We start from the raw sequence: 57,671 nt of genomic DNA on the forward strand, positions 1-57,671 counted from the left end.
GCTTCAAATGTTTCTTTGGGAATTTTATCTTGGCGACCGATTCAACCAACCTTTATATCATTGTCCATAAAAAAATTGATTTTATTTTCCCCAAATATCTGGCTGGGGACCTTCATTAAAAAATCAACTTCATCTTTGGGACGATTTCAATTTTCTGTTGAAAAAGCAAAAACAGTTAAAAACTTAATATTTTCTTCTTGAGCAAAAAGACAAAAGTCTTGAATTTTTTCCATTCCTTTTTGATGACCATAAGTTCTTGGTTGATTAAATTTCTTTGCTCAGCGACCATTACCGTCTAGGATAATCGCTAAATGTTCCAACGGTTTTTTCATTTTTTCCCCTTTTAATTATTTAACGAATACTAATTCTCTTTTAGCAGTTGTTAATTTTTGGTAGCCAGTTGCGGTAACTAATAAGTCATCCTCAATTCTAACTCCCCCGATTCCAGGAATATAAATTCCAGGTTCAACGGTAATTACATGACCTGGCATTAAAACTTTATTTCCTGCAATTGATTGATAAGGTTCTTCATGAATTTCAATTCCAAGTCCATGACCAGTACCATGAGTGAAATACTGTCCATAACCTTTTGATTCTATAAAGTCAAAACAAATCTCATGAATTTTTTTAGCTTCCACTCCTGCTTTAACTGCATCAATTCCTGCTTGTTGAGCATCATAAACTACTTTAAAAATTTCTTGCAATTTGGGATCTATTTTTTCTCCCATAGCAAAAGTTCTAGTTTGATCTGAAGCATATCCGTTGTAGAAACAACCCATGTCAAGAGTTACCAATTCTCCTAATTCGATTTTTTTATCCGAAGGTACTGCATGAGGCATTGAACCGTTAACACCTGATGCTACAATTGTGTCAAAACTTAATTTTTCAGCTCCAAACTTTAAAAATGAATCCGAAACAAATCGAGATAATTCTTTTTCTGTCATTTTTGGTTTAACATTAGCTAAAACATCTTCAAAAACTTGGTTAGTAATATCACAAGCCTTTTTAATTTGTTCAACCTCTCATTCATCTTTAATTATTCTTAAATTTTCTGTATTAATCGAAACCATTTGAGCTTTAATTCTTTTGGTCATGATTTCACTATCTTTAACAAAGACTCAATCACTTTCAAAACCTAATTTGCTAATTTTATTCTCTAAAAGTTTTTGATTTACCAAATCAAAAACTGGTCCAAAACCAATTATTTCATCAATATTTTGTAAATCTTTTTTTTGTTGCGCTGCAGTTAAATATCTTCCATCAACAAATAAATATGTCTTTGTTTTTGTAATAAGAATATAACCAAGTGATGAGTTAAAGCGACTAAATCAGTAGCGATTTTGTGGAGAATACAACAATAAAGCATCCACTTTATTTTCTTCCATTAAATTACGAACAATTTCTTTTTTATCTAATTTCATTTTTCAAACCTCTTCTTAGTTAAAATTTTACAATAAAAAAATAGGAAAATCCCTATTTTTTTTGCTTATGTATTTGATGGCTATTACATTTAAAACAATGTTTTTTAACTTCAATTTTTTCCTTTTTTTTGTCGTTTTTAGCTATATAGTTTTCTTCTTTACAGCTTGAACAACGTAGAATTACACCTTCACGCATCTTGAAAGCCCCCTTTTTAGTTTCTTAAATTTCCCAAATAAAATTTATTGGCAAATAAATAATATCATATTTTTTAATTATTTTTAAAAAATATGATATTTTAGTGATATTTACAGTTTTTTTGATAAAATAATAAAAATGAAAGAGAGTGTTATTTATGAGGAGATTATTGGCGATTTTAGCATCAGCAAGCTTGATAACAGCTGCAGGAACCACTGTGGTTTCTTGTACAAATGAATTGTCAAACTATAACACATTTAAGAAGTGGATCAAAAATCGCGAAACATTTGTTCTTTATATCGGGGCAGAAGATTGTCCATATTGTCAAAATTTTGTAAAAGCAACAACTGGAAAGCCTAATGGAAGCTTAGATGATTTTGAAAACCAAGTAAACAATGGTGATAACAAAATGTTTAACGAATTTAAAACTAATTATAACAATAAATTAGAATCACTACAAAATGGTGGTAAAGAAATTAATGATGATTTTAGAAATGGTTTTGGAGCTAAAGTTGATCAAGTTAAATTTCATCACTTTACAGAAGAAAAAAAGGATTCAATCAATTCTAAAAAGTGATTAACAAAAATTAAAGAATGAATTTTAGATGAGTACAAAGCTCAATACAAAATTCACAATATTCCAGAAACAGACCCTAATTATGTAACTAATGATTTGACAGTTGATGATTTAAAAATTTCTTCAATTCCAACTTACATTATTATTCGTGATGGAAAATTAGTTAATGTAACAACAGGATTTGATTCATTAGAAAATGGTGTTGGTGAAGAACAAGCATTGGAAAAATGATTTACTGAAATTAATAGTTACTTTACCGATCCAGCCTCATTCTTCCAACCATCTAATAATGGTGGAGAAACTGGTGGAGATGGAGATGGTGGAGAAACTGGTGAAACTGGCGGACAAGAACCAGCTGCTGGATCAATCCCCTATCAAGATAAATCTTATGAATATCGCTATAAAAAATAAGAGTTTTAAAACTCTTATTTTTTTTACAAAAATTAAGAAAATAAAAAACGAACCTCAAAGATTCGTTTTGTTTGTTTTTAAAATGGTCCCCAGGGCCGGACTTGAACCGGCACGGGCGACAAAGCCCGCTGGATTTTAAGTCCAGTGCGTCTACCGATTCCGCCACCTGGGGATAAAAAATCCAAAAAATAATTAATATAAAATGGTGTCCCGTGCAAGATTCGAACTTGCGACCCACTGGTTAAAAGCCAGTTGCTCTACCGGCTGAGCTAACGAGACGAAAATGGCTGGGCTAGCAGGATTCGAACCGGCGCATGAAGGAGTCAAAGTCCTTTGCCTTACCGCTTGGCTATAGCCCAATAATGGTGGAGGGAGGCGGATTCGAACCGCCGAACCTTTCGGAACTGGGTTACAGCCAGCCGCGTTTAGCCACTTCGCTATCCCTCCGTTTATAATGGTGCTGACTAAAGGATTTGAACCCTCGACCTATTGATTACTAGTCAATTGCTCTACCAACTGAGCTAAGTCAGCGTAATTCTAAAATTTAGAACCTAAAACATTATACAAAAAATATATTACTCTTGTCAAGAAAAAGAGTTAAAAATTTCATAAAAAAAGTACTCGGGCGGAGCACTTATTTGTCAATCTGAATAAATAAAATTAAAAAATTAAAAATTTGATAGGGCTAAACAAATCATTATAACTTTTTTCTTCAAAAAGACTTAATTATTATACGACTTTTAAATAATTTAAACAATATAAAAATTAAACTTTTATTTACTTTTTATATTGATTGCCCTATTTCAAATCTAGATCACTAATTACCTTAATAATTACTGGTTCTACAAAGGCCTTGTCAACTATTTCAAATGTTAACTTTCCTTGGTTAGTAAATTCGCCGCTAACAGCCTTGTTTGTCTTCAATGTCATTACAACGTCTCCTGCCAAAACTTTTTCACCAGAGACCTTATTTAAGGTGATTCCGGCGGCGAAATCAATACTTTCCTCTTTGGTTGCACGACCAGCACCGATTTGCATTGCTAAGTAACCTAATTTATTAGTGTCAATATAGCGAATATATCCGGATTTATCAGCTTTGATTTCTATAGTATTTTTAACTTTAAAGCTTTTTTCAAAGTTTTCAATTACACTAAAATCTCCACCTTGGGCTTCAACAAACTGTTTTAAAATTGGTGCAGCGACTTTATTTTTAATTTTTTCACGAACAGCCTCTTTTGCTTCGGCTAAAGTTTTAAAAATTCCTGCTTGCAGAAGTGTAATTCCAACCGCTTCTTCGGTCAGTTCGTTTAAATCAGCAGGACCATTTCCTTGTAAAGTTTCATAAGCTTCACGAACCTCATTGGCATTACCGATTTCACGTCCTAATGGTTTATCCATATCTGTTATCATGGCTGCAATGTTGCGGTGGTGATTTTTACCAATTTCAACCATTGCTTGAGCTAATTTTGTAGCTTCATCCACAGTATTCATAAAGGCTCCACTACCCATTTTAACGTCTAAAATAATCCCATTTCCTGCAATTGCCAATTTTTTCGACATTATACTTGAGGCGATCAAAGGAATTGAATCAACAGTTCCTGTAACATCTCTTAGGGCATACATTTTTTTATCAGCAGGAACAATATCTTGTGATTGAGAAATAATGCTCATTCCCACTTTGTTAACAATTTCTTCAAATTTAGCTTCAGAAATTTCCCCAGTTCAACCTGGACAAGATTCTAATTTATCAATAGTTCCCCCAGTTTGTCCAAGTCCACGACCCGACAACTTGGCTACTTTGATACCAAAACTAGCAACCAATGGAGCATAGATTAATGAGGTTTTATCCCCAACTCCCCCGGTTGAATGCTTATCAGCTTTAAAACCAGTAACTCCTTTTAAATCATAGGTTTTACCACTTTTAATCATTTCTCCTGTTAAAAACGAAGTTTCTTTAGCATCCATCCCTTGAAAGTAAATTGCCATTGCTATGGCACTCATTTGATAATCTTTGATTTCATTTGAAATGAATCCCTTAATTAAATATTCAATTTCTGCTTGGTTTAAACTCAAACCTTTTTTCTTTTTAGTAATTAATTCTGCAAAATTCATATTTCACCTCTACGAAAAAACTATTTTTTTTCTTTTCTTTTCTTCTTAGTTTCTATTTTTTCAAAATCTTTATATTTTTCCATATTTTTAACAACTTCCTTACGAACGTTATTTGTTAAAATATCTGTTTTAATAGAAATAAACTTTTCTGGTAATAAAGGCTTACCAAAAACAACTTTAACTACCACTTTTTTAGGTCTCTTTTTAGCAAAAACATAGTGAGAGTCAATGATTGTAACTGGCACAATCGGCACATATGCTGATTGTGCTATTTTCATACTTGCTCCTTGGAATTCTCCAATTTCTTGGTCAGGACTTCTAGTTCCTTCTGGGAAAATAACCAAACTTCGGTGATATTGGTTTAAAAGTTCTTTACCTTCTTTATAAGCGTTTAAAGCACTTCTTGGATTTCCTCGGTCCAACGGAATTGCATCAATTAACTTAATGAAACGTCCAAATGTTTTATGGTCTCAAAGTTCTTGCTTAGCAATAAATGCTAATGGTTGTTGACGACTAAAATCATTTAAAGCAATCAAGGCAACTGAATCAAAGTTAGACTGGTGGTTTGGTGCTAAAATAATTCCGCGATCTAATCAGTTTTCAATGTCAATTACTTGAATTTTAACATCCAAAAGTCACATCATTCGACGAGCAATTTTTTTAACTCAATAGTAACGGTATTCTTCACTATATGAATTAGGATCTTTTTTGATTCGGCGAGCCATTTTCTTAGCTTTACTCATATTCATTAAAACAATAACTCAAATTAATAATAATTTTCATTTGTTGAAATTAGTACTTCCCCGCTCCTTTTTTTGATCCTTTGCTTTCTTCTCTGTTTTAACTTCTTCTTGATTAGTAACTTCTTGTTTTTCTAATTCGTATTTTTCTTTCATGTTATTTTTTCCTCTCATATTTTTTTATAACAAATTCATCTTTATCAATTTCGCTATAAATTTCAAAATCGTCTCAATTTACTCTTGGAAAAATAGTATCTCCGGGGTAATTTTGTTTTATCACACTGACAATCAGTTTATCAGCATATGGCAAGAACATTTGATAAATTTGCGATCCCCCAATAACAATTAATTCGTTAGGTTGGTTTTGATATCTTTTAATTAAATAATCAATGTCATTAATGATTTTAACATTTTCATTATTGATGACAAGATTGCCATTTTTTGAAAGGACTATATTTTCTCGATTTGGTAATGGTTTGGAACCAATTGCTTCAAATGTCTTACGACCCATTACAATTGTTTTTCCAGTTGTATACTGCTTGAAAAAATTCATTTCTTCAGGAATTTTTCATGGTAACTTGTTTTCTTGGCCAATTATTCCCTCTTGGGTTTGGGCTCATACTAATTTTATCACTAAACTGCCACCTTCCCCTTAATTCCTGGATAAGATTCATAGTTTTCTAAGATAATGTCATCAGGTTTCAAATCAAAAATTGAAACGTTAGAATCTTTTAACGTAATTGATGGCAATTTTTTTGGAATACGAGAAAGTTGAAGTTCAATTTGTTCTAAATGATTTTGATAAATATGCGCATCCCCGATTGTATGTACAAATTCTCCTGGTTCTAAGCCAACTTCATTTGCAATTAGAATCAATAATAAAGAATAACTTGCGATATTAAATGGGACTCCCAGGAAAATATCCCCGCTGCGTTGATACAATTGTAAGTTCAATTTTTTATCCCCAGAAACATAAAACTGAAATATCGTATGACACGGAGGTAAAGCCATCTTTGAAACTTCTTCTGGATTTCAAGCAGAAATAATATGTCGCCTTGAATCGGGATTATTTTTTAGATTAAAAATTAAGTCTGCAAGTTGATCAACTCCATTAAAATTTCGTCATTGTTTACCATAAACCGGACCTAAATCACCATGCAATTTAGCAAAATCATTATCTGTACGGATTTTGTCCACAAAAGTTTGTAAATCCTCTCCTTGATAATCATTGGATTTTTTGTAAATTTCGTAAGGCCATTCATTTCAAATATTTACCTTATTATCAACTAAATACTTAATATTTGTGTCTCCCGATATAAATCACAATAATTCTACAACTACTGCTTGAAAATAAATTTTCTTAGTTGTTAAAAGCGGGAAACCATCGCCTAAATTATAGCGGGTTTGGGTCCCAAAGAATGAAATTGTCCCTGTTAAAGTTCTATCATTTTTTCTAGTTCCGTTTTCTAAAACATTTTTTACCAAATCTAAATATTTTTGCATTTTATCACCACAATTATTATAAACCAAAGTTAATATAAAAATTATCCCATTGAGGGATAATTTTAATCTTTTTTCAAAGCCATTCCAACTGCATAGCGTTTTTCGTGACTAATAGAAACAATGATTTCACCAAATTTAGAATTTTTCAGACTTGGTTTTTGATCAATGTAACCAATATTTATTTGATTCATTGCGATTGGTGAAGGTAAAGTTTTTATTATAGCTTCTTTAACAGCTCAACGACCTGCTAAAAATTCTCTTTTTGAATTTTTAGTTAAACGAGTAGATAAAATCTTAATTTCATCTGGATGTAAAATTAGTTCAATCATTCTGGGCTTGAGCTTTATTCTTTTAACGGCAACAATATCAATTCCAATTTTTTTCATAATTCTCCTTACACAAAATCAACAATCGCTGCTCAATCATTGAAAGAATATTTCTTGTTTGTGTGATAATCTAATCCTGTGAAAGTATTAATAACATTACCCGAACTGACAGCTTCAAGACCAGCAATAAGTCCTAAACTTGAATAAAATGATGGCAAGAATCCCCCGGTTCCATAATCTTCGTTAATTTGATTAACAAAATAAAGATTTTTAAAGAAGTTGTAAGTTAGACGGCCGTTGCACAATACTCTAATAATACTATTACTTCTTCCTGGGGTTTTTTTAATTTCTGTTTCAATTGTATCAGCGACTTTAATAAATTCATTATTTGAGCCATTGTTATTTTTTGAGTAAAATCTTTCAAAGTCACGAATTCCCATTTTGGCAATATTTTCTTCAGCCATAAATTTTTGTAGTTGTTCTTGTAGAACTGTAAAACTTCCTGGTGAAAAGTTAAACTGAGTTTTATCATCAAAACTTGAGATTTCCTCACCAGCGTTTGAATATGATTCATACAGCGCTGCAGTCATTAATGATGATTCAGTTACAATTCTAAATAGACTCTGTGCCTCTCTTGGCATTGATAAACTACAGTTACGAACATCGGTTTTTAAATAACTATTTGTTGAATAATTATCCACATATAAGTTGTTGATAAAATCAGTAATTTCTCAAGTATTTTCTACCCCGTTTTCGTTGAAATGGTTAGCAGCAGTGAATACTGGAATTACCACAAATTTTGAAATACAGTCAGCATTATAATAAAACCCGAATTTAGGAATTCAACGAAATAAAGGACTAGAAGCTGACCTACGATAGTAACCGTTTCCTGATTCATAAATTTTTTGAACATTAGCAAAAGATAAATCATCTGTATTGATACTTTGTTCAGTTAGAGCTTGATTATTAGTCTTAAAGAGCGGATTAGAAGCAGTACTAAAAATGGCAAAACTAGCCAATAGTCCTAAAATTAAACCTAAAATCGAACCAATAAGTGCGTTTGCATGGGAATTAATTTTTATAGCAATTAATTTTCTTTTTATAAACGTAAAATAAAGAATTAACGCAATTATGTTAATCACAAAAAAGAATAGCAGTTGATAAATCATATTTAATATAACGGCCACAATAGCATTGATGAAGTCAACAGCAAACTGTTGGGTATTTACAGTGATACCCTCTCCTTCAGAACCAAATAATGCTATTATTTCGTTGAAAACACTTTGAAAAATTCTATCAAAATCACCAAATGCATCAATTAAACCTTGTAATTTAAGTAACGGAGCAATTTTTGCAACCGTAGCTGTTGTTAGCAATGGGACCAAAAAAATTATTACGATTGCAACAAGGATATTAACTGAGCCAAAATAAACCATTACCCAGGTTCCACGTTTAACTCCCCAGATTGTGAAGGCTAAAATTAAAATAAAAATTAATAAGTCAAAAAGTCATCAAGGACCAATATTAATCAACATTATAAAGCCTCCCTTAAATTAGCAAATAGCATTAATATCATTATACATTTTTTTGGTATTTGTTTATAATAAATAAAAGAGGTATTTCAAAATGGCTGAGAAAAATTCTACTATTTCAAGCAATAAGATGATCGGAACTGATGAAGTTGGAGTTGGGGATTTTTTCGGTCCACTAGTAGTTGTTGCTTGTTATTTAGATGAAACCAAAATTTCTAATTTGAGTGTATTTAAAAAAATTAAGGATAGCAAGCAGTTGTCGAATGAAAGTATCATGAAAATTTTTGAGGAAATACAAAAACATGTTAAGTATAGCGTTGTTATGATAGACAACCTGAAGTATAACAATATTTATAATAAGGTCAAAAATAGTCATGTCCTAAAAGCATTAGGACATAATGGCGCTTTACTAGATTTAATAAAAAATAATCCAGAACTTGAAGATACTAATATTGTTATCGATGAATTTGTTAACAAAAATAAGTACTTTGAATATTTGAAACAGTGAGAAAAAAATATAGTAAGTAAAAATGTAAATTTAGTCACAAAAGCTGAAAGTAAATTCTTAGCTGTTGCTTGTGCAAGTATTATCGCTAGAGCTTATTTTCTTAATGCCATTGCAACTCTTCAAAAAGACCTAAGATTAAGTTTGCCACTTGGAGCAGGCAATGAAGTGAAAGAATTGGTTCGGGATTACAAAAAAAATCACCCCGATAAAGTTGAAAGTTTTATCAAGATGCATTTTAAGGATAATTAATTTATTTGGTTATTTTTATTTTAACAGCCGGCTTGCTAGAATAGGTTATTTTAACCTCATCTAGCATTTTTTTAGCAGCAATATTATCTGGGGTATTTTCGTACTTATTAGATCCATAATAAATGTGCTTGATTCCGGCTTGAATAATTACTTTAACACATTGATGACAAGGAAAAAGAGTTGTATAAATATCACAACCCGATAAGTCGCAACGAGCAGAGACAATGGCGTTCATCTCCGAATGAACAACATAAGGGTATTTATTTTCAAACTGATTTTCTTTGTCTCTATCTCAAGGGAAACTGCTATTATCAATTCCGCGAGGAAAACCATTATAACCAGAACTTATTATTTGATTTAAATTATTCACGACTACACATCCAACTTGAGTTTCAGGATCCTTGCTTCGCATGGCGTTTAATTCAGCTATGGACATAAAGTATTCATCCCATGAAATGTAGTTATTGCGTGATTTTAGCATTTAAACACCAACAACAACTAAGACATTTCCGTCAAAAATAAATTGTCATTTTCAACCTATTTTTTCCATAATTTCATTTGCCATTTCAATTTTTAAAAATCCTCTTTGAATGTACATTCCCAAGACATTAATTGTTGGATTATGCAGAGCTGGAATATAGGATGGAACTAATAGCATAATAATTGGTAGCGTTATAAACGAAGCTACAATAAAGTAACCTGAAAATAAATAACCGTTAAAGCCTTCCTTATAGTTTCAATTCAAAACAATTGATAACCCCATTCCAATACCTACTCCCGAAGAAATAACTCAGTAGATTGACTCATTTCAAGCAATCATTGGGAAGAAAAATAGGAAAAATGCTGGAGCAATCATTTCCCTTTTGGCTAAAATAGAAATGACATCTTGTTTACCACTTACTTTAATAAATAAGGCACCAAATAGAATTGATGATATAACAATCGAACCTCCGAAGACATTTGCAGGAATCATAACAGAAAGAATTAATCCGCAAATAACATAACCAACTGCAACGATTACCATTAATTTAAAAGCACCGATGATGTTTTCTGAATACGAAGATAATTTTTTTATAATATACATATTTAATGCTAGTAATATTAAATCCGTTATAAAATTACTGCTAGAATTTGCAAAACCATATGTAAAGACCCTTCAGAATTGTCCTCCTAAAATTGTTAAATTATAGTTAGTTCCACCTACGAATAATTTAGTTGTATCTGAATCAATATTATTTAATCTAACAAAAATAGACAAGTAAAAAATAATAATAAATGGTACGAAACAAAATAAAGCCGTAATTATTCATGTACCAATTAGTTGTCCATTTTGTATTTTATTGTGAAATTCTTGAAATTTTTTGCTTACATCACTATTTTTATCATCTAGATCTTCTATTAATTTTTTAACTTGCTCTTGATCTTTTAAATCAACGATGATTTCTTTTTCTTCTGTTTTATCACTGAATTTCAATTTATCCACATTTGAAAAATATGGATTTAATTTGCTAACCAAATTTTTTTCATTTCCTAATATTTTGATATCTGAATCAACAACTAAATCTTTTTCAAATGATGAATCATCTAAATAAATTCAAAGAATTTGAATTTTTTCACGACTTGCTTCTTTGGATTTATTTGCGATTTCCTCAATAATCGGATCATTTCTAAAATCGCTATCTTCTGAACTAGCCTTTATTCTAATAATTTTAATTTTAGCATTACTGTTATATAAATATGAAATTTCGTCATTTTTTTGAGTTTTCTGCGGTTTATAACCCTCTTTTTTAATAAAATAATTCACTAGGGCAAGACGGTTATTTGTTATTTCTGATTTCATTGCACTTTCCTAACTTGACTTTCTTAACATATTTATTTTATCATTAAATTGCTCTGGTGGGTTAATTTCAAACAACATTTTATCTCCAGTAATTGGGTGATCAAAAATCAATTTTCAGGCATGTAAATATTGCCCAAATTCTGATTTTTTATCACTTAAATATCCATAAACTTGATCCCCATAAATTGGGTGTTTGATAAAATTGAAGTGAACTCTAATTTGGTGGGTTCTACCAGTTTCAATTACACAGCTTACTAAAGTGTGTTTTTCAAATCTTTCTAAAACTTTAAAATTAGTTTTGGCATATTTACTGTTTTTTTCAGTAACAGTCATCTTTTTGCGATCCCCAGGATGACGACCAATTGGGGCGTCAATTACTCCTTCATTTTCCAAAATTACACCATGAACTATGCCAAGGTATTCTTTGTGAATTTCTTTATTTTTTAACATTTCTGTCAATTTTTTATGAGATTTATCATTTTTAGCAACTACCAAAAGTCCTGTAGTTTGTTTATCAAGACGATGAACAATCCCAGGTCGATTTACCCCTCCAATTGTTGATAAATCTTTGATGTGAAACATTAGAGCATTAACTAATGTTTTTGAATAATTGCCTAGTGCCGGGTGAACTACCATATCATTTGGTTTGTTCACAACAATAATGTCTTTATCTTCATAAACAATTTCTATTGGAATGTCTTCAGGCAAAATTTCTGAAGAACTTGGTTTGGGTATTGTTATTTCAACAATGTCACCTGGTTTTAGTTTATAGCGAGCTGGCTTAATTTCACCATTTACTTCTACAAAATTGTCATTAATTAGTTTTTGAAGATATGAGCGAGAAAATTCAAAGTCATTCTGACAGCTACTAAAAATAAATTTATCAAGTCTTTCTTGTTCTAAAACTGTAAAATTTATTTTATTCATAAATTAGTCCTCCTTGATCTTTGATTTTTTAGTGGTTTTAGTGGTTTTAGTATTTATATTTTCTGTCTTAGAATCGAGTTCGCCATTTGAGTTAGCTAGCTCTTGTTCATAACGACGATTTTCCCTTGATTCTTTTATAAACAGATAAACAGTCATAGGAAAGGCTACAACAATTAGGTAAACAATTGCGATATTAACTCATAAATCAGCAATATTAAAAATATACCCATCACTACCAAGGAATTTGAAATCTCAAACTAAGAAGTCAACTACTCCACCTTTTATTCCATAACCTGGAATTTCCGGGGCTCAGGCTCTAGCTAATAAATTACCTCAACTTCCTGACAATAAAATTGTGATTCCAATAAGTCAATAGCGACTATTGACAAAAATGAAAACTAAAGAAAATAATAATGTAGCTAATGTAGCAATTGTAATTGCCAAGCCAACATTGTTAGCATTCATTCCATAAGCAGCTCCTGGATTAATTATGTAGTGCAACCTTAAGAAACCTGGAATTAATGGTTTTTCTGAATTATAAGCCATTTTAGCAACTACAATTCCTTTTGTAATTCAATCAATGACCACCAAAACAATAAAAATTGGTAAACAAACAATTAATTTAAATTTTCATTCATAATTATACTTTTTTAAAAAGTTTTTAAAATTTTGAAAAGCCAAAATAATCTACCCCCATTTCTGTTAATCTGATATTACTTTATGACAGCGTTCACATAAATCTTCTGTTGCTAATTTTGCAAAAATTCCTCAACATCTTTCACACTTTGATCCCTCACGAATTTGAACACAAACTTTTCCGATTTTACCTGAATAAATTGGGTCAGCAACTTTTTTAAATTCAATTTGACTGACAATTAAAATTTGCTCTAAATCTGAAATTTTTACCATTTCTTCAAATTCAGAACTAATCTCAATTTCCAATTTAGCTTCAAACGATTTTTTAATAATTTTTTCATTACGAGCTAGCTCCAAAGCCTTATTGATTTCGTCTCTAAAAATTAAGAATTTATTTCAGTTATTCACTTGCTCTGATTTTATAGAAAAATCTTGTTTTCTAAGGTCTAATAGATGAACTGACTCCTCTTTTTTAATAAATTTAATGTTATCATATATTTCCTCAGTTGTGTGAACCAAGATTGGTCTAATTGAGTCAATTAAAACTCACAGTTGTTCATATAATACAGTTTGAACTTGTCGACGTCTTAAATCATCTTGTTTTTCGATATATAAAATATCTTTAATGAAATCTAAATAGAATGCCGAAAGTTCATTGTTAACATAGTTATTTAATAACTGGTAAACCAAATTGAATTGGTAACTTTCATAAGCTTGAGTAATTTTTTGTTTAAAAATTGTTAGATTATGTAAACTAAATTCATCAACTGGATTTAATTTTTTTTGGTAATTTTTTTCTGGATCAAAATCAACAAGGTTAGATAGAATGAAACGCACTGTGTTTCTAATTTTTCGATAAGATTCACCCACTTGTTTTAGAATTTCTGTTCCAATTTTTTGGTCATCTGTATAATCTGTTGAAGCAACTCACAATCTCAAAATATCAGAACCCATTTCATTGGCAATAGAAATTGGATCTATTGTATTACCGATTGATTTTGACATTTTTTTACCTTTTTCATCATTGGTCATTCCATGAGTAATTAATTGTTTATAAGGAGCTTGATTGTCTCAAATAACTGAGTTAATTAAACTAGAATTAAACCAACCACGATATTGATCATTTCCTTCCAAATAAACATCATATGGACGTTTAAATTCTGGGAAGCGTTCTTGCAAGGCGATGTTTGAACAACCCGAATCAAATCATACATCAAGAATATCGGTTTCTTTAGTATGATTCTGATTTCTATATGATTCTGGTAAAAAGTAATCGGCTGGTTTTGTGAATCAAACATTTGTTCCTTCTTTTGCAAGAATATCAATTGCAAAATTCACTACTTCTGAATTTAATACTAATTTATCATTTTTGTCATAAAATCCAATAATAGGAACCCCTCATAGTCTTTGGCGAGAAATAGTTCACTCCTTGCGACCTTCGATTAATGATTTTAAACGATTTTGACTTCACTCGGGTTTTGTTTTTATTTTATCAATATGAGTAACAATTTGAGGAATTGCTTTTTCTAGACCTACAAATCATTGAGCAGTCGCTCTTCAAATTACTGGCTTTTTAGTTCTTCAGTCATGTGGATATGAGTGAGTTATTCATTTCATTTTTAAAAGGTTTTTATTTTCAGTTAATTTCCCACCAACAATTTTATTGGCATCATCATAAAATACACCGATTAAATCCTTGTCCTCAATTGTTTTGTCAAAATGACCACTATTATCAATTGGTGCGAATGCTTGCATTTTTTCCCTTTTTACTAATTGATAGTCATCTTCACCAAAACCACCAGCAGTATGAACTAATCCAGTTCCAGAATCACTAGTTACATGTTCTCCAAGTACAACTTTTGAAATTTGTTTTTCATAGAGTGGATGTTGATAAGTTGAATTTTCTAATTCAGAGCCTAAAAAAGTTGCAATAATTTTTGGTTCTTCTCAACCGATTGTTTCCCCAACAATAGGTAAAAGAGATTTTGCTATAACAAAACGACGTTCATCACCTTTTACGCTCACAAGTACATATTCAATTTCACTTCCTGCAGCAATTAATTGGTTCGCTGGAATAGTTCACGGGGTTGTCGTTCAAATTATGAAATGGTCTTGAGGTAAATTTTTTCAAGCCGAAGTTTTAACAACCTTGGCTGCAATATACATACTTGGAGATTTAACATCTTGGTATTCGATTTCAGCCTCAGCCAAAGCAGTTTCACTTGATGGAGACCAAAAGATAGGTTTCAAGTCCTTGTAAACTAATTTCTTTTCAACCAATTTTGCAAATAGTTTCAATTGGCTAATTTCAAAACTTGGATCTAAGGTGCGATATATTACTTTATCGTCGGTAAAAATACCTAATCTTTTAAAACCTTTTTTCTGGTTTTCAATTTGCTCGATTGCATAGTTTCTACATAAATCTCTGAAAACCTCAGGACTAACCTTTTTACGATCAACTCCTGTTTTAGCAATTGCGGTTTCAATTGGTAGACCATGAGTGTCTCAACCCATTATGTATGGTGATTTGTAGCCATTACTATTTTTTCAACGAACGATAAAATCCTTTAAACTTTTATTTAAAGCATGACCAACATGAATATCACCATTCGCATAAGGTGGACCATCATGAAGTATAAATAGAGGTTTTTTATCATTAAGTTTAATTTTTTTATTATAAATGTTTAATTTTTCTCATTTTTCTTGAATTTTTGGTTCTTTGTCCTTTAAACCTGCTCTCATTTCAAAATCAGTATTTTGAATTAAAAGTGTATCTTTGTAATTTGCCATTTTCTTCTCCTTATAAAATAAAAATTCACCCCAATTAAGGAGCGAATTAGCGCGGTACCATCCTTGTTTGCAAAATAATTTGCCTTAATTTTAATTCAGTGAATAAAAAAAATCAAGTGATAAGTATAAAAGATAAATACTAGTTCGCACCAAACACTAGTTCTCTGAAATCTATTGCTTTCAACTCTTGTCTTAACTAAATATATTATAACCAAAAAATTAATTTTGTTACATAGTTTCTAATAATTCTTCACGAATTATTTGTGCCACCTTGGCAATATCATTCTTTTCAAAATTAAAGATTTTTTCGTTTCTTTCTAAGAAATTTTCAATAACTTGTAAAAAATTTTGTTCATCATCTTTAAATTCTCTTAAATTTAACAATAACTTGGTAATTGCTTGTTTAACATTAAAGGAAAAATCTAAGGCTCTCATAATAATTTTTTCAGCATTATGATTAGCCACATCAAATACTTCTTTGGTTTTAGCAACTCCCTCATCTAGGTATTTGTGTTTAGCTCTCAAAACTTCTACCTCTTGGCGTAAATGAAGATTTTCATCTTGTAAAAAACTTAATTTAGCAAAGTACTCATTATTTTCATTTGATGAACTCATTATAAACACCTCTACTCCTTTTTATTATTGCGATTTTTATCTTTATTGTCAATATATATTTTAAATTTATAATTTTCTGCTCGCTGTTTTACTCGATAAAACCGAACTTCCAAGTCGCGAGTTTTACTAATAGCTTCTAAAGTTTGGATATCTGAAATATTTTTTATTTCATCAATGTATTTTAGACTTTTAGCTTTGAAAGCACTAAATCCCGCACCTTCAATTTTATGAAAGCGATTTTTATAGATAAAATTTAAAAGAATTATAAGTGTAAAAATTATTATCATTAAAATTGTAACAAAGTATGGAATTCATAATTGTCCTCCAAACCCAAAATCTACAGATCACTTAAGTTCAGATCCGCTATAAAAATCATATTTCATATTTGGAGCATTAACTCAAGCCGCTTGTAAAACATTAATCATGTATCGATGCGGGATAAAGTAAAGAATTACTTTAAGTCATTGGTATTGAATAATTAAATGATATGGAAATCCCAGACCCAATAAATAGGTAATGAAGAAATATAAAAGTGTCGCAATGGCCATCATTACTTGTTGATTCTTAAAAGCAATAAAAATTACATAGCTTAGAAGAATTGAAATTAATCAAACTAGAAACAGTCCAGTTGAAAGCATTGCTCAATTTATTTCTGATAAGTATGCTCTCTGCTCAGGGAAAAATGCTTGCCCAATTCCAAAAACTAGAATAGTAACAAAAATACAGTTAAAAAGATTAAAAGAAAAAATGGCAAAAAATTTAATAGAATTGGATATTGGCGTATTATCTAGTCTTTCGCTAAAACCCTTTGTTCTTCAGTCTGAAATTGTTCTAAGAAAAGTACTAATCGAGTTTCTGGCTATACCAACCGCTATGGCAGAAATTAATAAAAATGGGTCATCTTGCTTAAATGAAAGTCAAATTAACAAAGTTAAGATTGTTACCCCAATCCCTAAAGATAAATTAATATAACCCTTGAGCCAATTTTTTCACTGCAATCGGTATAAAATCATAATTGTTTTTAAATTTTGTTTCATGAGCTATTTACCCCCTTTTGCTTGAATTGGTGGTTCAATTTTATCGGGTCTTGCTTTTTTCCCAGAAATAACTTGATCAAGTTCTTCTAAATTCTTAGCTTCTTTAAAACGATAAATTCGATTTAAATGCTTATGAATTCCTGGATAACCTTTGAAGCGCTTTGCATTATATGAAAATTTCTTGTAAAAAATAATTGAAATTCAAATTGAGCAAATTAAAATTAATAAAATTGTCACTAAATACGGAATTCATGTTTGGTTCATATATCCAAACCCATTCTTAGCAAAAGTTCCGTCTCCCATTGGATATGACATTGTTGTATCCCCAATTCAACCCGCTTGCATAAGGTTTAGAACATAGCGGTGTGGGAAAAAATAAGTTATGACATTTAAAGTATTATTTGAATTAATTAAGTAGTATGGAATACCAAGACCTAACATGTACATTGGAATAAAATAAAATCAAACAAAAATCGAAATGATTACTTCATTATTCTTAAATGAAAAAGCTATTATTATGGCAATCAAATTTGATAAAATAATCATTAAAAATAGAGAGCTTAAAAACATTAGTCAGTTAACATTAACAAGCAAGGCGCGTTGTTCTGGAAAACACATTCCTATTCCGAATAATAAAAATATTACCATAAAATTCATCACAAAATTAAAGCTTAATAATGAAAATACTAAAATTCTTTTCGAAATTGGTGTCAGTAAAAAGGCTTTTACTAGATGCTTATTATTAAAATCATTAATTGTTCGACCAAAATTATATAGAGAATTCCTAATAACAGCAATCCCAATAGCAGAAGCTAATAAGAATCGGTCAGTTGTAACACCTTTGTTTTTAAACATTAATCAACATATTAAAGTAAAAGTGGTGATAACAATTCCCAAAACTATATTTGTAACGTCAGTTCAATAGTTATGAAATTGAATTTTTCAAAGTTTTTTAAAAATTACTCAATTTCTTTTCATATTATCCCCTTCTAACTATTTTAAACTGCGTTTAAATTTTTTATAATTTTTTCGCTCCATTTTTATAATTTTCAATTCTTTACGAATATACTTTTGCTTCATTTTTTCTAATTCTGTTTGATCGCTATTAATATTTAATAATTTTTTCTTTTTACCACCAAAAATAATTTCATTTGATCTAAAAATTGGTTTAACCTTAATATTTAAATAATCAATAAAGTCTTTAATTAATTTTTCAATTTTTTTCAACTTTAAAAAATTACTATTTTGTTTTATAAATCTCTTAATTTTTTGTAACTCTACTTTAGACCTCTTTGTATTTGACTTAATTAGTCTTCTTAAATTGATAACATTTTCTTTTTCTAGACTTTGATTAGAAAGTTCTGTAATTTCATTAGCGATTTCATCAAAATAAAATAAAATATTTTCGACAAAAATTTCAAAAGAACTTTCTTTAACGAAAGTGTACTTTTCAAAAGCCTTTTCAATTTGCTTTTTAAGACCTGTTAGTTGTAGATTATAATCTCTTAAAATCGGTTTAAAAAACGGATCGGGCTTTGGTTTGATAATTTTTGAAGTAATTTCATTACTAATTTTTTTGATGTAGTTTGCTGCTGAAAGATATTTTTGCTCTAGTTCGAATATACTACGATCATCAATAATGTGACCATCATTTAAGAAAATAACTCTTGATGCATATTGGTCAATAAAGTCATGGTCAGGAGAAACTATTATCAAAGTTCCGTTATAATTTTTAACAAAGCTTTCAAAAAATTCAAAAATTCTTGTTCTAAAATTATAACCAATCGATGATGAGATTTCGTCTACTACAACTAGTTCTGGTTTGTGAAAAAAAGCTAGAAACAAACTAAACATTTGTAAATTAACGACACTCAATTTTGAGAGTGGTTTATTAATAAAAGCATTGATTTCAAAAACTTCAATTAATGTTTGAATTCAAACCTCATCTTCCATTAAAAAAATGTTTTTGTAAAGTTCAATTATATCTTTTGTAATAAAGCCGCTTGGTCAGCTTTGATCACGAAATTGAATTCCAACAGAATTGAAAACTGAATCCTGAGTAAAGTAATAGTCAATAAATCCAGCGGTTTGAGCTAAATTATTAGCAATAATACTTGCTAGAACGCTCTTACCACTTCCGTTGGCTCCAAGAAAAGTTACTATTTCATTTCTATGGATTTTTAAATTTACTTTTTTTAAGGCCCAAGCTCCCTTTTTAAATATTTTAGAAACATTATTTAATTCTACAAGGACATTACTTTCTTTTTCTTTCATTGATAAAACTCCTTAAACATTTATTGATTATTGATTATAAATTGATTCGAAACCTTCATATACTCATCATAATTCTTTACAATAGCTTTAGTATGACCGCCGCTCTCAAATAATTTTAACTCATTATTGGCTGATTTTTCAGCATTTGTTTTAGCTTCATAAATTTTAACGCTATCTTGATAATTTGTTACATCATCATCAATTGTATGAATCAATAAAATTGGAAAACTTTTAAGATTTTTAGGGATTAACTTTAAATAATCAAGGTTGTCTAAGTTTACATCATTTTCATCACGATAAATATCAATTATGTCTTGTTTAACAACTGATAAGTAATTACCAAAAATTGATGGAGCTTGATGGTTGATTAAATATTCTAATGCTTTGGGAGCGCTCATAAAAGTAGAATCAGAAATCCCAAATTTTACTTTGTGTTTACGAATGAATTCCTCTTCGGTAATTGAAAAATAATTCAATGTAAAAGCACCCATACTAGTTCCTGAAATACCAATAGACTCAACAACCTCGTTGGCTCAAAGATATTTAATTGCAGCTTTTAAATCTCAATTTTCTTTGTATCCCAAAGTAATAATGTCATTATCACTATTACCATGACAACGAAAATCAAAAACCATTAAATTGTATCCGAGTTCTCGATAATTTCAAATTGAAAATAATTTAGCAATCCCAGAACTTGAATAACCATGTAAACCAATAATTCATTTGTTAGTTTTAACAGGATTACGATATATTGTTCCTGATAAATTTAAGTTATCCTCTGATTTAAAATTTATTGTTTCCAATTTTACACCATCCCCAATGTAAAGTGGATTGTTTTTAAATTCATCATTAAAAGCAGTATTAAAAAGTTTAACCAAATTATAGTTAACTTTTGTAGTAGAACTACTTAGAAAAGCCAAATTATGTGCTTTATTAAAAAGATTTATTAATTTTCTAGCAATAAAACGATCTTCCATTTTTCCTCCTTAAACACAAAAAAGAGTTTGTACTCTTTTTCAATCTAGTGCTGTAATATAAATTGATAGACTTTATTATCTAGCTTGCGGTAATCACCATCAAGACCATACATAACTCCGGTCAAGAAATCAATTACTCTAACCTTATCTTGAGCAGTTAGTTTTGCGAAACTAACTGTTGCTTTTCGAAAACGAATCAGCGCATCAGCCACTTCTTGAATTTCACTATAACTATTTGGTTCAAAATGAGTTGTGTGACTGATATCAAAAACTTCATTTTCAAAACTAAATCGACTATTTAAAGGTCTTTCATGTGGTGGTTGATATGCTGATTTATTTTCTATTTGATTATTAGCTTCTGCTTTCTTATCTTTTCTTCAGCCCATAATTACTTACCATTTTTTTCTCAAGAAAGTCGGGAAATCACCATCATCATCACTATTATCAGCAACATTAATTGCATCTGGTTTTGGTTGAAGGTTATCTTCTCCCTCTTTAAATTTATCCATGCGGTTTTGAATTGATACCATTTCATTCTCTTCCTCTTGAACAAAACTTGGACGTTTTGGATCTTGTCGCTCTGTTAAAGGAGTTCGACGATCATAAGCATTTTGCAACGGCTCATCATCAAATTCATCATTAAAGTTTTCAAATTGGTTATTAGCAGGAGCAACATTTTGATGATTCACTTGTTGATCGTAATCATTAAATGATTGAACTTGAGGTTTTGGTTGAATTTGTGGTTCAGCCTCAAAAGTTTGACGATTATTGTTTGAAGGTTGAAAACTTTGACTAAACATTGGTTCAGTTTTACGATAGTCATCTTCAAAGCCGGTTGCAATAACTGTAACGATTAATTCATCGTCTAAATTTTCATTTATAGCGATTCCGAAAATAATATTCAAATCCTCACCACTAGCTTGTTGAACAATATCAACTGCGTCATATGCGTCATTTAGAGAAACATTTTTACCACCAGTAACGTTAACAATGGCATCTTTTGCACCACGAACGCTGGTTTCCAATAACGAAGAAGTGATAGCTTTATTAGCAGCTTCAATAGCTTTATCAGGACCTTTTCCAATACCTATTCCAAACAAGGCATTACCCTTACCACGCATTACAGTTCTAACATCAGCAAAATCTAAATTGATTACTGATGGAACAGCAATTAAATCAGTAATTGTTTGAACACCTTGTTTTAAAATATTGTCAGCTTCGCGGAATGATTCAGCTACAGGAATTCCTCCAATTATGTCTAAAAGACGATCATTTGAGATAATTATAATTGAATCAACATATTTTCTTAATTCTTCAATTCCTTGAACTGCATAAGAATTTCTCATACGTCCTTCAAAACGGAATGGTTTTGTAACTATTCCGATAACTAGAGCTCCAGTTTCTTTGGCAATTCTAGCAATTTCGGGAGCTGCACCAGTTCCAGTACCTCCACCCATTCCAGCAGCAATGAAAATTAAATCACTTCCTGAAAGAACTTCTTTTAGCTTAGCTTCAGTTTCAATCGCAGCTTGTCTTCCAATATCAGGGTTTGCACCAGCTCCTAATCCTTTTGAAATTTCAGCTCCAATAACAATCTTAGTTTCAGCTTTACTTGCAGCCAAAACTTGTGCATCAGTATTTGCAACAATAAATTCGACTCCTTGGACGTTTTCTTCAACCATGCGGTTAACAGCATTACATCCACCTCCACCGACTCCAACTACTCTAATTTTAGCCGTTTGGTTTAAATTTAAATTTATTTCGCTCATATTTTTTTCTCCTAACTAATTTCTTGATTTTATTAATTAATATTATTAACAGATTGGTTTTGTTCCGTTTGTTTTATAATACCATTTTGTTTAACAAAATTGTAATTTTATTGAAATTTTGAATTTCTAATATTATGACCATGGCTTATAGCTGCAAAATTTTGGGGTTGGTGAAATTGACCATTTAAATTTGCATGCTGAAATGTATGATTATGATTTGGCAATAACGGTTGATGATTATGATTGTGTTGTGGCCCAGCCATATGACCTAAATTTGGATTTTGATTATAAACTGAAGGGGTTGGATTAATTTCTTCAACCATTTCGATTCCAGTTGAAGTGGTAATCACCTTGCTATTTTTATTAGTAATGTGTTCTTGAATCATGATTCCACATAAGGCAGTAGTTCAAATATCATTTCCCCCAATTACATCTGAGTAGTAAATCATTTGGTGATCAATCAACTCTTTTGAAACAAGTAATTCTTCAAAACCAGAAATCTCAGTAATTTTGCCAGTATGGTAAATTTGATAATCGTTGTTAGTATTTTGGATAATTTCGTGTTTGATAATGTTATTAAGTTTACGCATAATATTGCTAATTAATTCACTGAAAATGTTTTTAAACTCTCCAATTGTTAATTCAAAGTTTTTATTTTCGTTTGTTAAGTGTTTTCTATAAATTATTGATTCACTTAAATTATTTGATTTAAAATCAAGGATTTTAAATAAGTATTTTTTAACAACATCAGGTTTTGTAAATATTTTATTACCAATTTCAATTGCCATTTTGTCTAAACCAACATTAATTGGAGTAATTCTTACCAAAGTTTCTTGAGCAAAGATATTAAGTGAAATATACTCAGAATCTCAGTTAACAACTAGAGAAATTTTGTTTCTTAAATCAGCGATATTTACAATTTGTCTCGCCAATGCATAAGGTTTAATTAAACAGTTTAATACATCATAGCCAGCCATTTTAACAACTTGTAAGTGAGAATTATAAACTTTTGTTGGAATTGTGTAAACATTTGAATACATTGCAATTTTATGAGCAACAGCCCCTAATGGAGCTACTCCCTTTTTGTAAGTATCATCGATTACATAACGAGTTGGTTTAATTGAAACAACTTTACGGCTATCAGAATAGTTAACATCTTTGGCCTCGTTATTTAAGTGAATGATGTCTTGTTGAGTTACGATTCTAGCAGGACCCCCATTACTTATATTTAGTGTTGAAATTGCTTCCTTAATTTCTGTATCTTTTTCAGGAACCACAACTGCAATTTTTAATATTTTTTTGTTAAAGTTTCTTTCATATTCCTTTACAGCTTTTGCTAATAAGTTTGAAACCATTTTTGAATCAATTACTTCGTTTTCTTGATTTAATCAGTTTCCATTTTCTTGAAATTTGTATAACACTTTCAAGGTTTTATTGCTTTGGTATTTACCAACAGCAAAGCGCAATTCGTTTTTTGTAATCTCTAATGCAGCGTATATTTCACTTCTCATTTTTTTGCTCCTTCTATATTTTTTTAATAGCTCATAATTTTGCACTATGTGCACGATTATTTATCATAATTTCTTCTTCGCTGGGTTTAATAGGCTTTTTAACAGCAAGTTCAAAATCTTTTTTTGATGTCATTGGGATTGGTAATTTTGCAATGAATTTATCTTGCTCGTCAATTGTTACTGATTTAAATACTTCTTTCACAACTTTTTCTTCCAGTGATTGAAAGGTAATTACCGCTAATATTCCATCTTTTTTTAGTAGTTTTAACGAACTTTTTAAAGCCATTTTAAGAACTTCTATTTCATTGTTAACACAAACTCTCAAAGCTTGGAAAACCTTTTTAGCGGGATGTTTTTTTTCTTTTAAAACTTTTTGTGGCAATGCAGTTTTAATCACATCAACAAGTTCTAGAGTTGTATTGATTTGTTTTAATTCTCTAGCCTCAATGATGCGATTTGCAATTCTCACTGCATAGTTTTCTTCACCATATTCTCTAAAGATTTGGATTAAATCCTTCAAACTTCATTCATTAACGATTTTTCAAGCAGTTAATTCATTACTTTTCTGATTCATTCGCATATCAAGTTTTCCTTCAAGACGATAACTAAAACCCCTGTCTGCATTATCAAATTGTGGTGAAGAAACTCCTAAATCGAATAAAATTCCATCAACTTTGAAAACATCATTCAAGGCCAATAGAGTGGCAATTTCGCTAAAATTACCTTGCAGAATTCTAAAATTTTTACCCACATTTTTTAGTACACTTTGACTATATTCAATGGCTGTTGTGTCTTGATCTAAACCAAACAGTTGCCCAACCGTTAGGCGCTTTAGAATTTCTTGACTATGGCCAGCTCTACCTAAAGTTGCATCCACATAAACTCCTGATTCCTTAATATTTAGAATCTGTAAAGTTTCTTTTAATAATACTGGAACATGTAGTTCAGTCATTATTTTGCTCCGCCTAATTGGTTTGCAACTTCTTCAAGATCTGTTAAGTGGCCATTGCTATAATCTTGATATTTTTTGACATCTCAAATTTCGATTTTATCTCCAATACCTAATATTAAGACATTTTTTGTAATTTCAGCCAGATTTAGTAGATTACTTGGAAGTTTAATTCTTCCAGCTGAATCAAAATCTATTTCTGCTGAGTTTGAGAAAATTTGTCTTGCAACTAGTCTTGCATTAGAGTTAGTAGAACTATGCTGAGAGATTTCCTTATATCAGATTTCAAACTCAGTTTGACTACGAATCTCTAAACAACCCTCAAAACCCTTAGAAACATAAATAGTATCACCTAATTGGTTTCTTAGTTTTGAAGGAATGGTTAAACGTAATTTTTCGTCTAAATTATGTTCGAATGTACCTAATAACACAAAATCCCCCACTTTCTCCCACTTGAAAACATTATATATCTTTTTATGGTCATAGGCAACATTTTTTCAAATTATTTTCAAAAAAATAATAAATTATATAAAATGACTTTTATCGCTAAAACCCAGTGTTTATGGGCTTTTACAGGTAATAAAAGCTCAATTTACTACTTATTTTTAAAAATAATTGAAAATAAAAAAAATAATTTAAAATTATTTTTTTTATTAGGCTTTTAATTTTGATTTTTCCTCCCACTTTTAGACACAATTATCAAATAATCTGGCTTTTTAGCTAATAAAAAGCAAAAAAAATTCAGTTATATTCATGAATAAACATGAATATAACTGAATTATTAATAGAACTAAGTTAATTGAAAATTAATTTTCAACTCTAACTACTTCTTTGCCTTTATAGTTTCCGCATTCTCTACATACACGGTGTGGTCTAATCATTGCCCCGCAATTCTGACAAGAAATAATTGCGTTTGAAACTAAACTTAAGTGACTACGACGTTTGTTTTTCGCAGCCTTACTAGTCTTTCTAAATGGTACAGCCATATTAACACCTCCTATTTTTATTTAATGTTTTTGTCTTTTTCTTGTAATTCAAGAAGTTTAGATCAGCGTTCATCAACGCGATTTTCTTGTTGTTCGTTAAATTGATCTTCTGATAATAAACTTCAATTTTTACCAACCTTAGAAATTGTACCACAATTATTAGATAAGTTCACAGGAATATTTAAAAGAATTTGTTCAATTATTAAATCTTTTAAAACTAATTGGTCGTTTAAAATCAGGTTTTGTTGGTCGCTATATTCCTCATTAAAGGTATAACTATCATCTCAATCAATTGAGTTTTTATAGGGAAATGTGCCTCCATTTCTAGCATCAATAGCCATTAATTCAAAGTCAATTTTACCCTTTATTTCAACAGATTCCAAAGTATCAGAGTAGTTGATTTTTCCTTTAAATTGAATTTTATTAAATCCCTTTACTAAATAAGCTGAAAAATCCTCGTCTTGGCTTATTTCTAGTTCAAAATTTAGATCAATTTTCTTTTTATTGTTCAGTTCTCTTTTTGTATAGACATTCATTTTATCTCACCTTATAACCTAAATTTTCAATATTTTTAAGAATTTTATTAAATTCTTCAGCTACATCTTGATCTGATAATTGTTTTTCAAGAGAGTTAAAAGTGAAATTCATTGCAATTGCTTTGGCATTCTTGTTTTTTAATCCCTCATCTTGATAAACATCAATTATTTTATAGGCTATTAAGTGGTCTACACTTGCACAAATTTGTTTAATGTGTTGACCTAGAGTTATATCTGAATCTATCTCAAAAGATACATCACGAGAAGTTTTTTGGAATTTTGAAATAGATTTTAATTCAATATTTTTCTTTGACATTAATTTAATTCTTGTTAAATTCATTTCAAGAATGAAAGCGCTTGATACTTTCAAAGCTTGTTCTTTGCGAGGATTTAATTTAAACAAAAAACCAATAATTTCATTTTTATACATTATTTTTGCGTTGATGTATGGATGCATTTCGCTTAATGATTCTTCGTTTAGAAGAAAGTCGATTTCTTCTAAATCTACATTCATAACTCTTAAAACATTTTCACAAATTGATTTTAAGTATTCAAAACTTCCAGGAATTTTAGTTTTATTAACCTTATCATCAATAAAATCACCTGTTGTTGAAATTGTCAAATGACGCTGTCTAATTTTATCCAAATTATAGAGATCTGCTATTTCGTAAAATTTAGTATTTTTATTACCCTTGCTTGAATTAAATTCAATAGTATCAATAAAAGATTTAATAAGTGTTTGACGATAGACTTCGTGATTTTTACTAATTGGAGACATCAATTTGATTGGTTTATTAATTTTAAATAAATCTCAATTAATCGCATCCTCTTCTTTTATTAAAGAGTATGTTTTAATATTAGTAAATCCTGCCCCTATTAAATAATTGGATACTTTACCTTGAATATTTCTCTCTAAATCCTTAGGTTTTTGAGTCATAGGAATCACAGGAGCAATTGGTTTGATATTATCATAACCATAAAGACGTGCGATTTCCTCGATTATATCAGCTTCAAAGTTCAAGTCTAATCTATTTTTATCGCAAATAAATTCAAAAATATTATTTTTTTCACCAATTAGATTAATTTCAAAATCTAAATGTGCAAATAGTTTTCTCAGTCTTGACAAATTAAGTCCAAAGCCAAGGTATTCGCGTATTCTTTTCGATGGTAATAAAATTGTTTTTGGGTCAGTAGCTTCAGTTTTAATAAAAGTTAACCCCTCAAAAGATTCAACAAAATCATACTTATGAAATCAACTAATAGTAACCTCTCATGCTAGATTTACCAGGTTCAAACTCATTGGCTTCATATATCTTTGTAAGGCACAATTTGATAAGTTTAATTTTTTTTGTTGGCGACGCATTAAAATTGGGTTAATGTTTAAATAAAATATTACTAATTGCTCACTTTTTTCAGTTGGTAAAAAATCACTTTCAATTCCTTTACCAAGAATTGAAACTAATTTGCCATCATGTTTTATAACGATTTCAGGATCATTTTCATTTCCTAAGTTAACTATTTCTAAAGATTTAGTAATTTTTTTAGCATCCAATATAATTGCTGGTTGCCCAGATTCAAAACCAATTAAATTGGCGACATCTTCAAAAAAACTATTTTCTTTTTTAATTCCACTAAATTTCATCATCAACTCATCATTTGAGTATAAGAATAGATTTTCTGATTTTAATGAATAAATCTTTTTTGTTTCAATTAAAGTATGGGCCACCATTTTAATATCATCTCTAATACTTTCAGAAATTTTAACATCAAATTTAGTTTTTTGAGAACTTTCTTTTAAACCCGTCTCCAGATTTAGATTGAAGTCTCGCTTAAAGTAATTGGCAATTTCCTTCCCGATTTGGAAAGCAGAAAGGGCATCACTTCGATTTAAGGTTAAATCAACTTCTCAAGTATAATCTAAAAAACCAATTGTTTTTAAAATCGGAGTCCCTGAAAGTTTATATAAGTCATCTTTTGAATGAATTTCATAAATACCATCTAGTTCTTCTTCGGTTTGAAACTCTTTTCCTAAACCGATTTCTTCTAATGAGCAAATCATTCCCTCTGATGTTTTACCTTGAATTTCCCTTTTATTAATTGTTAGTCCGTTGGCAATCTTCATCCCGGGTAAAGCAGTTATAACAAATTGCCCTTCTGCTACGTTTCCAGCTCCACAAAGAATTAAGTGAGGCAATTCAGTTCCAGTATCAACAAAAGTGGTACTCAAAGCAGTGCCTTGTAGTTTTTCACAAAAACCAACATGACCTAATACTAATTCATCATTTAAATTATCATAATTTTTTTCTTCTTCAACTTCAAATCCCAGCGAATTTAATGCCACCGAAATTTGAGAGTTGGCTATTCCTTTTAAGTCAATATATTTTTCTAGTCAATTTCTTGTAATTATCATCAGTTTACCCCTTCCTAATTACCAAAAAAATGAAATTGATTTAAAAATCTAATATCATTTTCATAGAAATCTCTAATATTAGAGATTCCGTATTTTAACATCGCTATTCTTTCAACTCCAACTCCGAAAGCCAAAGCGGTGTTTTTTTGCGGATTAATACCATTTAGTTTTAAAACATTCTCATTAAACATTCCTGATCCCAAGATTTCAATTCAACCAGAATTTTTACATAATTTGCAGCCACTTCCACAACATTTAAAACAGCTTAAATCAACTTCTGCACTTGGTTCGGTAAACGGGAAGTAGCTAGGACGCATTCTAATATTAACATTGTCACCAAATAGTCTTTTACATAAATATTGTAAAATTCACTTTAAATTTGCAAAAGAAATTTTTGGTCCAATCAAAAATGCATCAATTTGCATAAATTGGTGCGAATGGGTAGCATCATCAACATCACGACGATAGACATTTCCAAAACTAACTGATCCGTGTTGCTTTACATCTCCACTTAATAAGGCAAGTTCTGATAAAACTCGCGATGACATGTTGGTACAATGAGTTCTTAAAACCTCTTTTTCGTTTACATAAAAAGTATCTTGCATATCTCTTGCTGGGTGTCCCTCAGGCAAGTTTAAACGCTGAAAATTATACTCATCCTCTTCAAATTCAGTACCATCAACCATCTCAAAGCCTAACTCTGAAAATATTTCACTTAATTCTTCAATTACTAAGTTTAATGGGTGTTTTGAACCAAAACTCATTTCTAAACCTGGTAGTGAAACATCCATTTTTTCAGAGCTTAATTGAGATTTTAAATCTTCTTGGTCAAATTTATCTTGTAGAGCATTAATTTCACCAAGAATTTGATTCTTAATTTCGTTGGCTAATTTACCAGCTTCTTGACGAGTCTGAGCGTCAACATTTCTTAATTGTTGTAAAATTGCATTCAAAGGCGAATTTTTGCCCATAAATTCTTTTTTTAGCTCCTCCACACTCTCGCGTGATGAAGAATTTTTAATTCTATCATTAAAATTAATTTGTAGTTCTTTTAGTTGATCTATCATCTTATTTCTCCTTAATTATAATATTATCATTAATGATATGGTTTATAAAGCGTATTATTTTGTTTCCTTAAGTAATTTAATTGTATTGTTATTACTAATTATTTCACTATTTTTTTGCAATAAAATCTCTTGCAACTCTGAATCTTCAGGACTTAATTTAATAATAACTTTTATTAACTTAATTTGTTGAAGCAAAAAATCATTTATTAACTTATGAAATCCAACTTCATAATACTTATCAACATCAATATATTGCCCATTTACATAGATTTCTTCATGAATAATATTATGAAAAATTCATTTAATTAGGGTCAAATTAACAAAGTTTTTAACTTTACTATAAGTAACTATCAAATATTCCTTATATTGTTTAAATTGATCTTCTTGGTTTGGTAGTTCAGTGATTATTTTGACAGCAAAGTCATAATTACTTTTAACTAATTTTCTAAGAGAAATTATTTTACTCTCAATTTCATCTGAAAGTAGATTACCGAATTTATAATCCAAATCTTTCTCCAAAAAAGTTATCATGTTTGCTAATGAAGTTATTTTAAAATAATCCTCATATGGTCACCTGATTTTATATTTATTGTAACTAATTTTGATGATTTTTTGAGTATAGTTTTCTACTATTTTTTGAAAGTGATCTAAAAAATTCAATGATTTATCTCCTAATCTAAATTGCTAATAATTGACTCTCTTCTGATTTTCATTTGAGCTGTTAATCACCCAAAGAACGCCACAACACTTAGAGCCGAAAAAGTTATCATTGGTGCTGCAAAACTTCAAGGGAATTCCATCAAAACATTCGAAGTGGTTCATGCAATATCTAAAACGATTGACCAAACTATCAATGAAAATAGGTATGATAGGATGAAAGCTATAAATGAAAAAATCACATAGTTTCCGATTACGATTCAATTAATTTCTGAGTTCTTGTAACCAAACGCTTTCATTGTAAATATAATATTTTTCGAAGTATCAATTACTATGTTCATTATTATTATAAATAAAATTACTAGAAGCGCAGAATTTAAAATCATAAATAGAGTCATCATCGAGCTAATTTCTGAAACTAAATCGTCAGCATAAATTTTTGATAATTTTACATAACTCATACTTGAATTGTTGAATTTATCAGTAAGACTAGGATTTGTAATAAAAGTTGGACTTTTAGCAAAGCTAACCTCATCGTTGAATAATTCTTTTAAAGGCAAAATTTCTTTCAATCAAAATCCTAAGATTGGGGTCCCGATCTCATAATTAATTGCTAGAGAATCAGTATTAAGCTTGATATTTAAATAAGTGCTTGCAAAATCATTTGTATTTAAATCACCTAAATAAATTTCAGTTTGTGAAGATAAGCGGTTCTTCAAAACAACAGAATCTTCTTTTTCGGGGTTTAAAATACTTGATGAGTTAACTTGGAAAAATGTCTCATAATCAGCAAACATCGTTTCAGTATAAGTATTTGCTAAATTAATGTCAGCAACCCTCATCCTAGTAATTGCCGAAAGCCCTGGATTTGTTTTTGTACTAACAAGAAAACTATCCCCTATTTTTAAATTATATTTTTTGGCAAATAATTTTGAAATAATTACCTTTGTTTCAAAAGGATTGTCAAAACCTTGATTTTTCATATTTTGCAAAGTATCTGACTTGGTCAATCTAATCCTTCAAGCATTTTTAAAATCACCATATTTATTGTCAAAATCAATAAGTTCCATATTTGTATAATCTGAATTTGATTTTATCAGTGGCTTGACGTTTAAACTATATGATAAATTATCAGTATCCCTATTATAAAATAGTTTGTTACTTGTTATCAATGTTTGATTTTCTAGTTGTGATCCAAGGGCTGAAGCAAATAGTATTCTTGTTATTTGTGGAAGGTTTCCTGATTGAAAATCAACACTTCTAGTAAGGCCATTATTATTTTCATTAAATAATTTTTCATTTATTTTAAAATCACTAAAATCTTCTTTACCAATTATATTTTCAAGACCTTTTCTAGTAATGCTTAAGGCTATTTGAGACGGCATTCCTTGATCAATCAGATTGTTATAAGAAGTGTTTGAGTACTCAATTGCTGAGTTTTGAAAGTAAATCAACATGATTATTCTTTTTAAATCATCTAATTTAAAAGCACTTGTTTTACCTTGAATTTGTTCGTGAGGATATAGGAGCGCAGTTTTATCTAATTCACTATTATTACTTATTTGCGGAAGATTTTCAAAGCTGTTGTTTTCACTCATTTCAAAAATGTTTGTTTTTAGCAGTTTTGTTAAACCTATTCCTAAATTTTCTCAATTTTCACTTGAAAATCCATTAGTAATCATTTTATCAGAAATAAGGTTTTCACTATCATTTTTAATAGCTCCAATAATTGAATCAACCAAAAAACTAACTTTTTCTTGAAAATTATCACTATTTTCTTGAACGGTTTTTTGAAAATCACCTTTGTTGTATCCTACATAATTTATAGGATTATTGACAAAATCATTTTCTTTTTCGATCTTGAAGCCATTTTCTTGATCTCAAATAATATTTGGTTGAGAATTGAATTTATAGAAGTGATCCAAATTTTCATTATAAGGTCTAGTAAAGCGGTGATAGTTTTGATCAATTAAATCTTTTGACCCCAATTGGAATAAAAATAACATAGTTGATAAAGAAAATAAGGAAATTGTAACAATGAATTTTCCTTTTGATCTTTTTGTAAAAGCCGATCTTAAACGGTAATTGAAACCAATATTTTTTTGAATCAATAAGTGGTTCATTTTGTTGGAAGTAATTTTTCAAATATAAATCGGAAAGAAAACATATGTCAATATTATTTGAAATTGATTAGGTTCTTTTATTCTTGCTGTGTTATTTATCAAAAACATAGTAGATTTACCAAGTAGTATAGTTATCAAAAAATAACTAATTAATAAAAATGATACTGGTATAAGAATGAATATAAGGGCTAGAAAACCAAGAGAGTAAAGGACTGGATGAACAAAAAATATGATTTGTTCTGAAAAAAGCGACAGTACATAAGATTGAACAGGAAACGAAATAAAATAACCTATCAAAATTCCTATAAAGATTGAAATTGTAACTTTAATAGCAAATACTCAAGCAAGTTCAAAGTTTGTATATCCACTCGCTTTAAAAATTCCCAGTTGCTTTAATGAGTCGTTAATTTCTTTTCTAATTAGGAAATTAATGAATACAAAAGCTAAAAACAAAACCACCACTGCAATCATTATAAATAGCATTGCTTCAATTCTTGTTATATTTAAGTTCTCAATTGAAAAATCATCTTTAAAATTTATCAAGATATCATCACTTTTATTAAAAATTGTCACTCCAGTATTTTCATTCACAAACATTTTTTCGATATTAAAATTTTTATCATTTAATTTAATTAATGTTCTAGCTCTTAGAGCATGAATATCTTGATTTTGATTGTTATAAAAGTCAAAAAATTTATCATCAAAAGTTTTCGAATCTAAGAATGCATAAAAATAATTATGACTATTTTTTCAGGTTGAAAAATAATTTTCCCCGGTTGCAAGTGATTCTAGGCTAGTTCCAAAACCTGATATTTTAAATTTCTGATTAATCATTAGGCCATTATTATATCCTAAAGGCAACTCCAACATATCCCCTATTTTTAAATTGTTAGACTTAGCAAACAAATCAGTTACAACAACTTCTGGTGTATTTGTGTTATATTTTGGTAATTCACCTTCGCTTATAATTAAGTTGTCTAGCTCATTTTTGCTGTTATCTGAGATTTTTCTAATTTCAATTGAGCGACCTTTTGATTGTAAAACCGGTCTTTCCTCAAAATACATTTTAGGCTTATAATCTACTAAAATCTTTTTTTCTTCTAAAGCATTCTTAAAAATCTGATTTTGTAAGAATAATTGAACGCTTCCATAATTTCCGCTGTTCTTGCCAATTAAATCTTGAAAATCAACAGTAAATAATTCACCATAAGTCAGATTTCTTGATCCACCAATTTCTTCAATCTTACTTTGTGTATGCAAACCATTTTGTGAACTCATCAAAACACTCATTGTGGTATTTAAAATACCTGTAAAAACCCTGCCATCCTCAATTTCCTCCATTTTTAAAGGTTGATCTGATTCAGGGGCTCCTAATTGAGCATGAAGTGATTGATAAAATTCTGGGGTAAAAAAACTAAACTCACCTTCAGGAATTTCAAGCTTGATTTCATCATTTAAATCAAAGTCATTATGAGAATAAAAATAATTAAAAACTAAATCAGCAGAGTAATAGTTGTAGTTATTATCCATTTCAAAGTCTCACTTATTGGTTTTTCTTTCAATATTGTTAATTTTATTAATAATCTGAACTGAAGGTCCCATAAGACCGATTGCAGTTAAAGTTAATAAAATTGTAAAAAGAATTGACCCGAAAGTTTCAACTCACGACTTAAAAAAAGTTTTCAAATAACTTTTTGTGATTTTTCTCATAATTTGGTTCTCCTAAAATTTAGATTGTAATCTCGGTTATCTTTTTTCTTTTAATTTTAACATAACTAGACACTCATCCACACAAAATTACCAAAGTTAATATTGAGAAGGTGATTAATGCAATTGATATATTGATTCAATAATTGATTAATAAGTTCATGCTTGATCAAGCAAAAATACTAAAAACGTAGAAAAATAGAATTGACATAAAGTAACTGCAGATAAATAAGATTAGACCTCAGATGAAGTAGTCCCCCATAACAATTCAATTAACTTGTGCCGTTGAATATCCCAGAGATTTTAATGTTAGAATAATCTTTGCAGCCTCATCAATTATTGATAAAACTAGCACCATAATTATAATTGATAAAATAGCAATAATAGCACCTAAAACAATATTTAATATTGTAGTAAGATTTGAGGTCATCGTTTTGGCATAAGCTTTTTCAGCTGAAAAAAGATTAGTGTATGGGGAATCTGATTCACTAATTTTAACTGGATTAGTCATCAAAGTTGGTTTTTTATCCAAAATGCTCCCAATTGGATATTGGTCAAAATCAATAAAATCACTAAAAATTGAACCAAAAATTGGAGTATTATCATTTGATATATTGGTTAGACTACGAGCAATTAAAGAAACATCTCCTGCATTTGGATTCACTTTATTTGAATAATTAAAAACCGGAGTTGTTGAAATTAAATTATTGTAAAGTTGAGAACTATTTCCCCTAACCTCTTCATCACCATAGACATCTAAAAACGTTTTATGATCAACTATTACATCGTGAGAGTAAATATCATCCCCGTTAATGGCACTAACAGTCAATGGCACAGCTAATTTAGTATCCGTTTGAATAATTACTTTAAAAATATCACCTTTTTTTAAATTAAAAGTTTTCGCTGTTAATTTGCTTATCACAGCATTTACACTATTATCTGAATTATTTAACTGTGATAAATTACTTCAATCACTTCAACTCATTTGACTATTTTTTATTACATTAAAGTAAGCGTTTTTGTCCCCCTTGGTTGTATCAGCTAGCACCAAGTTCATTTCAGTGGTTAGGTTTTGACTAAACGGTGCCGCTTTAAAATTATAAGTCAAGTATTCTTTACCACTTCTTAAAAGTAATTGATTATTAAGAACTAGAGTTGAAGGTTTGTCATCATTTAAAAATGCAAGTTGAAAAATGTCTTTTGAAAAAGGACTCGCCTTCGATCAAATTTCGTCTAAAGATTTATTTTTTCTAGATATATCATTACCGCTTTTTAAATCATCAAAGTTTAAGGGATTTCAATAATAATTATCATCACAATCTAAGCTATTATTCTTAATTAGACTTTCAACCATTTTACGAGTTGCAGCTAATGCTGATTCAGGACTTTGACTTTTTAATAATTGTTGATAAAACCATCTACCTTCTTCTTTAAGAAATTCTTTTTCCCCAATCAAGCAAGCTGTTTTACCAACATCTGATAAGTAGTAGTTATTATTTAAATCTTCATAATTTTTTGATGTCATTAAAAATAAAGTATTTTTTAAAGCGCTTGGGTTGGTTTTTGAAACACTTTCAATCAAACTAACATCATAATTATTACTAGGATTAATTTTAATAATGTTACTCAAAAATAAATCTTTAATTATTTGGGCATCATTTTCCTTTAATCCAGTTATTTCATTATCACTTATAATATATTCAGAATTTTTGATAACTTCTTTATTAATACTTTTCAAAAGCCATGATATTTGCTCATGAGATTTAGAAGATTTTTCGTCTAAATTTTTCTTAAAGTCTTTACGATTTTCATAAAAATCAATTTCCATGGGTGCTTCTTGATAAACTTCAGGATTTACTCAAGATAATTTTTTTTCATCTTTATTATAGTCAATTTTTTGATAATTCCCAAAATTATAAGAATGATCAATTGAAGAAATAAACTTCTTGTCCCTTGTAGGTACAAGGTCTTCAGCAAAGGTTCTTACCTGGAATTGAGAAATTAAAATTAATGATGAAAAACTAAATAAAAACATTATCAAAATAAATTTCCCCATTGAACGAGTTGTAAAAGCGCGTCGCAATCGTCAATTAAAACCAATACTACGAACTTCTAAATATCCAGCAATTTTATCATTAATTAATTTAATGATAAAGAATGGGAAGAAAATTATTTGTAAAGCTAAAATTCTTTTGCTGTTTGTTCTTTTTTCTACTCCGTTATCTGAAATCATTTCCAAGGCAGTTTTTTTCATTGATAAAATTATTGAAGTAAAGGCAATTAAGCCAAATAAAATCGGAACGATAATTAGAATCATGAACAAAAATAGTGCATTAAAATAAAATTGATGAATAAAAAACATGATATTAACTTCAAATGAAATAAAACCAAGATATTGTAAGGGTAGTGATAAAAATAATCCCAGTAAGATACCCATTCCTACGATTATCGTTGTTTTGATTGCAAAAATTGATGCAAACGTTGAATTTCGATATCCAAAAGCTTTAAATATTCCTATTTGTCTAACACTTTCATTTAATTCTTTTTTAATTAAAAACATAATAAAAATAAATGCTAAGGAAATAATTAGAAAACCAAGAACAATATTCATAATCACTTGAGCAAAGACACCAATAATTACTGGTTGATTTTTGAAATTAGCTAAATTATTAATAATAACTGAATCAGCTTGATAAATTCCAAATTCATTAACCTGACTAATCATAAATAAATCATTTAAATTAACAGTACTTTTTTGAAAATTGATGTAGTTATTAATTGACAGGTTTGCTCTAGCTAAACTAGTTTCTTCTCAACGTTCGGCCTCTATTTTTTCAATCATTCTATCATCAACATAGCCAAACCCAAATTTACTCATGTCGCGATTAACTTCATTAACATAACCCGTGGTTGCCAGATCTTCGTATCTAATACCTGTTCCCACAACTTTTCATTCTTCCATCTGAGTTTTGCCGTTTTCTCAACCCGTTTCTAATTCAATGATAGAACCTGGTTTAAGGTTATTAAGGCGAGCGAATTTATCTGTTAAAACAATTTCTCTATCTTCAAGGTTGTTAGGATCAACATTGCGCCCCTTTTGAATATAAAGTTGAGAAATTTCTTGACCATTAAAATTATTAAAATCTCTTGATAGTCCATTTTTTAAATGGACTACTCTTTTTTCACTACTTTCAGCAACTCTTGATTTAATAATTGGTAAGTCCAAGGATCAAGTCATTTTAATAAGTTCCTTATTAAAGTTATTATTGGCAATAGTTTTGGTAACATAGAATGGGATTTTGTGGTTATAATTAACGCCTTCAGGATTAGACCCACCAAGGTAATCTGTAAATTCGGTTGAGAAAAAATCAGCTCCTAAGAAGGCACCATTTGAATCCTTAATTTCTGATTTAACTTTACCACCTTGTTCAAAAGTCAACATTGAAGATTTAATTTGCTTTGCAATTAAATCTTCCTTGCTAACTTTTTCATTTTCCTCATTTTCATCTGATAGTGAAGATAAATATTCCTTAAAACGAGGTGTCAAAAAACCATAACCATCTTGGTTATTTGGAGTTGATAAAAAGATTTCATTATCCTTTTTTATGGGATTTCCCTCGTAAAAGTATTCATAAACGAACTGATTGGTTAAAGAATGGGCATTATAATTAAAAAATAAATCTCACTCGTTAGTATTATTTTTAATTTTGCTTGCCCGACTTTGAATTTGCAAAGATGTAGTCATCATTCCAATTGAAACCGAACTTAAGATAACTAAAAATAACAATACTCCCAGCATTTGGACAAAGTATTGTTTAAAAGACCTTAAATAGTTTATTAAGATTTTTTTCATTAGTTCACCATAATTATTATAATCGCTTTATCTATTTTTTTATAAAATTTTACAAAAAAATAGTTAATAAACTATTTACAAAGTTTATTAACTATAAGCTGTTATATTTGTTAATGGACGGTTTGAAATTTTCAGCATTGCTGTAATTCATCCAATTACCATTATAGCTGCTAGTATTGAGAATGAAATAATTGGGGTTTGTCAGTCTGAAGGGAATGGTATTAAAATACCAAACGATTGTCAGACAAACTCTAAAATTCCCATTCATACAAGGATTGATAATAGATAAGCTAATGCAAAACCTATTAAAGTTCAAATTACATAGTTCCCCATTACAACTCAATTGATTTCCCCAGCCTTGTAACCCAATGCTCTCATGGTTAAAATAATGTTTGCCGCTTCATCCACCACAATATTCATAATAACTACTAAGATAATTGTTAACAAGAATGCTACTAGTAAAATAAATAGTGTCATTAAGACTGTTGAACGGGCTAAAATAGTGTCCAAAGTCGCTGTCATCAATTCTAATGGTATATTTGAGGCAAATTCTGTTGGAGCAATTAAACTACCATTGGTTAAAACTGTGAATTGATTTGAATTTCCAGCTCTACCTGCCCCAAATCCTGGTAAACTTTCAAATATTTTATCAAAGATTGTTCCAAATATTGGAGCATCAACCCCTGTTGAAACAGCTACGCTTTTTCCTGCAAATTCTAAACCTGCCACTGATGCTCCGATATTATCAATATCAATACTTCCGTTGAAAAGTCTGTTTTTTGATCAAATTGAATTTCCATAAATAATTTCATTTTGATAGTCTTCGATTACCTGATTTGAACCCTCTTCAGTTCTAAAAGCATTAAAGAAGTTTTCATAAGATGCTATTATTAATGTCCCAAAAGCATTTGATTGGTTAATTCCTGATACTTTAATTGTCAGTGGTTGTTTTTGTGTAGTGTCTGTACGAACTTTGAATTCACTTCCAACTGATAAATTCATTAATTTAGCAATTCGATACGAAACAATGGCATTAATTTTTGTTGGATCTGAATTTTTAACTTTTAGTTCATTATATTGGCTATCACTAACCCCACTAAATCGGTAAATATTTTGAGTTCTTCCAAGATTGTCATCAAAGTAATCTAATTCCAAGTCGAACTTTTGTGAATTCAAGTCATCAACAAGAACATTTGTTTTGTATTGTAATAACTCTCTATTTGAGTCAATATAAATTTGATTTGGTGTTACCACGGCATTTTGATCAACTTGTGCTGTCAATGCCATTGACATTAAAGCTTGAACATCTGGGGAAATACCAGTTAGTAAATCTAGACCACTAAATGTTTGAGAGTTAGGCAGACCTCAATTATTTGAATCGTTACAGTCAGCACTTTCGCCTGTATATGCTTGAGTAAGTACACAAATAGTTTTTGAAACATCACTTAAATAGTAATTATTTTTTTTACCATCAGTTCCATTTACTGTAGCTCCCATTATGGTTTTTTGAGATTCTCCTGTTAGATGTAGTTTTAAAACTTCCTCTGTATTTTTAGTTTTAATTACCTCATCATTTGTAATATCAACATTTTTGTAAACTTTTAATATATCCATAGGATCTAAGATTTTACTTTCTGCAATATCTGTTGCTAGCAACCCTATTACATGAGACATATTATCTCTAAAGGTTGTTGAGTTTTGTTCTAAAGCTGTGTTCATATTATCTTTGTAACCGATAAATTCAGTACGCATTGCATCTCAATCTTGGTTAACAATTTCAACCTTGTCGCCTTTAAAGTCAATTTCTGGATTTTTCTTTCAAGTAAGTCGGTGATCAACACCATCTTGAACCATTTCATATCCTTGGCTGATTGCTGAGCCCATAACTGCTTTAGCACCCAATTGTAAAGTGAATAATAAAGCTGAGAATGAGAAAATTGTAATAACCATGATGAACTTACCTTTACCTCGTGCAGTAAATGATTGTTGTAGTCTTCAAGTAAATCCTTTATTGTGATAACTTAAAGATTGAGCGGTTTTGGTTAAAATTAAACTTGTAATTCCCACTGGGAAAAATACTCATTTCAAAACAGTTCTAAAAGTTGATTTTGTTGGTGCCTTTGTCCCGTTAGTAATTAGTTTTAAAGCAGATTCACTTAAGTATTTTAAAGTTAATAGGTATGAGATAGCTGTAAACAATAACGGAATTACAATAAAGATAATGGTTGCAAATCAAGCTGAGAAGTAAACGCTACTAAATGCATAAGTAACACTGTTGCTAAATTGTCCAGAAACATAATCTTGTAACGGAATTGAAATTATATATCCAAAAATTACTCCAATTGCGATTGTTATTAACATTTTTGTTGCAAAAATTCATGATAATTCTGAATTTTTGTAACCAAATGCTTTAAAAATTCCTAATTGAACTCTTGTGTTATTAATTTCTTTTTTAATAACAAAGTTAATGAAAATAAACGCAAGGACTAGAACTACAACAGCCAAAACTAAGAAAATAATTACTTGAATACGAATATTGCTTAATGCTTGAATTGTTGGATAGTCATATTGAGGGGTAATAAAGTTTTCCCCTTCACGATAAATTGAATCTGATTTTAATAAATCAATTGCAAATAAGTTAAAGACGTTTAAATTTGGAATAAGGTTTTTTGTTCTAATAATTGTTTTATAACCGATTTCATTATTTTTATTTGATTCTCACGAATCTGAACGCAATTGATCTAAATATTTATAACTTACAAATCCATAAGCATATTCATCAGGATTACTTGTCAAGATTGAATAGTTTGAACTTGGAGTTAAAGTATCAAATTTAGTTCCCAATCCAACAACTGTCATCAAACTATTTTGACCTGTTGATATTCCAGGTAAAGTAATTTTGTCCCCAATTTTAATTTTATTTGTTTTAGCATATTTTTCTGTTAGAACAATTTCATTTGTTGAATCTTTTTCAATATTTCGCCCTTTAGAAATTACTAAATTGTTAATTTCTTTATCACCAACCATTTGGTTTTTAGCATCGGCTTGACGTAAATCAATTTCAAAACTATTATTACCAACTCTTGGAGAAGTTAAAAAAGCTGACAACTCATAAGTTAAGGCAATTTTTGATGAATTATTTTTGATAACTTCGCTAGTAACAAAAAGGTTAATATCATTGTGGTATTGATCACTTAACATTTCTTGGAAATCTGGGGTGAAAATATTGTCACTTTTAATGTTGTTAATTTCAGCAGCTCCACCTTTTTCATAAGATACTAATAAGTTGCGAATTTCACGACCAATTTCAGCATGACTTTGGTTTTCCCCTTCATTAACAAAATCTTTTAAATAATCTTTTGCATCATTACTAAAAAGAGTTGTCCCATCTCCTAATGGGTTTTTAATAATCTCTTTACCTTCTGGTCCGTAGTCTTCTCCATTATAGAAGAACGTATATAAGAAACTATCATTAAAATAACTTGGTTTAGCAGTTATATAATTTTCTCAGTGATTAATTTGATTTTCAATCCCTTTATTTTTATTGGTTAATTGTAAAGGAGTTGCCACCATTCCAACTACAACCGCAGTTAGAGTCAAAACAAAGATAATGGTTCCAAATGTTTCCACTCAGGCTTTAACAAACGACTTTAAATAACTTTTTAAAACTTTTCTCATAATATAACCTACATTCCTATTTGATATTTCAAAAAAATTAAAATTAAATGAAATAAATAAAATCTTATAATTTGATATATTATATCAAGTAAATATCATTATTATTAAACAAATTTAAACTTTCTAATAAAAAATAGAATTATTAATAAATAATTCTATTTTAATTATTTTTGAGCCATTCTTGAGTATTTATTAATCTTTGATTGCTGCTGCCCCTAAACATTAGTTCAGGATCATATAGTTCTTTCACCCAGCGACCATCAACTAAAGTATCAATATTTGATAATATTTCAAAACGCGCTTGGGTTTCAGGATTTTCGTTGCGTTGGGCATAGATTTCCTCAATTGTAAATCCGGTGTAAAGTCAGATATTCAAACCTGTTTGAGCTTTTATATCTTTAATTAGTTGTAAAACTTCAATAGCTGAAAACATCGGGTCACCTCCTGAAAAGGTTACCCCACTAAGTAAAGGATTGGATTTTAAATCACTTAATATCTCATCGCGATAGTCTTGGTCAAAATCACGACCAACCTTAAAACTTCAACTTCTCAGGTTATGACAACCTTTACAAGCATGCAAGCAACCTGATACATAAATTGAATATCTTCAGCCTGGACCATCACTAATTGTTTCTTTAAAGATTTTAAGAATTTTCATTATTTAAATTATGCTTGACTCTTTCACGTTCTTCAGCTTGTTTTCCACTGTTTCAACCATCTAGGTCTCCAACAAGATAACCAGTAATACGACGAGTACGAGATATCTCTAAACTTGAACAATTTGGGCAAGCTAATTTAATTAATGAACTATAATTACATTTTTTACAACGATCAACAGGATGATTTAAACTACCATAATTAATTTCATTATCTTTCATCGCTTTGATGACCCCAAGGACAGCATGCAAGTTTTTGCGAGCTTCTCCATCCAATTCAATATAACTAATACTTCCCCCAAGAGTTAGAGGGTGGTATTTAGCTTCAATTTTAATTTTATCAAAAGCTTTGATATTGTAGTAAACTGGAACATGGTTAGAATTTGTAAAATATTCACGGCTTGTTATTTCTGCAATATTACCAAATTTTTTAGCGGTGATTTTAGCCATTCTTCCAGCAACTGATTCAGCAGGAGTTCCAATAACCCCAAAATTTAATTGCTTAGCTTGTTTTCACTCAAGCGCTACTTCATTAATAGCAGTGATTATTTTTAAACCAAAATCTTGAGCTGTCTTTGATTCACCATGATGGGATCCAACCAATGCTTTTAAAGCTTCTGCTAAACCAACAAAGCCTATTGTTAGAGTCCCTTGACGAAATACTGACTCTACTGTATCACTCATTTGCAACTGTCCCCCACCCTTTAAGACATTATTTCCCATCAGGAATGGAAATTGCTTAGCCTGAGCGCTTATTTGGTATTTAAAACGCTCTCATAACTGCTCAGCCACAATATGAGAGTAATTTTTAATAATTTTAATAAAATCTGTCTCAACTTTTTCTAAGTTAATAACTGAGTAATCAATTTTATTATTTTTTAAATAACCATTTTCATCAAGATATTTTAATGCTAAGTGCGGTAAGTTAATTGAAGTAAAGGAAATATTCCCACGGCCTACTGGTGTTTTATCTCCGTTAATATTTTCAAAAGTTCTTGTGCGACAACCCATTGTTGCAGGTTCATATTTTCATGATTGAGGGTCTAGTGCTTTTCATTGTTCGTGAAAGTTGAATGGAGTGTCTAAAAACATAAAATTTGGAAATAGTCTTCGTGAAGTTGTTTGAATTGACTTTAAAAATAAATCGAAATTAATAGTTTTTCAATCAACAATATTTTCCCACTCATCTTGGGGTAAACTGAAAGCTCTTGCTACATCTTCTTCATCATAATTTACTTCTTCTTTTACTTTAAATATTACTATTGGAAAGATTGAGGTTTCCCCATTTCCCAGGCCTTTATTCAAGGCTTCTAGAAGCATAAAAGTAACCAATCTTCCTGACGGAAAGGTACAAGTTCCTAAATTAATAGAAGAAAAAACAACTTGATTTCCTCCTCGAGAATGTTGAGTATTTAGATTATAGATAAATCCTTCCATGGATTGACGAGTTTCTTGTTGAACTTCTCTTTTTGCAATGCTAATTATTTTTTTAAACTGCTTTTTATCTTTAAATAGATTTAATTCTGAGAATAGTTTGTCTTCAACGTTGACAAAAGAATCATAGTTAAAATTTAGTTTTTCTATAATATTTTTTACTTTTTCTTGATCAAACTCTTTTATGTCCTCAAACTCACAAAAATTTTTGATTGTTCTAATAACAGCCTTAACATAACTTTTATTCACACCAGGAGCCATAAAGTAGTCAAATGCTGGTATTGCTTGACCTCCGTGCATTTCATTTTGTGCTGTTTGAAAAACAATGGCTGCTAGTTCTGCATAGACTCCAATTGATTGTGGTGTTCTAATTAAACCATTTCTTGTTCTAAAACCATTTGTAAATAGTTCTTCTAAATCGTATTGAACACAAGTAGCTGATTTTGTAATATAAAAATCTAAATCATGGATATGAATTAGACCTTCTTGATGCAATTTTGCAAATTTTGGATTAACCACATTATTTAAAGCAAAGTCTTTACTAGTTAATGAAGCAAATTTCATCATTTGACCACTTGGGGTATCTCCATTCATATTAGCATTTTCGTTTTTTAGGTCACTATTCTTTACAGCAATTATTGATTTGATATCTTTTTCGTTTTTAGTTTTACTGAATGTCATATTGTCTTTCATAATCTTCTTCTTTTCTATTCTATTCATACTTATAAAGTACTACTTTATTTTAAAAAAATTAAATTTGCATTGAGTAATTTAGTTGTCAAAAACCCCGATGAAAATTAGGTTTTTTAAAATTGAATAAAAAACCATTTTTTAGTTTTGTATTCAATTTTAAGTCAAAAAAAACTTAGTCAAAAGACTAAGTTTTTTTTGAACTGGCACCGTGCTATTTTGCACTTTCGTACTATCGTCGCCGCAATAGAGCTTAACTTCTGTGTTCGGCATGGGAACAGGTGTGACCTCTACGCTATGGGCACCAGATCGGTTTTTTGAAACAATAATATCCTTTAATCGAAATTAAAGGTGATTATTCTTTCAAAACTGAACATTAGATTTAACATAAATTTGCAACTTTTTAGATTTTTCTTGATTCTAAAAAGACTCTCGATCTATTAGTACTGGTAAGCTAAACACGTCACCGTGCGTACACACCCAGCCTATCAACCATGTGGTCTACATGGGATCTTACTTGCTAAACAATGGGAAAACTCATCTTGAAGGAGGCTTCTCGCTTAGATGCCTTCAGCGATTATCCGTTCCGCATATAGCTACCCTGCTATGCTCTTGGCAGAACAACAGGTGCACCAGGGATGCGTCCAACCCGGTCCTCTCGTACTAGGGTCAGCTCTTCTCAATTTTCCTACGCCCACAACAGATAGGGACCAAACTGTCTCACGACGTTCTGAACCCAGCTCGCGTACCGCTTTAATGGGCGAACAGCCCAACCCTTGGAACCGACTTCAGCTCCAGGATGCGATGAGCCGACATCGAGGTGCCAAACCTCCCCGTCGATGTGAACTCTTGGGGGAGATCAGCCTGTTATCCCCGGGGTAACTTTTATCCGTTGAGCGACGGCCCTTCCACACGGGACCGCCGGATCACTAAGTCCTGCTTTCGCATCTGTTCGACTTGTAAGTCTCGCAGTTAAGCATTCTTCTACCTTTGCGCTCTATGTATGATTTCCAACCATACTGAGAATACCTTTGAGCGCCTCCGTTACATTTTAGGAGGCGACCGCCCCAGTCAAACTACCCACCAGACACTGTCCCTGATCCGGATAACGGACCTAGGTTAGAACCTCAATGTAACAAGGGTGGTATTCCAAGGATGACTCCACAACCACTAGCGTGATTGCTTCATAGTCTCCCACCTATCCTCTACATGTTACACCAAGATTCAATATCAAGTTATAGTAAAGCTCCACGGGGTCTTTCCGTCTAGTTGCGGGTAACCAGCATCTTCACTGGTACTAAAATTTCACCGAGTCTGTAGCCGAGACAGCGAAGGGATCATTACGCCTTTCGTGCGGGTCAGAACTTACCTGACAAGGAATTTCGCTACCTTAGGACCGTTATAGTTACGGCCGCCGTTCACCGGGGCTTCAATTCATGGCTTCGTCGAAACTAACCACTCCTCTTAACCTTCCGGCACTGGGCAGGCGTCACCCCCTATACTTCGTCTTACGACTTTGCAGAGAGCTGTGTTTTTGCTAAACAGTTGCCCCTTCCTCTTCACTGCGGCTCACATAAAGTGAGCACCCCTTCTCGCGAACTTACGGGGTGATTTTGCAGAGTTCCTTAGCTACAGTTTTCTCGCTTGCCTTAGGATTCTCTCCTTGACCACGTGTGTTCGTTCTAGGTACAGGTACCATGTAGATTAGCGCTAGAAGCTTTTCTTGGAAGCATGGAGTCATGGACTTCGCTACTTGCCGAAGCGTTCACTCCCCATCACACTTCAGAGTTAAAGTACGCGGATTTGCCTACGTACACCCCTTTGTGCTTAGACCAGCATATCCAACAGCTGGCTTCCACTATCCTTCTCCGTCACTCCATCACTCTACATAGTAGTACAGGAATATCAACCTGTTGTCCATCGACTACGCCTTTCGGCCTCGCCTTAGGTCCTGACTAACCCTGGGTGGACGAACCTTGCCCAGGAAACCTTGGTCAAACGGCATGGGGGATTCTCACCCCCAAACGTTACTCATGCCGGCATAATCACTTCTAAGCGCTCCACCAGTCCTCACGGTCTGACTTCATCGCCCTTAGAACGCTCCCCTACCACTGACGCTTACGCGCCAATCCATAGTTTCGGTAGTATACTTAAGCCCCGGTACATTTTCGGCGCAGAATCACTCGACTAGTGAGCTGTTACGCACTCTTTAAATGATGGCTGCTTCTGAGCCAACATCCTAGCTGTCTGTGCAATTCCACATCCTTACACACTTAGTATACATTTAGGGACCTTAACTGATGATCTGGGCTGTTTCCCTCACGTGCATGGACCTTATCACCCATGTACTGACTGCCGAGTATGAAACAATGGCATTCGGAGTTTAATTGCATTCAGTACCCCTAGGTGGGGCCATCATACATTCAGTGCTCTACCTCCATTGTCCTAAACCTCGACGCTAGCCTTAAAGCTATATCGGGGAGAACTAGCTATCTCCGGGTTCGATTGGAATTTCACCGCTAGCCACAAGTCATCCACGGTCTTTTCAACGAACGTTGGTTCGGTCCTCCATTTGGTTTTACCCAAACTTCAACCTGCTCATGGCTAGATCACCCGGTTTCGTGTCTACGACATCGTACTAAACGCCCTATTAAGGCTCGCTTTCACTACGGCTCCACGGATTCCGCTTAACCTTGCACGATATCGTAACTCGCCGGCTCTTTCTACAAAAAGCACGCCATCACCCATTAACGGGCTCTGACTTCTTGTAAGCATATGGTTTCAGGAACTATTTCACTCCCCTCTCGGGGTACTTTTCACCTTTCCCTCACGGTACTGGTTCACTATCGGTAAAATGGTAGTATTTAGGCTTACCCAGTGGTCTGGGTAGATTCCGACAGGGTTTCACGTGCCCCGCCGTACTCAGGATACCTCTTCGAGACTAATGTATTTCGCATACGGGACTATCACCCTCTGCGGTGCTGCTTCCCAACAGCTTCTGCTATACATTAATTTTGTAACTCTAACTAAGGTCCTACAACCCCGGTCCGTAGACCGGTTTGGCCTGTTCCGCTTTCGCTCGCCGCTACTGACGGAATCTCATTCGATTTCTTTTCCTCTTGGTACTAAGATGTTTCAGTTCCCAAGGTTCCCTTCTCATGACCTATGAATTCAGTCATGGATAATACGAGATGAATCGTATTGGGTTTCCCCATTCGGATATCACCGGATCAAAGCTCACTTCCAGCTCCCCGATGCTTTTCGCAGGTAGTCACGTCCTTCTTCGGCTCCATTTTCCAAGGCATTCACCATATGCCCTTACTATACTTTTTAGAGAAAAACCTATTGCAAATTTATGATTTCAATTTTAGTTTTTTTAATAACAATTGATGTCTAATTTTTTATTTATATAAAACAAATAAGAAAATTGTATTTTTTCATCTAATATTCAGTTTTCAAAGAACAATTCTTTTTTCAAAGATTATCAATAATTTGTTGCCAAATTATTCAAATAATCTCTGAAAACTAAATAGAACATAAAGGATAGTCGAAGCTGTTAATACACTTAGTCACTTTCAGCTTCATTTACTTAATTCTCTCCATAGAAAGGAGGTGATCCATCCGCACGTTCCCGTACGGATACCTTGTTACGACTTCACCCTAATCGCTAATCCTACCTTGGTAGGCTCCCTCCTTACGGTTAGGACACCTGCTTCTGGTATTACCAACTCTCATGGTGTGACGGGCGGTGTGTACAAGACCCGAGAACGTATTCACCGCGGCGTTGCTGATCCGCGATTACTAGTGATTCCGGCTTCATGAAGTCGAGTTGCAGACTTCAATCCGAACTGAGATCGGCTTTTTGAGATTAGCTCCCCCTCGCGAGATTGCGACTCTTTGTACCGACCATTGTAGCACGTGTGTAGCCCAGGACATAAGGGGCATGATGATTTGACGTCATCCCCACCTTCCTCTAGCTTACACTAGCAGTCTCATTAGAGTCCTCAACTGAATGTTAGTAACTAATAATAGGGGTTGCGTTCGTTGCGGGACTTAACCCAACACCTCACGGCACGAACTGACGACAACCATGCACCACCTGTCTCAATGTTAACCTCCACTACATCTCTGTAGTTTTGCACTGGATGTCAAGCCCTGGTAAGGTTCTTCGCGTTGCTTCGAATTAAACCACATGCTCCACCACTTGTGCGGGTCCCCGTCAATTCCTTTGAGTTTCACTCTTGCGAGCATACTACTCAGTCGGAGTACTTAATGCGTTAGCTGCAGCACCGACATAATGCCGACACTTAGTACTCAACGTTTACGGCGTGGACTACTAGGGTATCTAATCCTATTTGCTCCCCACGCTTTCGTGCCTCAGCGTCAATAACAGGCCAGTAGATCGCCTACGCCACTGGTGTTCCTCCAAATATCTACGCATTTCACCGCTACACTTGGAATTCCATCTACCTCTCCTGTATTCTAGCAAAGCAGTTTTCAAGGCGAACCGGAGTTGAGCCCCGGGCTTTAACCTCAAACTTACTAAGCCGCCTACGCACCCTATACGCCCAATAAATCCGGATAACGCTTGCCACCTATGTATTACCGCGGCTGCTGGCACATAGTTAGCCGTGGCTTTCTGGTAGGGTACCGTCAGACTAAGAGCATTTCCTCTCCTAGTTGTTCTTCTCCTACAACAGAGCTTTACGATCCGAAAACCTTCATCACTCACGCGGCATTGCTTCATCAGACTTTCGTCCATTGTGAAAAATTCCCTACTGCTGCCTCCCGTAGGAGTCTGGGCCGTATCTCAGTCCCAATGTGGCCGATCAACCTCTCAGTTCGGCTACGTATCATCGTCTAGGTGAGCCATTACCTCACCTACTAACTAATACGCCGCATCCTCATCTTTTAGCGGTCCAAACGGACCTTTCAACACCTTCTGATGCCATAGTGGTGTCATATGCGGTATTAGCAGTCGTTTCCAACTGTTATCCCCCTCTAAAAGGTAGATTAGACACGTGTTACTCACCCGTTCGCCACTGGGTGCAAGCACCCCGTTCGACTTGCATGTATTAGGCATGCCGCCAGCGTTCATCCTGAGCCAGGATCAAACTCTCATTTAAAAAAATGTGACTATATTTGATTCTGACTATCCTTTATTTTATTAAACTCAAACAAATTGATACAAGTTAAATTGTACAATTAATGATTGTTGTAAATTGTTCTATTTAGTTTTCAAAGATCATTTCTTCGCATATTCGCGACTTATTTATACTACCAAAACTGGAATATTATGTCAACAAAAAAGTGAAAAAAAGTGAAAAAAAATTATAAAAAACTTAAATTAATTTCACTTAAATATAGATTATAAAAAAGGAGAAGATTTTAATCTTCTCCTCAGTCTATTGTTTTATCATATGTATAAATACTTTTAATCTTTTCGATTTCAGCTTCATTCGGTTGATAATAATCTTTTTGTGGAGATTGATTTTGCAATGATGCTGGATGCTTCTTCAGTACATCACGATTGGCATTTCTAATTGCATTTCAAATTCTATCAGAATCTCCTAAAAATATTTTATTTTCATATTCTGGTTTTACTAAGTCGCGGTTCTTTTTAAAACCTTTAAGCGGATCATGGTAAGTTACCCCAATTGGGCCTTGATTCATAAATTCTTGTGCTTTCTGATTACCAGCTCTTCTTGGAGTAATTGTTTTTACATAAGGATCAATTATTTTATCAACAGGTTCTTGAATTTGTGGTTCTTCTACAATTTTAGAAGGTTCTCTATCCAATTTAATTGTTTCATCTTTTACTGTGATAAATGGTTCCCTAGTTGCAGTTGTATCAATTGGTTGAGTAAGTTCTTGAGTGACAAATTCTTTTAAAATTGGTTGAGGCTTAATATCCTCTTCAATTTTACTGGTTTCGATTGCATTTTCCTCGGTTAAATTATTCATTTCGGCCGGACTTTTTGCTAAATCCGAACGTAATCGATTAATTTTAGAATTTAAATCAATTGAATCTTCATTTGCCCTGATGGTATCAGATTTTATCGGTTGTTTATTTTCCTTAATTGCTGCAGGTCTTATGTCTTCTACTTTTTCATTTGCTTTAATAGATTTATTCATTGCTAATCCAACAATTTGGATTAAACCTAAAAATAGGATAGCATAAAATACAAAAGAATTAATTCCTTGAGCCGCAAAGACTGTTGTACCATCTTCGCTTAAAACCAGAAAGTAATTAGAAAACTGCTTTGCACTAAAAATAAAGACTTCATTTTCAAAATTGTAAGAAATGAAAGTCATAATAAATTGAATTATTGAAATTAGCATTAATATTAAAACTAAAAGAATAATACTAAAAACCTTGATTCCCTTAGGCTTTGATTTTTTGAAGTATACTGGCACTAGTGCCATCAAAATTATTGAAGATATGCTAATAATTATAAATACCACTAAAACCATGATAGTTATTTCTGAATTAAAAGGAGCAACTTCTGCACTAGCCTCACTGTTTCTTGATAAAATACTAAATCAATTAAAAAAGCCGGTTCTTAATTCAAAGGAACTATTCATCGATATTGATACTTGATCTATTACAAAACCAGAAGCTAAAACTAAAGGCAATAGTAAAATCATTAAAAGTACTGATATTTTTTTTGACATTTTTTCTCGCCTTTCTTAATCATACTTAATTTTTATTATATCATAATATGAAGGTTTTTTGGCTAGGATTGTTTGACCAGGCTAAATAAAAACTACAAAGTTTTTTTCTAAACCCCGTAGTTATCTGATAATTTTTCAGTGATTTCATACTGTTGTAAAATACCTTCTACATCAAATCCTTTTGGATCATGCTTATTGACAAACTCCAATATTAAACGAGTTTGATCGGCAAAATGCACTCTTGTTGATTGGGTATGTGGTGAATTTTGAAAGGCATAAATCTCATTGCCCTTTAAAACTGCTTCGCTCAATAAACAAAGTTCATAGCTATCAGAAATTGGTGTTACACGGTCATACTTTCCATGTAAGAATAGCGTTGGCGCTGCTGGTACATAGTTTTCATATTTTAACTTACGAAATAAGTTACAATCGCGCAAATCCACATTAGCAGCTTTATTGATTTTGTTTATTAACTTGTTAATTCTTTTTTCTGTTGATCGTCTTGTCATTGTTTTTAAATATTGGTGTTTTACTTTTCAAAACAAACTTTCCATTGACCCATAAGGCACATCGGCGATACAAAATTTTAAGTCTAAGGAGCGAAGAATATCTCCATTAACAATATTGTTGTATTCAGTTACATAAGCTCCCATACTTGTGCCCATAATTCCAAAAGTTTCAATGTCATTGTGATTACTTCTAAGTCATCCAAGGACCGCAAGAAAATCACGGTGTTCTGTGGCTCCCATTGTTGCTGGGGCGTCACCACTATTGCCATGATTTCTAAAATCATAAGCCAAAATATTATAACCAGCTTTAGTTAAAACTAAGGCGTGATAAAGAGCTCAGTACTTATGACCACCAAATCAATGCGAAGCAATAATTCATTTCTTAGAATCTGGATTAGGTGTATATGTAAGCAATTCAATTTCAACATCATCAATCGACATTGTTTTAAATATTTCTAGATTTTGTGTATCTTCAATTCTTAAAAATTTATTTTTATAAAAAACTTCCATCAAGCGATTTAATCTTTCGATCTCTGGAAAATCACTTTTTTTATTTCTTTTAAATCTTCAACTTACGGTTTTTTCTAAATTTAAGTACAATTTATTGCAAAAGCGTTGTACTCTGTCTATTGTTGTAATTTTTCTTTTTCTCATAACATTAATTGTAATTTAATACGATCCCCTTATATCTTGTCATGCTTAATAGCGCCTCACGAACACCTTGAACTCCCATTCCTGAATCTTTAATTCCTGAAAAAGGAAAACTATCTGGTCCTCTTTGTGATTTACCATTAATATTAACAGTACCACATTTTAATCTTTTAGCAATTTTAATTGCAGAATTAATATCTTTTGTAAAAATTGAAGCCTGTAATCCAAAATCACTTTCATTAGCTACCTTAATAATTTCTTCATTGTTTTTTAAACGAATTATTGGTAAAACTGGTCCAAACGGTTCTTCTCAAGCCAGCCTCATTGAAGTTGAAACATTATCAACCAGAGTTGGTTCCAAACGATTTTTAACCAAATTTCCCCCGTGCAAAATTAAAGCCTTTTTATCAACTGCATCATCGATTAATCCCTTAACAAATAAGGCTGCTTTTTCATCGATCATTGGAGTAATATTAGGATTATCTTTTGGTTCCCCCACACTCAAATTTTCAACTTTTTTTAGTAAAAAAGGGATTAGCTGATCGGCCACTTTGTCTGTTGTTAAAACTCGTTTAATGGCTGTACATCTTTGACCAGAGTAACCAAACGCACCAGTAATAATTTCGTTGGCATAAAATTCAATATTTTCATCATCTAAAATAATGGCAGGATCTTTTCCACCAAGTTCTAGTACCATGTCTTTTGTGCTAGCAATTTCTTTTAAGTGATTTCCAACCCCAACACTTCCTGTAAATGAGATAAAATCAATTTCTTTATTGGTTGAAATTAAGTCTCCAATTTCTCTTCCTCGACCGGTTACAACATTAAAAATTCCATTTGGTAATTTAGCTTCAATACTTAGTTCTCCAAGAAAAGCCCCTACTAAACTACCAGCAGTCGCAGGTTTGAAGACAACACTGTTTCCAGAAACCAAAGCTGGAAATATTTTAGCAAGTGCGAGATTCACAGGATAATTAAACGGTGAAATAGCCAAGACCACTCCCTTAGCAACTCTACTAAAGATACCAATTTTATTTTCAGCTCCAAGTTCTTCTCCAGTTAACGCTAAAGGGTTTAGTCTTTTTGACTCTTCGAAAGTATAGTCGATTAGTTCCAATGTTCTTATAACCTCAGTTTTACTTTCATTAAATCCCTTCGCAATTTCTAGCATCATAATTTCTGCAATTTTATCGCTATTTTTTTCAATTAAATTACGGAATTTTCTTAAAATTTCTATACGATCTAATAATTTGGTGTTTTCTCACTTCTCTTGAGAGTTACGAGCCGCTTTAAAGGCTTCTTCAATATTTTGCGCATCAAGAGCTGTCACCCTTCCTGCTACTTGTAAGCTTGTTGGATTAATTATTTCCAACCATTGTTTATTATCGATTTTCTTTCCATTAATAACTGATTTAAATTCCATTTTCAAAACCCCTTTTTCATATTATAACGACAAAAAGCGAACACCTTTCGCTTTTTTTAAAAAATATTATTTATTTTTTATTGATTTAAAAGATTCATAATTATTGCTCCTGCAACACCAACATTAAGTGATTCCACTTGTGGATTAATTTTAATAATAAAATTTTTTTCAATTAAGTCAGAAACTTCATCGCTCAAACCGCTACCTTCATTTCCAAGTAGTAACAATTTTAAACTAGGATTTTTAAGTACTTCTAAATCCACAGAAGGTTTTCTCAAATTTGTTCCCACAACCTCGTAGTTTTTTTCACCAACTTGTTTAATAACGTCAGCAATTTCTAAATTTAATAAATTTAAATCAAACAGATTCCCTTGTGTTGCTCTTACTACCTTGGGATTATAATAACTAACACTGTTATTGGTTGAGATTATTGTTTTGAAATTAAATGCCGCAGCCGAACGAATTAAACTACCCATATTGCCAGGATCTTGAATATTTTCTAGAACTAAAATGTTACTAGTAAAATCAATTTTTGAATCTAAAATATGACAAATCCCAATAATATTTGGAGCATTTTTCAAATCACTTATTTTTTTCATAACCTCTTTAGTAACCAAGGTTTGTGGAATCTGTTTGCGGAATTGTTGGTTTTCTTTATTAACAACAATAACCGATTCCAAACAGTTGTGTTTTAAAGCCTCGAAAACTAAGTGTTCCCCCTCTACAAGAAATTTTTTTTCTTCTCTTTGGACTTGAGTCAACTTTAATTCTAAAATTTTTTTAACCCATGAATTAGTTAGGCTAGTAATGATTTTTTGATTATCCATTAAATAAAAATCCTATCTTGTATAGTTTGTTTTCTGGATTAGTATAATCCTTGCCGCGATATTTTGGATTCGCACAAGGGATGGTTATCATGAATTTACATCTTCTTGGAGGTAGCAGCATTTTAGACTGAATCGCTTGAAATGCTGTAGTTTTGATTTTTTGACTAAACTGATTTTTTATTTCATCATTTAAGTCTTCTAAATCTTTTTGACCTGCGGTTTTAATCATAATATTAATTTTATTTTTAAAGTACCACTTTTCAATTTTGCAATATTCCTCATATGTAAAAAGTTTAAAATCTTTGGTGCTGCTAACGAAGCGATTACGTTCAAAATTAACATCAACAACATAATCTTTAAAAAGGTTTACTCCCGTTTTACCACGAACCATTAGTTCATTTGTCTTTTCAATACATTCTTCAAAAGTTTTGAACCCATAGCCAATAAAAGAATTTCCTTGTCAGACATGATTAAATTTGGGGCTTTTAAGATTAATCGGCTCTTGAAATTCTAGAGCATTAACTCAATAGCGATTATCAACTCCATTGATGAATATTTCATAACCAAATTTGCGGTCCTTTAAGATTACGCATTTATCTGATAATGATAAAAGTTTTTCTTTAAAGTTATTGGTTATTACTTGTAATTGTTTATTTGATAATTTTATATTTGGTTTTGGTTGGTTAACCATTAATATTTTGCTTTTTTTATTTGAAAATTCAGATTTAGCAACTCTTAAAGATTCCAAAGCTCAACCCTTTTTATAAACATTTAATTCATTATTTGGGTCAGGTAAAACAGTGTTCTCAAAATCTTGGGTATTCATTGAATTTTCTGAAATACCGCTTTGATTTAAACTAGTAGTAGAATTTGAACTTTCAGACTCATAAATATTATCAAAATCTAAATTCAATACTTGGGTGAATTCAACGGTACTATCCAAAGTTAGAGTCGGGCGCTTACTTTCGTCAATCAGAATTTCTTCGCTCAGTTTTCTTTTTTTATAACTCATGGTTTTAGTTCCTTTCTAGTAGTTGTCATTTTGACGATTAAAATTTATTTCATTTTTTTTAAAATACGTTTCTAGTAATTCTTTTTCTGTAAAGCTAAATCATGTTCCAATCAATAAAAAACTTGTAATCAATTTTTCATAATTTTTTAATGATTTTTTCTGAGCATAATTACTAAAGTTTTTAATTAATTCTAAATAATCAAGTTCAAGATTTTCAAGTTTTACAGGCAAGTTTAGACTAAAACCACAAAAATCAAAATTAATTTCAATACCTATGCTTAAAATAAAGTGCATTCCATCAATATATTCTTCAAGCAAAATATTTCTTGGACTAGCGGTTTTTTGTGACCAAAATTTAAAACTTCTTTCCTCATTGATAAATTCACCCAGTTCGACAAAAAATGCTATCAACTTCTTGTTACTAATTTCCTCATTAAATTTTATTTGTCTTTTTTCGTAGATATAATCATCTAATTTCTTTTGACGATTCGCCAAATCAATAAGAGTTTCTTTTGTAATCATATTTATCTCCTTGCTAAAATTATACAATAAAAGCCATTCAATAACTTATTTTTCATAAAACTCAAAAAAACAACCCAAAGGTTGTTTTTTAAAAATTTGAGTAAGACTGATTGTCTGATTTGCTTATTTCTTTCCTAATAATTTAAACATATTTTTTTTATAAACCTCAACCCCGGGCTGATCGAAAGGATTAACTCCCAATAAATAAGCACTCATGGCACAAGCTTTCATAAATCAGTATGCTAAATATCCAAAAGATTTTGCATTCATTTCTTCTATCTCTAAAATGATGTTAGGGATATTCCCTTCATTCGCATGAGCTTCAATAACTCCTTGCAGAGCGATTGTATTTACTTCATGAAATGATTTATTGTGTAGATAATTTAACCCATCCAAGTTAACTTCGTCAGCTGGAATAGATAAATTTAAAAGAGGATTTTTAATTTTTAAAATAGTTTCAAATAGTAGTCCTTTTGTTCCGTCTTGAATAAATTGTCCTAGTGAGTGTAAATCAGTTGAGAAAACCACGCTTGTTGGCAATAAACCTTTACCGTCTTTACCCTCCGATTCACCGAATAGTTGTTTTCATCATTCAGTAAACATTTGCATTTGTAATTCATATGATACCAAGGTTTCAACTTTATAACCTTTTTTTGTATGTAATACATAACGAGCAGCAGCATACTGATAAGCACTATTGCTTAAGTCATCAGCTTTTGTATCTTTCATAGCTTGTTTTGCGCCTTCAAACATTGCATCAGTATCAACACCAGCTACAAGTAGCGGGAAAATACCAACTGGTGTTAGAACACTAAATCTACCACCAATGTCATCAGGAATTGTGAAAGTTGTATAACCTTTCGCATCAGCCATTGTTTTCAAAGCTCCACGACTTTTATCAGTAACAGCTACAATTAGCTCACTAGCTTTTGAACCTTCTTTTTTGATTAAAAGATTCTCAAATACCCTAAAAGCTATTCCTGGTTCTGTTGTTGTTCCAGATTTTGAAATATTAACTATTCCAAATTTCTTTGTTTCAACATAATCTAGTACCTGCTTTGTATAAGTTGAAGAAATTGTATTTCCAACATAGATGATTTCGCATCCATTTTTTGGATACAACCCACGGATCATTTCATCAGCAGCTCTTGCTCCAAGATAACTGCCTCCAATTCCAACTACTATTAGTACTTCAATTTTTTCCTTCAGTTGCTTAGCAACTTCTTGCATTTTTTTATACTCGGTTTTATCGAATTTTTCTGGCCAATCTAATCAACCTAAAAAATCTGAACCAGCTCCACTTTTTTCAAAAATTTTCTTACTTGTTTCTTTAATTAATTTACTTTCAATTATTT

42 protein-coding genes, 5 tRNA genes, 3 rRNA genes and 1 pseudogene (2 of these 51 running past the window's edge) are annotated in these 57,671 nt (G+C 31.3%); 2 read left to right on the top strand and 49 right to left on the bottom strand.

Annotation, left to right across the window (positions count from 1 at the left end):
* The 3 genes in view from uppS to rpmG are tightly spaced (at most 58 nt apart) and all read right to left on the bottom strand, a layout consistent with a single transcriptional unit that may run on beyond the window.
* A protein-coding gene (gene uppS / locus SALLE_RS03120; protein ID WP_115558178.1) for a polyprenyl diphosphate synthase crosses the window boundary here: on the bottom strand, positions 1 to 332 show its 5' portion. 388 nt of this gene lie to the left of the window's left edge; the window shows 332 of its 720 coding nt (coding positions 1-332); its start codon is at positions 330 to 332; the stop codon falls past the left edge of the window.
* A 15-nt stretch (positions 333 to 347) separates the two neighbouring features.
* Positions 348 to 1,415 (bottom strand): M24 family metallopeptidase, encoded by a 1,068-nt coding sequence (locus SALLE_RS03125; RefSeq protein WP_115558722.1) that lies wholly within the window; start codon positions 1,413 to 1,415, stop codon positions 348 to 350.
* A 58-nt stretch (positions 1,416 to 1,473) separates the two neighbouring features.
* On the bottom strand, positions 1,474 to 1,617 hold the full coding sequence (gene rpmG, locus SALLE_RS03130) for a 50S ribosomal protein L33 (protein WP_115558179.1): 144 nt from the start codon (positions 1,615 to 1,617) through the stop codon (positions 1,474 to 1,476).
* Positions 1,618 to 1,774: 157 nt separating this feature from the next.
* Between rpmG and SALLE_RS03135 the strand changes: the two genes are divergently transcribed.
* Positions 1,775 to 2,605, top strand: a complete 831-nt coding sequence (locus SALLE_RS03135; RefSeq protein WP_162807944.1) for a lipoprotein — start codon at positions 1,775 to 1,777, stop codon at positions 2,603 to 2,605.
* Positions 2,606 to 2,688: 83 nt separating this feature from the next.
* On the opposite strand, the gene SALLE_RS03140 is transcribed toward SALLE_RS03135, so the two are convergent.
* The 11 genes from SALLE_RS03140 to SALLE_RS03190 form a co-directional block, all read right to left on the bottom strand.
* Positions 2,689 to 2,777: transfer RNA gene (locus SALLE_RS03140), tRNA-Leu, on the bottom strand.
* A 31-nt stretch (positions 2,778 to 2,808) separates the two neighbouring features.
* A tRNA-Lys gene (locus tag SALLE_RS03145) sits at positions 2,809 to 2,884 on the bottom strand.
* 5 nt (positions 2,885 to 2,889) lie between these two features.
* A tRNA-Gln gene (locus SALLE_RS03150) sits at positions 2,890 to 2,964 on the bottom strand.
* Positions 2,965 to 2,968: 4 nt separating this feature from the next.
* Positions 2,969 to 3,052 (bottom strand) — tRNA-Tyr (locus SALLE_RS03155).
* A gap of 8 nt (positions 3,053 to 3,060) precedes the next feature.
* Positions 3,061 to 3,136: transfer RNA gene (locus SALLE_RS03160), tRNA-Thr, on the bottom strand.
* A gap of 267 nt (positions 3,137 to 3,403) precedes the next feature.
* Positions 3,404 to 4,717 (bottom strand): thymidine phosphorylase, encoded by a 1,314-nt coding sequence (locus SALLE_RS03165; protein ID WP_115558181.1) that lies wholly within the window; start codon positions 4,715 to 4,717, stop codon positions 3,404 to 3,406.
* Positions 4,718 to 4,737: 20 nt separating this feature from the next.
* Positions 4,738 to 5,613, bottom strand: a complete 876-nt coding sequence (locus tag SALLE_RS03170; RefSeq protein ID WP_179948036.1) for a lysophospholipid acyltransferase family protein — start codon at positions 5,611 to 5,613, stop codon at positions 4,738 to 4,740.
* 1 nt (position 5,614) lies between these two features.
* On the bottom strand, positions 5,615 to 6,091 hold the full coding sequence (locus SALLE_RS03175; RefSeq protein ID WP_115558183.1) for a dihydrofolate reductase: 477 nt from the start codon (positions 6,089 to 6,091) through the stop codon (positions 5,615 to 5,617).
* Positions 6,091 to 6,960, bottom strand: coding sequence for a thymidylate synthase (gene thyA, locus SALLE_RS03180; protein ID WP_115558184.1), 870 nt, complete (start codon positions 6,958 to 6,960; stop codon positions 6,091 to 6,093). Before thyA ends, SALLE_RS03175 begins: the two co-directional genes overlap by 1 nt.
* Positions 6,961 to 7,022: 62 nt before the next feature.
* Positions 7,023 to 7,349 carry a 4'-phosphopantetheinyl transferase superfamily protein gene (locus tag SALLE_RS03185; RefSeq protein ID WP_115558723.1) on the bottom strand — a complete coding sequence of 109 codons (327 nt, stop codon included), beginning with the start codon at positions 7,347 to 7,349 and terminating at the stop codon, positions 7,023 to 7,025.
* A 5-nt stretch (positions 7,350 to 7,354) separates the two neighbouring features.
* A complete protein-coding gene (locus SALLE_RS03190; RefSeq protein ID WP_115558185.1) occupies positions 7,355 to 8,821 on the bottom strand; it encodes a hypothetical protein in 1,467 nt (488 codons plus the stop codon).
* Positions 8,822 to 8,912: 91 nt separating this feature from the next.
* On the opposite strand from SALLE_RS03190, the gene SALLE_RS03195 reads away from it, so the two are divergent.
* The gene (locus tag SALLE_RS03195) at positions 8,913 to 9,575 is read left to right on the top strand and encodes a ribonuclease HIII (RefSeq protein WP_115558186.1); all 663 of its coding nucleotides are present in this window, start codon (positions 8,913 to 8,915) and stop codon (positions 9,573 to 9,575) included.
* Position 9,576: 1 nt separating this feature from the next.
* On the opposite strand, the gene SALLE_RS03200 is transcribed toward SALLE_RS03195, so the two are convergent.
* The 35 genes and pseudogenes from SALLE_RS03200 to SALLE_RS03370 form a co-directional block, all read right to left on the bottom strand.
* Positions 9,577 to 10,056 (bottom strand): deoxycytidylate deaminase, encoded by a 480-nt coding sequence (locus tag SALLE_RS03200; protein ID WP_115558187.1) that lies wholly within the window; start codon positions 10,054 to 10,056, stop codon positions 9,577 to 9,579.
* Complete coding sequence (locus SALLE_RS03205) at positions 10,057 to 11,415, bottom strand: hypothetical protein (protein ID WP_115558188.1); 1,359 nt, start codon at positions 11,413 to 11,415, stop codon at positions 10,057 to 10,059.
* A 9-nt stretch (positions 11,416 to 11,424) separates the two neighbouring features.
* On the bottom strand, positions 11,425 to 12,342 hold the full coding sequence (locus SALLE_RS03210) for an RluA family pseudouridine synthase (protein ID WP_115558189.1): 918 nt from the start codon (positions 12,340 to 12,342) through the stop codon (positions 11,425 to 11,427).
* A gap of 3 nt (positions 12,343 to 12,345) precedes the next feature.
* Positions 12,346 to 13,023: a signal peptidase II gene (locus SALLE_RS03215; RefSeq protein WP_115558190.1), complete on the bottom strand. Its 678-nt coding sequence runs from the start codon at positions 13,021 to 13,023 to the stop codon at positions 12,346 to 12,348.
* A 21-nt stretch (positions 13,024 to 13,044) separates the two neighbouring features.
* A complete protein-coding gene (gene ileS, locus SALLE_RS03220; protein WP_115558191.1) occupies positions 13,045 to 15,768 on the bottom strand; it encodes an isoleucine--tRNA ligase in 2,724 nt (907 codons plus the stop codon).
* 228 nt (positions 15,769 to 15,996) lie between these two features.
* Positions 15,997 to 16,383, bottom strand: coding sequence for a hypothetical protein (locus SALLE_RS03225; RefSeq protein ID WP_115558192.1), 387 nt, complete (start codon positions 16,381 to 16,383; stop codon positions 15,997 to 15,999).
* Positions 16,384 to 16,394: 11 nt separating this feature from the next.
* Complete coding sequence (locus tag SALLE_RS03230; RefSeq protein WP_115558193.1) at positions 16,395 to 17,420, bottom strand: ABC transporter permease; 1,026 nt, start codon at positions 17,418 to 17,420, stop codon at positions 16,395 to 16,397.
* 3 nt (positions 17,421 to 17,423) lie between these two features.
* A complete protein-coding gene (locus SALLE_RS03235; protein ID WP_115558194.1) occupies positions 17,424 to 18,398 on the bottom strand; it encodes a hypothetical protein in 975 nt (324 codons plus the stop codon).
* A gap of 15 nt (positions 18,399 to 18,413) precedes the next feature.
* Positions 18,414 to 19,694 carry an ATP-binding cassette domain-containing protein gene (locus SALLE_RS03240; protein ID WP_115558195.1) on the bottom strand — a complete coding sequence of 427 codons (1,281 nt, stop codon included), beginning with the start codon at positions 19,692 to 19,694 and terminating at the stop codon, positions 18,414 to 18,416.
* 20 nt (positions 19,695 to 19,714) lie between these two features.
* Positions 19,715 to 20,671 (bottom strand): alpha/beta hydrolase, encoded by a 957-nt coding sequence (locus tag SALLE_RS03245; RefSeq protein ID WP_115558196.1) that lies wholly within the window; start codon positions 20,669 to 20,671, stop codon positions 19,715 to 19,717.
* Between the two features lie 44 nt (positions 20,672 to 20,715).
* Positions 20,716 to 21,057: a cell division protein SepF gene (locus SALLE_RS03250; RefSeq protein ID WP_115558197.1), complete on the bottom strand. Its 342-nt coding sequence runs from the start codon at positions 21,055 to 21,057 to the stop codon at positions 20,716 to 20,718.
* Positions 21,058 to 21,291: 234 nt separating this feature from the next.
* A pseudogene (ftsZ, locus tag SALLE_RS03255) lies at positions 21,292 to 22,440 on the bottom strand (cell division protein FtsZ); the annotation flags it as partial.
* Between the two features lie 107 nt (positions 22,441 to 22,547).
* Positions 22,548 to 23,951 (bottom strand): acetate and sugar kinases/Hsc70/actin family protein, encoded by a 1,404-nt coding sequence (locus tag SALLE_RS03260; protein WP_115558199.1) that lies wholly within the window; start codon positions 23,949 to 23,951, stop codon positions 22,548 to 22,550.
* 13 nt (positions 23,952 to 23,964) lie between these two features.
* Positions 23,965 to 24,903: a 16S rRNA (cytosine(1402)-N(4))-methyltransferase RsmH gene (gene rsmH / locus SALLE_RS03265; RefSeq protein ID WP_115558200.1), complete on the bottom strand. Its 939-nt coding sequence runs from the start codon at positions 24,901 to 24,903 to the stop codon at positions 23,965 to 23,967.
* Positions 24,903 to 25,331, bottom strand: coding sequence for a division/cell wall cluster transcriptional repressor MraZ (gene mraZ / locus SALLE_RS03270; RefSeq protein ID WP_162807945.1), 429 nt, complete (start codon positions 25,329 to 25,331; stop codon positions 24,903 to 24,905). The genes rsmH and mraZ overlap by 1 nt, the downstream gene beginning before the upstream one ends.
* A 375-nt stretch (positions 25,332 to 25,706) precedes the next feature.
* Complete coding sequence (gene rpmF, locus SALLE_RS03275) at positions 25,707 to 25,886, bottom strand: 50S ribosomal protein L32 (protein WP_115558202.1); 180 nt, start codon at positions 25,884 to 25,886, stop codon at positions 25,707 to 25,709.
* Positions 25,887 to 25,903: 17 nt separating this feature from the next.
* Entirely contained in the window at positions 25,904 to 26,422 is a 519-nt protein-coding gene (locus SALLE_RS03280; protein WP_115558203.1) for a YceD family protein, read from the bottom strand.
* Between the two features lies 1 nt (position 26,423).
* Positions 26,424 to 28,832, bottom strand: a complete 2,409-nt coding sequence (gene pheT / locus SALLE_RS03285) for a phenylalanine--tRNA ligase subunit beta (protein WP_115558204.1) — start codon at positions 28,830 to 28,832, stop codon at positions 26,424 to 26,426.
* Positions 28,833 to 28,846: 14 nt separating this feature from the next.
* Complete coding sequence (gene pheS, locus SALLE_RS03290) at positions 28,847 to 29,899, bottom strand: phenylalanine--tRNA ligase subunit alpha (protein WP_115558205.1); 1,053 nt, start codon at positions 29,897 to 29,899, stop codon at positions 28,847 to 28,849.
* 54 nt (positions 29,900 to 29,953) lie between these two features.
* Complete coding sequence (locus tag SALLE_RS03295) at positions 29,954 to 30,559, bottom strand: hypothetical protein (RefSeq protein ID WP_115558206.1); 606 nt, start codon at positions 30,557 to 30,559, stop codon at positions 29,954 to 29,956.
* An 11-nt stretch (positions 30,560 to 30,570) separates the two neighbouring features.
* Positions 30,571 to 34,389: an ABC transporter permease gene (locus SALLE_RS03300; protein ID WP_115558207.1), complete on the bottom strand. Its 3,819-nt coding sequence runs from the start codon at positions 34,387 to 34,389 to the stop codon at positions 30,571 to 30,573.
* A gap of 19 nt (positions 34,390 to 34,408) precedes the next feature.
* Positions 34,409 to 38,239: an ABC transporter permease gene (locus tag SALLE_RS03305; protein WP_115558208.1), complete on the bottom strand. Its 3,831-nt coding sequence runs from the start codon at positions 38,237 to 38,239 to the stop codon at positions 34,409 to 34,411.
* Positions 38,240 to 38,326: 87 nt separating this feature from the next.
* Positions 38,327 to 41,917 (bottom strand): ABC transporter permease, encoded by a 3,591-nt coding sequence (locus SALLE_RS03310; RefSeq protein WP_115558209.1) that lies wholly within the window; start codon positions 41,915 to 41,917, stop codon positions 38,327 to 38,329.
* A 160-nt stretch (positions 41,918 to 42,077) separates the two neighbouring features.
* Positions 42,078 to 42,575: an anaerobic ribonucleoside-triphosphate reductase activating protein gene (gene nrdG / locus SALLE_RS03315; protein ID WP_115558210.1), complete on the bottom strand. Its 498-nt coding sequence runs from the start codon at positions 42,573 to 42,575 to the stop codon at positions 42,078 to 42,080.
* Positions 42,562 to 44,700: an anaerobic ribonucleoside triphosphate reductase gene (locus SALLE_RS03320; RefSeq protein ID WP_218936921.1), complete on the bottom strand. Its 2,139-nt coding sequence runs from the start codon at positions 44,698 to 44,700 to the stop codon at positions 42,562 to 42,564. The genes nrdG and SALLE_RS03320 overlap by 14 nt, the downstream gene beginning before the upstream one ends.
* 198 nt (positions 44,701 to 44,898) lie before the next feature.
* Positions 44,899 to 45,006, bottom strand: a 5S ribosomal RNA gene (gene rrf, locus SALLE_RS03325).
* A gap of 110 nt (positions 45,007 to 45,116) precedes the next feature.
* Positions 45,117 to 48,030 (bottom strand): 23S ribosomal RNA (locus SALLE_RS03330).
* Positions 48,031 to 48,302: 272 nt separating this feature from the next.
* Positions 48,303 to 49,823 (bottom strand): 16S ribosomal RNA (locus SALLE_RS03335).
* The 16S, 23S and 5S rRNA genes sit together here, the layout of an rRNA operon.
* A gap of 262 nt (positions 49,824 to 50,085) precedes the next feature.
* Positions 50,086 to 51,372, bottom strand: a complete 1,287-nt coding sequence (locus tag SALLE_RS03340; RefSeq protein WP_115558212.1) for a hypothetical protein — start codon at positions 51,370 to 51,372, stop codon at positions 50,086 to 50,088.
* 107 nt (positions 51,373 to 51,479) lie between these two features.
* Positions 51,480 to 52,535 (bottom strand): alpha/beta hydrolase, encoded by a 1,056-nt coding sequence (locus SALLE_RS03345; protein ID WP_115558213.1) that lies wholly within the window; start codon positions 52,533 to 52,535, stop codon positions 51,480 to 51,482.
* Between the two features lie 4 nt (positions 52,536 to 52,539).
* Complete coding sequence (locus tag SALLE_RS03350) at positions 52,540 to 53,955, bottom strand: NADP-dependent glyceraldehyde-3-phosphate dehydrogenase (protein ID WP_115558214.1); 1,416 nt, start codon at positions 53,953 to 53,955, stop codon at positions 52,540 to 52,542.
* A gap of 77 nt (positions 53,956 to 54,032) precedes the next feature.
* On the bottom strand, positions 54,033 to 54,782 hold the full coding sequence (locus tag SALLE_RS03355) for a TrmH family RNA methyltransferase (RefSeq protein WP_115558215.1): 750 nt from the start codon (positions 54,780 to 54,782) through the stop codon (positions 54,033 to 54,035).
* Positions 54,775 to 55,794 (bottom strand): hypothetical protein, encoded by a 1,020-nt coding sequence (locus tag SALLE_RS03360; RefSeq protein ID WP_115558216.1) that lies wholly within the window; start codon positions 55,792 to 55,794, stop codon positions 54,775 to 54,777. Before SALLE_RS03360 ends, SALLE_RS03355 begins: the two co-directional genes overlap by 8 nt.
* 15 nt (positions 55,795 to 55,809) lie before the next feature.
* A complete protein-coding gene (locus SALLE_RS03365; protein WP_115558724.1) occupies positions 55,810 to 56,316 on the bottom strand; it encodes a dUTP diphosphatase in 507 nt (168 codons plus the stop codon).
* A gap of 123 nt (positions 56,317 to 56,439) precedes the next feature.
* A protein-coding gene (locus SALLE_RS03370) for a glucose-6-phosphate isomerase (protein WP_115558217.1) crosses the window boundary here: on the bottom strand, positions 56,440 to 57,671 show its 3' portion. The gene runs 46 nt beyond the window's last position; the window shows 1,232 of its 1,278 coding nt (coding positions 47-1,278); the start codon falls outside the window, past its right edge; the stop codon is at positions 56,440 to 56,442.

The sequence above is a fragment of the Spiroplasma alleghenense genome (genome assembly GCF_003363775.1).
GTDB classification, from domain to species: Bacteria; Bacillota_I; Bacilli_A; order Mycoplasmatales; family Mycoplasmataceae; genus Spiroplasma_B; species Spiroplasma_B alleghenense.